This window comes from Nocardia ninae NBRC 108245, assembly GCF_007990755.1.
Taxonomy (GTDB): domain Bacteria; phylum Actinomycetota; class Actinomycetes; order Mycobacteriales; family Mycobacteriaceae; genus Nocardia; species Nocardia ninae.
Map to the genome: position 1 here is coordinate 1 of NZ_BJXA01000002.1, position 56,728 is coordinate 56,728.

Here is a 56,728-nt window from a genome sequence, read left to right on the forward strand (position 1 = left end):
GCGCACATCGTGAATCGTGAACAAGCTCTCGCCGGATTTCGCAGCCAACTCGATGCCGGTCAGCCACTGATCGGTGCGGGCGCGGGCACCGGGCTGTCGGCCAAGTCCGCGGAGATCGGTGGGGCCGACCTCATCATCATCTACAACTCGGGACGGTTCAGGATGGCCGGTCGTGGCTCCCTCGCCGGCCTGATGCCCTATGGCGATGCCAATGCCATAGTGATGGAGATGGCCGCCGAGGTTCTCCCGATCGTCAAGCAGACCGCCGTCCTCGCCGGTGTCTGCGGCACCGATCCGTTCCGGCAGATGCCACGGTTTCTCGATGAGATCCGCGCTATCGGGTTCACCGGTGTCCAGAACTTTCCCACCGTCGGCCTGATCGACGGCGTTTTCCGTGCGAATCTCGAGGAGACCGGTATGGGATTCGATCTCGAGATCGAGCTGATCCAGTTGGCAGCCGAGCGCGAGTTGCTCACTGCGCCATATGTATTCGATGCGGAGCAAGCTACTGCGATGGCGCAGGCGGGTGCGGATATCATCGTGCCGCACATGGGGTTGACGACGAAGGGCAGTATCGGCGCGACAACGGCGATCACGCTCGACGAGGCAGTGGTGCGGGTGCAGGAGATGCGTGATGCGGCCGCGGCGGTCGACCCCGGCATCCACGTGTTGTGTCACGGCGGCCCGATCGCCGAACCCGGCGACGTACGCTACATTCTCGAGCGCACCCACGGCGTCGCGGGATTCTTCGGTGCGTCATCGATGGAGCGACTGCCCACCGAACGCGCCATCGCCGACCAGTTGCGCGCCTTCAAGGAAATCCCCACCGATCGCTGAGTCCCGGAATATTCCGCGAAGCTCGACGAAGGAGAATCTTATGCACCGGGATCCGAACGCTGTTGCAACAATGGTTTTCGGCTGGGGATCGATCAAATGGCATGTCACGCCCGGCATCATCGACGGTGCGTCGTCAACGCTAGGCGAGGTGGTGATCAACCCGAACAAGGGCCATGACCGCCACGACCATCCCGACTCCGATGAAATCCTCTATGTCGTGGACGGCGAGGGACGCCAAACCGTCGGTGACAGCGACGAATTCGCCATCAAGGTCGGCGACGCGGTGTGGATTCCGCGCGGCACCTTGCACTCCACCTACAACACCGGCTGGCGCCCGCTTCGACTGGTGGCAACCTACACCCCCGGTGGCGCCGAGGCCGCCCTTCGTGGCCTGCCGGATTTCGTCGAGCTGGCACCGGGGGAATTCCCGACGTGGGCCCAAGACTCATAACTGTTCCTCGGGGACGGACAGGCACAGCAGCCCGGGCCCGGGTGACACAGTCTTCGACGTCGGTGACGAACTGCGCGCTGCCTGGCGGGACATCGTCGTCATCGATGCGGTGAGTCAGGACGAAGATCGGCACGCCGTCGTGATGGTCACCCTGCCAACGCCCGGCCAGCTCGAAGGTGCGCCGGCCGGAGATCACCGCACCGGTCGCCATGGCCTCGCCGAACACCTGCCCGCTGGGGCCATCCGACATCCGATCGTCGAGCCAGTTGAACAGCCGCCCGCCATCGCGACCGAGCTCCTGCCCCATCCGGTCGTCCGGGCCGGCGATGAAGCCGTCGAGCGACATCGACATGTAGAGGCGGATCGGTGGGGTGGGCTGCGGGATGTCTGGGTGCATGTCCATTGAGACCGTGTGGGATCGACGAACTCATCGCTGTCGAACCCGGCACCTAGGTTCCGATCGGTTCGCGTATTCAGTCGAGGGGCGCGGCGGTCGTCGGGTGCGAAAAGCCCTGCGGGGAAGTGGCGTCGCGCGACTGCCGTGCCCATGGTTGCATGTGAGGGCGCAGGACGAGGTGGAGGATCATGGGATACGACTGCACATTGCATCTGGTTGACGAGGACGCGATCCGGGAGCGGTTCGTGCCCCGGCTGCTCGGGAGTTCCACCGAGCCGACCGCATTGGATCGAGTGCATCCAGGTGCTGAGGACCTTTGGCGGCAAGTGCGGGAGCTGTTGCTCGGAGCGGACGCGCGGGCCGCGGCGGAGGCGGTGTCTGTTGCGGCGGTGATGTTCAGCGCTTCGATGCTGCCGTACCGGTACGAGCGAGGATTGGCGCTGAGTCTCGCGTTCGAAGAAGGGCGAGTGTTCCCGGACTCGGTGTTCGTACCGAAGGCCGAGTATGCGCCGGACGGGCTGTTCACCGAAGTTGTTGCGGCGCATCCGCAACTCGGTAGGGAATTTTCGTCGGGATGGTTCAGTGGGAACTATTCGACGGGCCTGTATGTGCCCGCCGAACATGTGGCGGAGGTGCTGGAGTGGGTGCAAGAGCAGCTCGTGCCCTTGTCGAAAGGCGAGCGGCGGAAGTATCGCGGGATAGTGGCGACGCTGCGGGCGGCGGTCGACTGCAAGCTGGGGTATTGGGAGGCAACCGATCTCGCGGTGCCCGCGGCGGGTGAGTTCCCGGGCGATCCGGAACTGATGTGGGCGCAGTACCTGGGCAACGACGGAACTCCGGCCGCCGCGGTGGAGACCGCGGCGGCCTCGCCGATTGCGAGCGTGCTCGATGACATAGTCGACGGATTTCTGCTGTCGCACAGCGACGGCAAGAATCCTCGGGTGGAGTTGTGGGATCTCGAGGTGTGGCCCCCGCGTTTGTCGCTGCAACGCAACGAATTCTGGGTAGCGGCAGCACGGACGCCCGCCGGTGGATGGCTCGCGATGTCGACCCACGACACGAAGGCGCGCCCGCGCGTGTTCGGGCCGATCCTGGTGGACGGGGCGGAGGATGCGCCGAAAGTATTACCGCCCAAGGGTCCGGGCGAGGCCGATCTCTACGCGCACGAGTGCTACTTCCTCGGCGCACGTCCGGTGGTGTTGCACGAGGTGAAGAGGCACCTGCTGAGATTCGGCGGGCTGAATGTCGGTGACCCGCTGCCTGGTCCACTGTGGCTCGGGGAGTCCGGTGAGTGGGAGCAGATTCCCGGCATTCCGGACGCCGCCGTGGTGAAGAGTGTGCTCGGCGACGCCGCGCTGCCGATGACCGGAGGCGCACGGCTGGCGGACGGCAGCACCGTATTGATCTGGGACGGAAACGGTTACGAGCTCGATGCGGCGGCCGCCGGCTGCGTCCGCACCTTCGAGATGGCCGCCGAGCGCTCGCACGTCGAGTTCACCTCGGTGCCCGCAGGGGAGGACGGATTCTTCTATCTGTCCGATCGCGACCTGTACGAAATCCATCGCGGTGGTACACCGATCCGGCATGTCGAAGCGTGGACGAATGTGATGGCCGTGCGCCCGGGACCGGACGGCGGACTGCTGTTGAAGTTCGGTGACAACGACGAGGGGGACGTCGGAGTCCTCTACTTCCCGGAAAGTCGCACCTACATTTCGCTGCCGCCGGAGATGTTCGACGACAGGTCCAGCTACTCGGCCCTGTACTGGAGCGCGGCGGCCGATCGAATCGTGGTGGTCGGCGGTGGTTTTGTCGCCGTTGCGGTGGAAAGTGTTCTGGCACAGCAGAGATCGGCGGTGCCGGCGTAGTTCCGATCCTCGGTTCCGGCAACTCGCCGATCGCGCGGTCGATAATTGTCGCGATGATCCGGCCGCGCTATTTCCCCGGGTGGTTTCAGACTGGCCTTGACTCGAATTAACGAGACCTTACGCAACTCGACCGTTCCGTTACCGGTCTTTACCCTTCGGTACTGATCGGTAGGTGGATCAAGGTGGCTTCAACACTGATCAACGAGTACGGAGAATGGTGATCACCTCCGTCGATTCGCCAAATCCGCAGTGGGAGAAGCAGTGTCGATGAATGCAGGGTCGAATATGTGGAACAGGGTACGAGAGCACGTTGGTCGGTCACGAGCCGTGCTGGGTGCGGTGTGCGTGGGGATTGTTGTCGCGGGCAGTGCGCTGGCAGGCCCGGCCACCGCCGAACCGGACGAGCCGGCGACGGGGACCGTCGAGTCGCCGAACTGGCGTTGGCCGGTGAACTTGCGGTCCGGTCCGAGCTTGCGGAGTTCGAAGGTCGGCCGGGTTCGGCACGGTGAGCGTGTGGCCATCGTCTGCACCACTCGCGGCGACCGGGTGAAGGGTGCTTGGGGCGCGACCGACGTGTGGAACCGGCTCGACAGCGGCCGGTGGATCAGCGACGCTTTCGTCGACACCGGAACCGACGAGCCCGCGGCACCCGACTGCGCGGGCGGCGATCCCGAGCCGACGAAACCTGATGTGCCAACAAAACCGGACGTGCCAACAAAACCGGAGGAGCCCACCAAGCCGGACGAGCCGGCGAAACCGTCCCCCGGCGAGGGGCAGGGCGCAACCGCGTGGGAGAAGCAGGTCCTCGACCTCACCAATGCCGAGCGAAGCAAGAAGGGGTGTCAGCCACTACGTCTGGACGAACGGCTGACCCGCGCCGCGCGCCTGCACAACCAAGAGATGCGAGACCGCAGGTATTTCGACCACATCAGCCCCGACCCCGGCCACCGCTACCCCGAGCACCGAGCCAAGGCGCAGGGCTATCAGTCAGAGGTCACGGAAATCATTGCCCTGGGTGCGAGTTCGCCCAAGGAGGCGATGCAGGGCTGGATGAGTAGCTCGGGTCACCGCGCGGAACTGCTCAACTGCTCCTGGAAGTCGGTCGGTGTCGGTGCGCTGCCCGGCACCGGGCGCGGAGGTTCCTTGCTCGACACGGGACCGTGGTGGACCCAGATGTTCGGGGCACGCTGAGCACTGCGGGCGCGCCACACGGATCGAAGCGACGAACGCGCGGTTCGCACCAGACCACGCGGCTGCGGCTTCGGACATGAATGGCTGCGCGTCTATCGAAACGTGTTCGGTTCCGCTGCCTCGTGCGCCTACATCTTGGCGTAGCGAGCCATTGCGAAGCTGTAGAGGCCGTAGGTGATGATGCCGGAGCCGGCGATGATGAGCAGGGCCACACCATATGGTTGTGCGCCAAGGGTTTTGAACGCGCCGTCGAGGCCTGCAGCCCGGTCCGGCTCGGGCCGGGTTGCCGCGAGGACCACCAGCAACCCGACCGCGGCGATGGCCAGTCCTTTCGCGATGTAGCCGATCATGCCCAACCGGCGCACCAGGTTGCTGGTGTTGCCCTCGAGGTCGGTCAGGAACTTCTGGCCGGCCCCTTTGTACACGTGGTAGCCGCCGATAGCGATGATGATCAACCCGCCCGCGACGAGGGCGATGATGCCTACGGTGCTGCGCATCAGGTGTGCGGTGAGTCCGGCGCTCTCGCTGCCGCTGGGTTTGCCGCTGCCGCGGGCGAATCCGAATGCGGAGAACGCGAACGCGAAATAGACCACCGCCAGGGAGAACGCCTTCACTCGATCGATCGCCTCGGACTTCTTGCTGTCGGCGTCGGGTCGTGACGAGCTGCCGAGTGCGGCTTCGGCGAGCCGCCACAGTGCCATCACCAGGAATGCGACGGTGCCCACCCACAGGGCGATGGTGCCGCCCGGCTTGGCGGCCAGTTCGGTCATGGCCCCGGATTGGTCGGCGGTGCCGCCCGCGCCGCCGAGGGCGATACGGATTGCGATGTAGCCGATGATCAGGTGGACGATGCCGCTGACGATGAAACCCGTGCGCGCGAATTGCTCGAAGACGCTGTTCTGAGCGATGCGGCCCGCGGTGGAGGACGAGTTGTCGTACTCCTTGGACTGGCTGCTGTTGGCCATGGCGCCTGCTTGCTCCCCGCTCGAACTGGGCGTCGGGCAGATACCCGGTCGTGTGGTATCGAAACAACGAACGCTCGCAGAAGTGGTTCACGGGCCCGATTTACACGGTCCAGGTACCACGTCGCGGTAGTCGTTGGGCCAGAGCCGTTGCGGCTCAGAACATCCTGCGGTTGAGCGATCGATGATCAGACCACCGAGGTGGGGTGGGGAGATCTTAGGATGGCGCATGCGGAAGCGGTAAGTTCGGCGATCAACTGGTCGAGATCGTCGACGACCACCGGGCCGATTGTTCCGCGGTATCGGTCGGTGTGCTCGGGTGCGCCCGCGATGAGCAGGAAGTCGCCGATCGCGGCGATTTCGGCTTGCTCGAAGGCGAATCGGAGATCGGCGGAGGTGCCGACGAGTTTCTCGTAGGTCGGCAATGGTCGCCACAGGCGCGGGACCGAGTACTCGGCTGAATAGCACGACGCACCGGCCGAGATCGAGGGGTGACGAGTCCGCCGTCCCGCTGCCTGACGATCCCAGCGCCGGTGGCCCGCTTCTACGTGTCAGGGTTCGAGGTCGACCACGCCTTTACCGCTGTGGAATTCGAACGGGACCGAGACCTGGTCGTGCGCGATCAACCAGGTGTGGTCGATCTTTCGCATGCCGAACGTGGCCCGGACCCACATTCCGGTCGTCGTCGCCCCGTTCTTCAACGTGCCGTGCAGGCGTGCGAAGGCGTGACCGAATGCCACGTCACCGCCGACGGTGAACGTGAGGTCGCGGATCTCGTAGTCCACTGTCTCGAAGAGCAGAAACACTGTCGCCCAGTTCTCGAGTTTGGCCGCGATCCCGACATGCTGGAGCGGCGGTTCGACATCGAAGGAGACCACATCGGTCGTGTATTGCCGTTGCACGCCTTCGAGATCCTTCGCGCGCAGCGCTTCGACCAGCTTGTCGATTTGCCGGCGAAGCTCTACATCATCGAGCTCAGCGTTGGACTGAAAGTTACTGGGAATAGTCATAGCCGCTCCTCAGGAATCGACGAGAGTGGTTTCGGTGTCCGCGCGCAGCGGCGCGAGCGCGGTGCTCCAGGAGACGACTTGGTCGAGCATGGTGCTCAGTGCAGCGTGGTGGTGGTCGCGCGGTGTGAAGGTGGTGTAATTCTCGAAATCGGTGAGCACCGAAATCTCCACGGCGCGGCTCACATCGGCCATTCCCAGCGTGCTGCACACCATCCGCAGCTGCACCACTGCGCGAGCACCGCCGCTCACGCCGTAGGAGACGAAGCCGACCGCCTTGTCGGCCCATTCCATGCACAGGTGGTCGATGGCGTTCTTCAACACTCCCGGTGCGCCGCCGTTGTACTCCGGGGTCACGACCACGAAGCCGTCGAATGGGTTGATACGCTCGGCCCATTCGCGGGTGTGCGCATGTATCGAAGGTCCGTGCATCGGCGGCATGGGCTCGTCCAGATGCGGTAGGGGATGGTCGCGCAGATCGATCAGTTCGAATTCGGCGTCGCTGCGCTGTGCGGCCGTACTCAGGACCCACTGGGCGACCTGCGCACCCCTACGGTTGGGCCGGGTGCTGCCGAGGATGATGCCGATACTGCTCATGGCCGGAACTCCTGGTTCGCTGAAGATGTCATGACCTTCCGACGACACAGCCGTCCGGAATGTCAGGCAACCTCACAAATCGGCTCGCTGATTCGTCGATTCGGTGAGACCGCGTGGACCCGAAGGAGCCGACCATGACCGACCCGCACCTGCCCGAGGTGATCAAGGAGCGCCGTCAGCTGATCAATGTCGCCTACCGGCTGCTCGGCTCCGTGACCGAGGCCGAGGATGTGGTGCAGGAGACCTACGCGCGCTGGTACGCCCTCTCCGAGCGGCAGCGGGCGGATGTGACGGCGCCGGGAGCGTGGCTGACCACGGTCTCGAGCCGCATCTGCCTCGACCTGCTCGGCTCCGCGCGCGTCAGGCGGGAAAGCTATGTGGGCGAATGGATTCCGGAGCCGATACCGGCCCGGTCCGAATCGAGCAGTGGTCGCGCCTGCGTCGATCCGGCCGACCGGGTCACCCTCGACGAGTCGATCAGCATGGCCTTCCTCGTCGTACTGGATTCCATGACGCCGGCCGAGCGGGTGTCGTTCGTGCTGCACGACGTCTTCCGCTATTCCTTCGCCGAGGTCGCCGACATCGTCGGGCGCTCCCCGGCGGCTTGCCGCCAGCTCGCCTCCAGTGCCCGCCGCCGCATCGATACCTCGCGAAGCCCATCGGGCACCGAGCGTGCCGGGGTGGTGCGAGATTTCAAAAAGGCTTGGGAGACAAAGGACATCGAGGCCCTGATCGGCCTGCTGGACCCGCAGGCGATCGCCACCGCCGACGGCGGCGGCCTGGCACTCGCCTTCCGCGACCCGATCAACGGCGGCGACCAGATCGCCCACGCGTTCATGGAAATCGCCACCCACGGCCCCGCCGTCACCCTTCTGGAACGAACGGTCAACGGCCAGCCCGGTCTCGTGGCACAACTCGACGACACCATCGTCTCGGTCTACGCCTTCGACATCACCCACGACCGGATCAGTCGCATCTGGGCGATTCGGAACCCGGAGAAGTTACGTTCCTGGACAGCCTCGTAAACCGATGGTCACCCGGCCCCGCTACGTCTTCCGGCGAAACGGCTGCTGTCAGGCAGGTCTCATGGTCGCCATGGTGCGCTCGGCCTCCCAGAAAGCGCGCACGGCGAGGATCTTGCCCACCTCGTCGACGTTGTAGATGAACACGCCCTCGGCGTCGATCACTTGACCGCCGGCGTGGCTGCGGACCTTGCCGGTGTAGGCGACTTCGTTCCCGCAGGCGAAGGAGTCCTCGAACAGGAACTCGATCGACTCGTTATGCGCGATCGCCTTGTCCCAGAACGCCGAGATGGCGTCGCGGCCTCGATGTCCCGCACCTTCCGGGTCGAAATGCGAAGGGCCGACCGGGTCTTCGACGATGGCGTCCACGGCGAACATATCCAACCAGGCATTTTTGTCGCAGGCCCGGACGGCGGCGTGCAAGGCTTGGCTGGCGGTGCGCGCTGGATGGGTTGCGGTGGTCATGGTGTCCTCCTGCTGGTGGGCGCCCCATGGATGGGTGACCTGGTGGTCGATCATGAAGCGGCAGTGCGTTTGGGTCGTGCCACCACTGTGCTGACTGTGCGGATTACCCGCGTCGGTAGTTTTCGCCTATTCCCCTGTCGACTTACCACGACAGTGCCGCGCAAGAGCGACGCCAGAACACGCGCCGATGATCGTTGCATGCCAAAAACCGCAAAGGAGGAGCTTTGACTCGACAGCCGGAACGACTGCGCCGCAGTGTAAATCGACTCAACAGGCTCGTCACCCTGCTTCAGAAACGGGGCATCGCCTTCTCGGACATGCACATCCTCACAGTCGTCGGCCGGCGCACCGGTGAGTTGCGGGAGGTGCCGGTCTCGGTGCTCCGGCTCGCCGGCGGACGCTATGTCTTCCAGGCATATCCGAAGTCCGCCTGGGTAGCCAACGTTCGGGCCGCACCGACGGTCACGCTGGCCCGTGGCCGACGCTCCTCGGTAGTGCGAATGGTGGAACTTCCTGTAGAAGAACGCCGTTCGCTGCTACGCGACCATGTCGCGAACAGCCCGGCGAAACTCGACGAATGGTTCGTCAAGACCGGCCTGGTCGAGGAAGCCACACCAGACGGGCTGGCCGCCGCAGCCGAGCGCATCGCCATCTTCCGCGTCGAACCCGCCTGACCGGCACCAAGAGAGGACAAGGCATCGAACTCCCCCGAAGCCAGTTAGGCGGGCCACGATCGACACTGCCAGGATCTACCGTCCCACTCGACAAGAAACGGCACGGCATGCGGCAGGGGGTGGCCCCACACCCGAGCGCCGAGACCACAGAGCTGCGCCAACGTCACCCAGTAGCCGGCTTCCGCGGGGACAGGGCCGTACCATCGGACCGTCCAGCGATCGTCCACGTGCGGAGAAATCTCTTGACTGGCAATCACCTTCGTTGCGGGATCTACCTACCACCGTTCGGCCCGTTCGGCGATCCGCGCAGTCTCGTCGATCTGGCGGTCCGTGCCGAAGCAGCCGGTTGGGACGGCGTATTCCTCTGGGACCACCTACTCGGCGAGACCATGCCGATCGCCGATCCTTGGACAACGCTGGGCGCAATCGCCCAAGCCACCAACCGGATTCGAATCGGCACAACAGTCACGCCACTCGCGCGGCGGCGCCCCTGGGTCGTCGCCCGTCACGCTGCCACACTGAGCAACCTGTCCAACGGACGATTCATCCTGGGCACCGGCCTCGGCTCGGACGAGTCCGGCGACTTCAGCCGTTTCGGCGAACCCGACGACCTGCGAACCCGATCCGCCATGTTCGACGAAGGACTCGACATAGTCCGCGCAATGTGGTCTGGACAGACCTACCAGCACACCGGCCCGCATTACAAGGTCCGCCTCGAGGCAACAACACCAGAACCACACCACATCCCGATCTGGGTGGCGAGCTCGACCAACAACCCGAAGGTGATCCACCGAGCCGCCCGCCACGACGGGATCTTCCCCAACCCGGAAGATCACACACTTACTCCGGACGAACTGGCCGGCATCGTCGCCGCGGTGGACGGCGCCGGCCGCTCGACCGAACGCCGCTTCGATGTCGTCGTTGCCGGCAATGCCAGCCCAGCGTGGAACGAGCCGACCAAAGTCGACGTCGCCGGACTTGCCGAAGCGGGCATGACCTGGTGGATGGAATCGCTCATCCATTACGACCCGCTGGAGTTGTCGCTCGAGATCGTGGACGCCGGACCCCCTCGAATCCGGTCTGCCACGCCATACTGATTCGGTGAAAGAGGAAGCCGCACCGAAGATCTCGTGGATCGTCGATTTTCCGAGTTACCGACCATCCAAGGATTCACTAGCGCGCATCATCGACGCTGACGGTGGGCGTGATGAGGCAGAGAATTCCTATTACGAAGTCTTTGCGGATCCCAGTTATGTTCGACGCGAGGCCGCTGAGCGCCGATTCCGCGGTCAGTACCTTCGGAGACTTCGCCGATTGGCCAACCGCGATCGCGTTCTCCGACGGGGAACTACCCGTCCGGAATGAGGGGCCTCGGTACCCGATAATGCATGTTTGTGAAGATCATCCTGTCTGTGCCGCGGAGCGTGGGTGCGGCGGCGTTGCGGCTGCGCCCATGGCGGTTCGACGACTTGCCGGCTCTGGTTGCCGCACATCGCGATCCGGGTTTGCGTCGCTGGCTGGCCAGCCACCTGGTCGACGAAACCGATGCCCGGGACTGGGTGGACATTCAAGTCCGCGGCTGGATTGATGGCACACGGTTCAGTTTCGCTGTGGTCAGCGCCGACGACGATCGCTCGCCCGTCGGCCATGTAGTGGTGAAGACGACCACGGCCGGGGTAGCCGAAGTCGGGTATTGGACCGCCGCCCATGCCCGCGGTCGAGGTATCGCTGCCTGTGCTGTCGAGACCGTGTCCCGGTGGGCGCTGGCTGAACAGAACATGGTCCAACTGAACCGGTTGGAGCTTTTGCACGCGCAGGACAACCATGCCTCTTGCCGGGTGGCGAACAAGTGCGGATACACCTTGCAGGAGCTGCTGCCCGCCGCACCACCCACCTTCCCTCGCGATGGGCATCGGCATGTGCGTAATGCAGATGAGCACCCGATCTGACAGGCGCATCAACCGCTTCCAACGACCATGTGTGATCTTTGCGGACCAGACCCCGCTGCGATGCGGACATTAGTTACCACCGAATCTCGAGCAGTCCCATTCGCGCGCCGGCCAAACCAGGTGGTTGTTGCATACTTCGGGGATGAGCGCGACACAGTTCGTGGAGATCGATGGTCGAGGCTTCTGGGCCGTGGACGACGCGCTCGGCGTGTGGCTCGCTTATCTGGTCGACCAGGTAGGAGACGAGTCGCGCGCTGACGATCCCTGGCTCGCCGACGTTTGCGACCAGTGGCGTCGCACCGCCGCAATCAGCGATTTCGGCACCACGATCGACTTCGACACCCGACAACAGCGAGACCAGGTCCGCGAATTCGCCCGGGCCGCCCGCGACGCGGCAGTGGCAGCGGGTGATGTGCGCACAGATCAGTTGTGCCAGTGGCTGATTCTGGACGACATCGCGGTATCGGACGGTCATGCTCGTCGGCCCGGCGGCGTCCAACTCAACCGTATTCTTGAGGTTGCTGACGGATTCATCGCTCTGCTGGACGGCCGTTTGCCGCCTGACCCGCCGTCGGGCTGGTGGTTCGTCGGGACCGGCGAAGGAATGCGCGTACTCACCCGGCGGTGAGAGCAACTACGGCTCGGCGCGGATATGGGCGACTCGTAGGGATGGATCGATCGAGTCGTGGTGTTGGGGTGGATGTGTGGCCGGAATATTTGAGTGTGGGGGCTGTGCGGTTCGCACGCCCTACGGCGCGGTTCGACGACGTGGTGGCGTTCTACCGGGATGATCTCGGGCTGGCCGTGCTGGCTCAGTGGCGTGATCACGACGGATATGACGGGGTCGTGTTCGGGCTGCCCGATGCCGGGGTGCAGTTGGAGATCACCCAGCACGGGTCGCCACCGGCGATTCCGCAGCCGCATCCGGAGAATCAGTTGGTGCTGTATTTGCGGGGTGAGCAGGCGCTGCGGGCTGCGGTGGATCGGCTGAGCGGGCGCGGGCATCATCCGGTCGTGCCTGCCAATCCGTATTGGTCGCGGCGCGGTGCAGTGCTGTTCGAGGATCCGGACGGGTGGCTTGTGGTGTTGACGCCGTGGGTGTTCGGCGAAGATTCGTCAGCCGGGTAGGGGGTCCGGCGAGATCATTGACCCGAGCTGCGGTCCGCAGTTCAAGCATTGTTCCGGTGATCGACTTCTCGAAACGAAATGCACACCAACCTAACTCGGTAAACTGACTGTACCGTGTTCCACTCCTTTCGAACCTCGGCCTACCGCAGACGATTACACTGCGACACCGATTGATGGGGGTGACGGCACTACCGGCCGCACTGGCGCTCTGCCGGGCTGGATTCAATCCGTGTTGGAGGTGCTTTGTGGACCGTCGAAATTTCTTGCGGGTGAGCGTGATCGGCGGAGGCGGCGTGGCGCTCGGCGGAGCGGCCTGGCTCGAGGCCTTCAGCGCGGGCGCCGTTTCCGGTGAGTCGCCGTATGGACCGCTATCGAAGACACCGGATGCCAACGGGGTGTTCCTGCCTGCGGGCTTCACCAGCCGGATCGTTGCCCGCTCGGGGCAGCGGGTGGCGGGATCGAACTACACCTGGCATCCCGCGCCGGACGGCGGTGCCTGTTTCGCCGACGGCTCGGGGTGGATCTATGTATCCAACAGCGAGGTCGACCGGACCGGCGGTGTCGGCGCGATCGTCTTCGGTGCGGACGGCGCTATCGTCGGCGCGCATCGCACACTGTCGGGTACCAGCCGCAACTGCGCTGGTGGCGCTACGCCGTGGAACACCTGGCTGTCCTGCGAAGAGGTGGACAAGGGTGCGGTTTTCGAAACCGACCCGTGGGGTCGCAACACCGGTACCCGTAGACCGGCGATGGGACTGTTCACACACGAGGCGTGCGCGGCGGACCCGGATCGCAAGGTCATCTATATGACCGAGGACCGCCGCGACGGCTGCTTCTACCGATTCGTCCCGACGTCCTGGGGAGACTTGTCGAGCGGCAAACTCGAGGTGCTCGTCGAGACCTCGGGAAACCTCAGCTGGAAACCGGTCCCGGACCCGTCGGCGCGATCCAGGCCGACGCGGCAACAGGTGCGCGGAGCGAAGGTCTTCAACGGCGGCGAAGGCTGTTACTACGCGGGCGGCACGTGCTGGTTCACCACCAAGGGCGACAACAAGGTCTGGGCGTATGACGCTGCAGGCAACCAGCTTTCGATCACCTACGAGCCCGGAAACGGTGCACCACTGTCCGGAGTGGACAACGTGACCGGGGCGTCGAACAACGACCTGTTCATCGCCGAGGACGGTGGCGACATGCAGATCTGCCTCATCGCTGCCGACGTCGTCGCACCGTTCCTGCAAATCGCCAACTCGAGCGGGTCGGAGATCGCAGGCCCGGCCTTCAACCCGGCAGGCGACCGACTCTATTTCTCCTCGCAGCGCGGCACCTCGGGTTCGAGTAGCGGCGGCATCACCTACGAGGTGACCGGCCCCTTCCGCCGCTGACCCTGTTCGGAGATTGCGCGATCAAGCTCCGAGGTGGAGCGAAACCGAGGTGGCGCGGGTCCACCCGGCGGGAGGCGGCAGTGGTGGCCCCGACTTGATCGCAGCGTGGACGTATTCGTGCCAAACTCCAGGGATGGTGGCGATTTGGCGCAATCCTGACTTGGAATCACTCATCGGGGGCGGTCTGGATCCGCTGGGGTTCACTGAGGCCGGGATCCGCGCGCTGGTTGACACCTATCCGGAAGAGGCGATGCAGATCGAGTTCAAAAGCCGTCGAGATTGGGAGAAGGAGACGGACAAGAACAATCGTAAGAAGGACATCTGGAATGTGCTGCAGGAGCGGGCGAAAGATGTGTGTGCGCCTGCGAACAGTCGCGGCGCGGTCCTGATCTACGGGGTCGAAAACTCCGGGCCTACCGACGGGCGGATGCGTCCGTTCGAACAAGGTGATCCACACAAGATGATCGAACAGTTTCGTCGCGACGTACGTATGTGGACGTCGCCTCACCCGCGGTACGACATGTTTGCCGTCGACGCGGTCGCACAGGACGGTGCCACCGAGGACGGGTTCTATCTGGTGGCGGTGATCCCTCCAGGGGAGGCCGCCCCCCATGCGGTGTACGGGCAGGGAGACCGTCGGTCGCTGACCTATTTCGTGCGTGCTGAGGGGGAGAGCCATATTCGGGTGCTCTCGGAGCTCGAGGTGGCTGAGATGTACGCGCGCCGTAACCGCACGCTCGAGGATCGGCGCGCGAGGGTGGCGGCGGTATGGTCCGAAGGTTGCGACAGGGTCGCGGACTATAGCGGCGATATTTGGGTTGCGGCCAGTATCGTGCCCGCCGCGCCACAGGATGCGGAGCTCACGAGGACAGCGGCGAGAGAGATCGAGGAGTGGGCGAATTCGGTGACCTTCCCTGACAGCATCCTTGGTGGTTTTCCGCGGGCAATAGACTACGCGTACCCAGAAACGGGGATGCTGGTCCTCACGGAGAGGACGGTCGTCCTTGGGCAAGCTGTCGCGCCCGTGCCTACTTATTGTTACCGCGAGTTGCACGCTGATGGTTCAGGTTTCGCGGCGATCTGTGTACAGGATGGCGACCCGAATGTGAATTGGCGCGAGATCGAGATGAACTCCCTCATTGATGCTGTGGCGGTGGCGACGGCTCATGTGGTGGAGTGGACGACGTTTCGGGCGGGCCGATGGGGTGACGCAACTGTGCAGGCGGGTCTGATTGGAAGTAACGCACTCGCGCCCAATGGCGTCCCGGCCAACGTTCGGTTGCAGGATTGGGGGGCTGCTATGGCTTGTCGGGTTGTTCGACGGTCGCCGCGGGCGGAGCTGTTGGTGCGGCTGGACGAGATCGACTCGATCCGCGATCGGTTGGTGGTTTCGCGCCGCGTGGCCGCGCAGATTCTGCAGAAGTTTGGCGTGTTGGAGCCTGCCTGGTTGGGTGAGGATGGTTCTGTTCGGTTGTCGCAGGTACCTGGGCCGGCTCGTTCGAAGGCCTCGTCATGGGTGGCGCGCAACGGGTTGACGGAGAGTTTGTGAATATGGTGGGGCTCAGGGATGCGATTCGCCAATCGCACTGGGTGAACAAGTTGAGCGCCAACAGTGTCAATTTCCGTCGGAGGTTCGTAGCCACGGCGAGTGTGCGTCCAGATGAAGACCTTCCAAGTCGGCTGACGGTCGGCTCGCCTGATCGGCTCCAGCCCAGCTGAATAAATGACATTGGACCGAGATGAGCGAATATGCCAGTGCGCCAACCATTGTCGATTCGCACTACTACTAGTGACCTTGCCTTCGGATCTGCACTGCTGGTCGGTGACCATCCATCCGAAAGGGTGCTGGCGACGCGGATTGGGTTCTTGGGCACTGGGTTCGGGAGTCGTGCTTGCACGGGAGGGAGTTTGGTATGGGCGAACTATCGGGAATTCGTCTGATACGGAACATGATTCGTCGAATGTCGGGCCGCTGGCCTACTACGACCGGCACGGCTCAGGACACCGACGGGCACGGTAATACCGTGCCGATCGCGGTGGCGCCACATCGTTTGCCTGTGCTGGGACATCTGGTTCCGCTGCTGTGTGATCCGGTGGGATTCATGGCGTCGCTACCCGCACACGGCGACCTGGTATCCATCGGACTCGGTCGGGTGACCGCTGTGGTGGTCTGCGACCTCGAACTGATTCGGCAAATGCTGCGTAAGGACCGCATATTCGACAAGGCGGGCCACAATTCGACAGCGGGAGAGAGTTAGTCGGTGAGGGTTCGGTGGGGTCATCCGGCAGACCGTGATGCCGGGGTGGCCCCGCCGATCACGCGGATCTGCCGCGCCTTCAGTTCACCGGCCAGGTGATCACCGAAACCTTGCGTCTGCGCCCACCCGGCTGGCTGCAGACTCGGACGGTGACCGAGGACACCGAACTGGGGGAGCACACACTCGTTGCCGGTACCACCGTGATCCACAGCTCGTACCTGATCCAACACCGGCCCGACCTGTATCCCGGACCCGAACGGCTCGACCCCGACCGCTTCGATCCTGGCCGCACGCCACCTTCGCGTAATGCGTTGCTGCCGTTCGCCGCCGGTGCCCAGAAATGCATCGGTGACAACTTTGCCATGACCGAGGCCACCCTGGCCCTGGCACCATTGCTGCTCGTTGGCGATTACAGACCGTTTCCGGCACCGACACGAGGCCCACCGTGGCCGTGGTACCGCAACCCCGGCAATTGCGGATGCACGCAACCGCCCGTGCTTCACAGCGTGCCCGATCCGAAGGATCCGCTGGTCTGAGACTCTGACCGAGCTGCCGTCGTACTCGGTGATGAGCCGACGCTGTTCGGCACCGTGCAGGGCACTTCCCGGCACGGGTGCAGGACTATGCACTTTGAGCGCCGACGCTGACGGTTAAACCGGTTCTAGCAACGCCGATAGTTTGGCGACACGTCCGGCGGCGTCGAACTCGAAATGCAGGTAGTGGTCGTTTATTTCGTATCTGTCGAAGTTGGGTCCGGTGCGCTCCGGTTTCCCCAGCGCGGCCGCCACTTCGGTTCGAGTTGCGGTGGGGGACAGGCCTTCTAACAGCTCGCCCGGCCGCGGGTACAGCCCATAGGTTTCGTCTTCACCGTCCGGTTGGGTCCGCACCATCGCCGATACGAGCACCTCGTCTTCGAAAAGCAGCTCCGTCCCCGCTCGGCGGAAGAGGTAATACGTCGACTGCACGTCGCCCCAGTCGAAGTCCTCGACCTCCATTTCAGGGCCGACGAGCACGATCACGTCGAGGATCCGGTTGTCTCCCTTGCGAAGTCCGAGAACGTTCAGCATCGCGGCCATCTCACCCGTGACGATCGACATATCGCTTCCTCCGTTTCGGCTCGCGCGGCTACGCGAAAAGCACTGCACGCCACCGTTGTAGCCGACGCTCGAGTTATCCGTCTCGCTGACGATCAGTCGTCGAGTCCGGCACGGAACCAGTCCGGACACGCATCGGGTGAACCGTCCGCTCGGCGCGGCCCCTCCTGGTACGTCGTCCGCCGCGGTGGGGTGATCGGCCGAGGTACTGGGTTGTCAGCTTCTGGCGCCCGGTCTATTCGATACCCACACATGCGCTGGAACGTGGCCAGGGCCCCGGGTTCGACATGGTCGGGCCGAGGGGGGGCGATCGCCGCGCCGCGATGGACCAACGGATGTTGCCAGCCGGTGGCTCAGAGTGCCCACCGGTCAATTAGGGTAGGCAAACCGTATTGATCGAAATCGAAGGTGACCGACACAAATGGACCGCGCCCGCACCAGGACGCTCCCGCTCGCAATGGGGCTGGTGCTGCTACTGGCAGTACTCGCGTTCGCGGTGGTGCTGAGCATCAGCGTCGGCTCGCGCGCGTTGACCTTCACGACCGTGCTGGACGCCTTACTCCACTACAACCCGGTCGATGTCGATCACGCCGTCGTACGCGATCTGCGGCTGCCGCGCACGGCGATCGGCGTGCTGGTCGGCATCGCGCTGGGACTGGCCGGATCGATCATCCAGGGAGCGACGCGAAACCCGCTCGCCGATCCCGGGCTCCTGGGTGTGAACGCAGGCGCCGCCTTGTTCGTCGTGCTCGGGATCAGTGTGCTCGGCGTGACCTCGGTGACCGGCTACGTGTGGTTCGGCTTCGCAGGCGCCGCGGTCGCGGGCGCGGTCGTGTATCTCGTCAGCTCGCTCGGCCGCGACGGCGCCACGCCGATGAAACTCGCGCTCGCCGGAGCCGCGGTCACCGCCGCGTTGCAGTCGGTGACCAGCGGGTTGCTGCTCACCGACACCACCACCTTCGATCAATACCGTTTCTGGCAGGTGGGGTCCCTCGCCGAGCGCGACCTGCCGACCGTTGGACAGGCGGCGCCGTTTCTCGCGGTCGGCGTCCTGCTCGCGGCGATGTCGGCGCGAATGTTGAACGCGCTGGCGCTCGGCACGGACGTGGCCCGCGCGCTGGGTCAGAATGTGCCGGTCGCTCGCGGTGTGGCCGCATCTGCGGTGGTCGTGCTGTGCGGCGCGGCGACGGCCATCGCCGGACCCATCGCCTTCGTCGGCCTGATGGTCCCGCACGCGGCCAGGTTGATCACCGGTCCCGATCACCGTTGGTTGCTGCCGTATTCCGCGGTGATCGCCTCGATTCTGCTGCTGGTCGCGGACGTGGTCGGCCGCGTCATTGCTCGACCCGCCGAGGTACAGGTGGGTGTCGTGACCGCCGTCCTGGGCGGGCCGTTGCTCGTCATGTTGGTGCGACGCCGGAAGCTGGTGAAGGCGTGAGCATCGATACGGCCTCGCTGGCTGCCGTCGCCCATGCTCGACGCAGCGGCACCACTCGCGCACGGCTGGTAGCGCTCGCACTGTTCCTGGCGCTGGTGGTGGTTTTCGCGTTGTCACTCACCGTCGGCTCGTATTCGGTTCCGCTGAGCGATATTCCGGGCATTCTGCTCGGTGGTGGCGGCGGGCAGGACGCATTCGTGGTCAGGCAGCTGCGGCTGCCGCGAGCGGTCGCGGCCACGCTGGTCGGTATCGCTTTCGGTATCGGCGGCACGCTGTTCCAGCGCTTGTTACGAAACCCGCTGGCCAGTCCGGATGTGATCGGGATTTCCCAGGGTGCGAGCGCGGCGGCCGTCGCCGGTCTCGTCGTCTTCGGCCTGTCCGGCGCGGCCTTGTCGCTGGCCGCTTTTGTCGGGGCGGTCGTCACGGGCGCGGTGATCTATGGCCTCGCCCATCGCGGCGGAGTGAACGGTTTTCGTCTCGTGCTGATCGGCGTCGGTGTCGGCGCGGTGCTGACCAGCATCGTGTCGTACCTCATGACGTGGGCCGATGTCGCGCTCGCCCAGCAGGCGCTGGTCTGGATGATCGGCAATCTCAATGGCCGGAGCTGGCACGCGGTCACGCCGCTGGCGATCGCTCTCGTTGTGCTGGTGCCGGCGGCCGCGCTGCTCGCCCCCGCGCTCAACGGACTGCAGCTCGGTGACGACGTCGCGGCCGGCCTGGGCCTGCGGGTCGAGCGAACGCGGCTGCTGTTGCTGCTGATCGCCACCGCCAGTGTGGCTTTCGCGACCGCGGTCGCCGGTCCCATCGCGTTCGTCGCCTTCGTGGCGAACCCGATCGCCACCCGGCTGACCGGCGGCGGTCGCACGGCATTGGTGCCGGCCGCGCTCACCGGCGCGCTGGTCACGCTGCTCGCCGATTTCGTCGCACAGCATCTGCTCGGCAACCCGCTGCCGGTCGGGGTGGTCACCGGCGCGGTCGGCGCGCCGTATCTGCTGTGGCTGCTCGCCGCGGCCAACCGGGCTGGGCGAGTCTGAAAGGGATGCCGTGACACCAACTCTGCACACCGAGAACCTGCGGCTCGGCTACGGACCGGTGACGATCGTCAACGACCTCACCGTGCGCATCCCCGAGGGCCTGGTGACGATGATCGTCGGCACCAACGCGTGCGGGAAATCGACCTTGCTGCGCGGCCTGGCACGGCTGCTCGCGCCCACCCACGGCGCGGTCTACTTGGGCGGCGCGCCGATCTCCTCGCTGCGCAGCAAGGATGTCGCGCGGGAGTTGGGACTGCTGCCTCAATCCCCGGTGGCGCCCGAGGGGATCACCGTCGCGGATCTGGTCGGCCGCGGTCGCTATCCACACCAGGGCATGTTCCGCCGCTGGACACCCGAGGACGACGCGGCGGTCGCGCGCGCCCTGCAAGTCACCGACACCGTCGAACTGGCGTCGCGGTCGGTCGACGAATTGTCCGGCGGTCAGCGCCAGCGCGTGTGGATCGCCATGGCGCTGGCCCAGCGCACCCCGATCATGCTGCTGGACGAGCCGACCACCTTCCTCGATATCTCCCATCAGGTGGAGGTGCTGGACCTGCTCGCGGATCTCAACACCAACGACGGCACCACCGTGGTGATCGTGATGCACGACCTCAACCTGGCCGCCCGCTACGGCGATCACCTCATCGCCATGAAAGCCGGCGAGATCGCCTGTGAGGGCGCGCCCTCCGACATCCTCACCGCGGAATTGGTCGAGGACGTCTTCGGCATTCCGTCACAGATCATCCCGGACCCCGTGTCCGGCACCCCGATGGTCGTTCCCATCGGACGACATCGCTCCGGCAGGGCCGCCGTGCCCGCCACCCGGTCCTAGGAAAGGAATCACACAATGGTCCGATGGACAAAGGCGGTGGTCGCCGTTGCCGCCGCCGCGCTGCTCGCCGCATGCGGCACCGATCCCGCCACCACCCCCGCCAGCGCGGGCGATACCGGTCACGGTGACAAGAATGTCGCCACCGGTGGGACACTGTTCGCCACTGCTGATACCGAGACCGCCAAACTCAAAGCGGACGTCGGGCCCGGCGTGTTTCCGCGCACGGTGACGCAAGCCATGGGACAGACCCGCATCGAGAAAAAGCCCGAGCGGGTAATCGTTCTCGACTCCGGCGAGCTGGACGACGTCCTCGCGCTCGGCGTGACACCGGTCGGCATGGCCACCACCGCCGGACAACAAGGGGTGCCGTCGTATCTGGCCGACCGCGTGCAGAACATCGCGACGGTCGGCCCGACCAACACGCTCGACCTCGAGAAGATCGCATCATTGAAGCCAGATCTGATCTTGGGCAGCAAGTTACGCGTCAACGACCTGTATCCCCAGCTGTCGGCCATCGCGCCGACCGTATTCTCCATCCGGCCCGGCTTCCCGTGGAAAGAGAACTTCCTGCTGGTCGGCGCCGCACTCGGCGCGGAGGAACAGGCCACCAAGCTGCTCAACGACTATCAGACCAAAGCCAATCAGGTGAAGGCGAAACTGACTGGCGCGCCGACGATTTCGCTCGTTCGCTTCATGAGCGGCAACATCCGGCTCTACGGCAAGAAGTCCTTCATCGGCGTCATCCTCGCCGATGTCGGTCTGCCGAGGCCGGCGAATCAGAACGTCGACGAGCTGGCGGTGGAGATCTCGAAGGAGAACATCGACCAGTCCGCCGGCGACTGGATCTTCTACTCGAGTTACGGCTCGGCGGTCTCGCCCGATCAGAAAGCCGTGACCGAGGGCCCGATTTGGCGGAACATGAGCGCGGTCAAGGGCGGGCACGCCATCGCGGTCGATGACGAGGTGTGGTTCCTCGGGCTCGGTCCGATCGGGGCGATGCGGGTGCTCGACGATCTCGGCAATTTCCTGGGCTGAGCGTCGCAGACGGGCGCATTCGAGGTAGGCCGAAACCCTTTGGAGAGAAAGGGTTTCGGCTCTTCTCGCTCGTGGGTCGGCTATCGGTTGACCGGCGTGGTTCAACAAGCAGCGCGCGGCGGCGAGGACACCGCGGCTTCGGTCATGTCGATGTCCCGCCGCTTGTTCGCAACACGGAAACACGAGTCCGGGCCATAGCTCTCCAGCATGCGCCGATAGGTGCGGGCAGACGCCGGCCACGGGTTTGTGACGCGCCCGCTGCGATGCCGATACCAGCTGGACGCGGGCGGCCATACCGTCGTGGCGATCGCCAGTTCCAACCATTGCTGGTAGTTCTCCATTGCCGCCTCGGTGACCTCGATTGCGGCGGCGTCGATCCGATCACGCCAGCGCAGGCAGTTCACTATGTACTGCATCTGGAGCTCTTTCATCGCAGGATTGCTGCCAGCGCTGTTGAAACTGTTCGGGCCGGCGAGCAGAAACAGATTCGGGAACCCCGGGATCGCGATACCCAGGAAAGCGCTCGCGCCGTCGGTCCACTGTTCTGCCAGCTCGACCCCGCGACGGCCGCGCACCCGCATCGGCACCAGAAATTCCGGAGCCTTGAAGCCGGTGGCATAAACGACAGCGTCGGCCTTGTGTTGCGCACCGTCGGTGGTTTCGAGTCCTTCCTTCGTCATCTTGGCGATCGGTGCGGTGACGAGCTCGACATTCGGATATGCCAGCGTCGGGTAGTACTCGCTGTCGAGGACGATGCGTTTGCCGCCGATCCGATAGTCCGGTGTCAGGGCCGCGCGCAGGGCCGGGTCCGAGATCGCGTGCCGCAGATACCAGCGCGCAAGCCATTCGACCGGTCGCGCCGACCAGCCGCGCCACATCACCGGAGCGAGCACGGTATCGGCACCGTAATGCAGTGCGCGCCGGTACAAGTGGTGCCCGCCCGGCAGTGCCAAGACCGCCCGGGCGAGACGTCCGAAATCCTTCGACGGTTTCGGTAGTACCCAATGGGCGGTTCGTTGGAAGACACGCACATGGGCAGCCGTCGCGGCCAGGGTAGGCAGAATCTGGGCCGCACTCGATCCCGTGCCGATCACCGCGACATCGAGACCGCGTAGATCATGTCGGTGATCCCACCGCGCGGTGTGGAACGCCGGGCCGGTGAATTCGGCTCCGCCGGGAAACTCCGGCAGATGTGGGCGATGAAGTTGCCCGACCGCGAAGATCACCACATCAGCCACTATGCGCAGCCCCGCCGCGGTGATTACCTCCCAGTAGCCCTGATCTTCCAGATAGGTGGCCTTGCTCACCGGACAACCGAACCGAAGATGCGGTAGCAAACCCTCATCGGCGGCGACCCTGCTCAGGTAATTCAGAATCTGTTCCTGTCCCGGATAGCGAATGCGCCGATCGCGGTAGGGAGCGAAGGAGAACGAATATAAATGAGACGGGACATCGCAATTGCAGCCCGGGTAGACATTGTCGCGCCACACGCCGCCGGCCTCGTTCTCCTTCTCCAGGATCAGGAAATCGTCGATACCAGCACGTTTGAGCGCAACCCCCATCCCGATCCCACCGAACCCTGCCCCCACCACAATCGCCGTGTAATGCACCGCAGCACCACGCCTTTCATCAGGGATACGCAAGGGACGCGCATCCACAGCACCGGGAAACAATGAAGGTTTCGGCGGGCGGAGACGTTCCCCCACCGGCGGATTATCGAGACGTGTCACGGAGGCTATTGTCGGTAATCTGCGCGCCACCTCCGCTGTCGATAGTTTCTTACCACACTTCCGTTCGGAATTTTGTCCACCTCGCACGGGTGGGTCGTGCATGAATTGACACGTTTAATAGGAATGGGCCACCACTCATCCCATGGTTATTGAGACGCTGGCGCCGCTATTACCATCGAGATCCCCGGCCGAGCCCATGATTCCGCCGCCGCGCGCTCGTCGGGCGCGTCCCGCATAAGGTCGGTCGAGCGCCGCTACAGCAGTGGGGCACTTGTCCGCCGCAGTCTCCGCGTCCCGCTCGCCGATCACACCGATCGCAGTTGGCCTATCGGTGTTCGATGACGGTGGGCAGGGGAGTTGCGGTTCCGGTCGCTGGGTTCGGGAAACAGGGCGAGGTTCCAGCGAGAGAGAGCCCGTCCCGACCGCTGCCATTGCCGGCTTCGGCGCGGGCGACTGCGAGCAGATACCCATCGTTGGTCACGGCGTTGGATTGCTCGTCCGGTTTGACCGGCCACACCTGCCACAGTCGCTCGCTCCAGATCCGTACGACCGAGTTGAAGTATTCTGCCGCTTTGCCTTTGGGGATGCCGGTGATGAAGTAGAAGACCTGTGCCTTCTTCGGACCAGTGGTGCTGTCGGGGTTCCCGTCACAAGGGACCGCCGGCAGGTTCGCCAGGTCGAACTCGACCTTCTGCCCGTTCGCTTCAGTGAGCGGAGCCGACAGGCTGACCCCCGGCGGTAACGCATTCAAGGTCACGGTGAGGTATCGCTGGATTGTGGTTTGGGCGTGCGATTCGTTCAACGGCTGGCCGGGTGTGGTAGATGCGGAAGTGGTTATCGAATTCGATTGACCGCCAACGCATCCGGTGAGGACAAGACCGCACACCACGGCAGTGGTGAACGGCGTCTTCGGTCCGGGCATGTCTACTGCACCCGGATGGTGGGGCCGGTGCCCGGCCGTAGGGCGGTCATCCCCGAGACCCCGAAGCTGCGCCCTGGCAGTGTGTCATCGAGGTTGCCTTGAACGAGGCCCGCAAATTGTTCGGGCACTGCGGGTGCCACCGGTGCGGGATGGGTCGTATCGGTCATTGCGACTCCCGAGGACGATGAGGTCGTGCGATCGATCATGGAATCGGCTGTGGCGAAGCGGCATGTGCGCAGCAAACCGTTGATCAGCGTTGCGACATGGCCGAATTCAGTAATTGGAGTTGTCGGCGACGGCGAAAATTTACTGCTACCAGGACCGCCGCGATGGTGATGAGCATGACCGCTCCGACGACTCGCAGAATCAGGGCACCCGAGTAGAGACCGAGCGCCACCGCTGCCACCGCCGCCGCGGCGCCGCAGACGCCGGATCCGACGATCGTGATGCTTGTCCGCCGCAGTTCGCGCTCGATCATGGAATGCAGCCACTGGAGGTTGACGCCTGTAGGGCGCTGTCCGCGCACGATGTGCTCGAATCCGATTCTGTTGTCCAGCGATCCGAACTCGCTGGTGCGTCGTTGGTCGTTGAGATAGGCGCCGCCTCCGACACCGAGCCCGCCGCCGATTGCCCCGGCGACCGCATACGGCGGGCCGAGGGTGGCGATGAGGACATAGATCGCCGCGCCGCCGCACAGCGCGGTGAGCAAGATGTAGATCGGTGCGGCGACCGTGGTCGCGCCGATTACCGCGCGGGAGGGGTGCAGTTGTCGAACTTCCATTGGCCCTCCTCGACGGTCCACCAGCGTGGTGTCTCGTTGGCTGGGTCTTGCTCGTGGCCTGCTTCGTAAAGTTGAGCTTGTGCGCGGTGGACACCGCGGCTGGGGTCCTCGGCGGTGATGACGAGAACTCGCAGGCTATCTGGTCCCGGATGGGGTTTGTCTGCGAATTCGGTGGCGATAGCTCGAGCGTATTCGTCGTAGCCGATCACCTTGCGGCAAGCGTCGGATCGCATGTCGTAGGCGTCGCGGTAGCGCCCTTTGTAAATCGCTACCCGCATGGACTTGACCCGAAGTTGCAGGTCGTCGGCGGTGACGGCTGAGGTCGTGGTGGACGAGCTCGTGCCCGAACCCGGCTCCGACGGTGTGCCGCATCCGGTCAGCCCGATCAAAGCGGCGGCGGTGACCATGGCCACGGTGCACGCTCGCTGTCCTGTTCTCACCAGCTGACCTCCGTTGGACCGGGAATGGCGTGATAGATGCTGTGCTCGTCGCGTCATGCCAAGCACGCTCCGGTGCACGGCCTGTCCGGCCGCTGCGGCGGACTCGGCTGGGTCCGTGGCGGGTCGACGGGAATGGCGGTTGGCGCTGGTGTCGCGGTGGGAGGCACGGGCGGCGCTGGTTGGGGCGTGTAGGGCGGCGCGGTGGGCGCAGCACTTCCGCCGCCGTTTCCATCACCACGACCGTTGCCGTTGCCGTTGTCGCCACCATTACCGTTTTGGCCAGTGGGTGTCGTGGATGGCCTGAGTTCACCGGGCGCCGGGATTGCGGTGCCCTTGATGACGTGGTTGAGCTGGACACTGACCTCCGGCCCGAGGATGCCGTATTTCACCGTGATCGTGTAGTAGTCGTCGGCCTCAGGCGCCATCAACCGCATCACCCCAGCCATGACAGCGCCGCAGACAAACGAAATATAAGGCCCCACAACGGGAATGGCCGCGCACGCCACGCCCGCAGCACCAGCCTCGAAGGCCGTGGCGGCACTGTAAAGCGCTTGCGACTGGGTCGGGGTCAGATCGTACTTCTGCGTATGGAGCGGAGGGAGGTCGAGCATGCACGAGATCGGATTCCACAGACACGCACCGTCGGACACCGGCTGGGCAGCGCTGGGGCCGGAATCCGGTCGCCGTCCCACACTGGTGGTCGGCAACGGAATCGCCGCAGATTCGGGAGCGGCTGTCGGTGGTGGTGATGCTGGCCGTGGTTGCGGTACCTGCTGCCCGGGTATCGGGACGATCGGTGTGCCGTTGCCGGGACCGACCGGCGGGGGTGTAAGTGCACCCGCGCGAGACCCGCCACCGGTGCCGGGCTGGCTCGGTGCCCAGGTCGGCAGTGGCGGTTGCGATGGCGCGGGTGGCTGGGAGGGTTCGGGAACATCGACACATGGCCAGCCCGGATGCATCTGCTGCCCCTGCTCACACGGAATGTACGGCCCTGCGGACGCGGGTGGGGCGGCGGGACCGATGGTGGTGAGCACGGCGGAAATCATCAGCAGCGACCCTGTCGTGGCGAGGGTGGCACCGGTGCGCCGCCATGTTCTCCAGCGTCCCCGGCGGTTCATGATCGCCTGGCATATCGAACGCCCGCGCTCCCGAATGCGATTGGCAGGCGAGGCCTTTGCGCCACTCACAGGTACACCGGATCGCCGTAGACGGTGACGGTGTTGTCCGCGGCCGGGGTGGATATCCGCGCGGTGGCGTAGGAGCGCAGACTCACCGGACCCATGCAGGCGTCGATTTTGACTTGGACTTGTTCGGCGGTGATCGACGCGCGCGGGCCCGCCAGGGGTTTGGTGCCGAAGTCGATGGTGGCGATGGAGCCGGGTTTGAGGGTGGTGGAGATGTTCGGTGACACCGACGCGCTCGCACCGAGGCTGACACTGGGGGGCCAGCTGATGTTGAGTGAGGCGTTCGGGCCGACCGAGAAGCCCATGCCCAGGGTCAGTCCCGTGGACACATCGACTTGGCAGCCGATCTGATACCCCAACGCCAACGAGCCTGCCGAAACCGGCGCAGTTCCCGCCCCCGTGATCTCAGCGATCGCCTTGAGGCTGACAAAGCCCTCGCGGGTGAACATGGTCGAGGCCAGATTCGGGTACCGATCCAGGTTCTCTTCCGTCTTGGTGACCGCGAGCGTCCACCCGTCATCGGTGACGGTTTCCCGATGCTTGTCGGCCACCGGATCCGCTCCGGCAACACCCGCAGCCCACATCCCGGCCAGCAGCACGGTACTGCTCGCCGCGACACATGCCACGGTTCGCACAGTTCTCCCCATCAGTCCCACCCCTTCTCACCCCTAGATAGCAAATTGCTAGCTATCTTGCATGGCGGTCATTTCCAGTGGCGCGAAATGTGAGCACTGCCACTCTCGGCGGCCGGTTCGGGCTTGGATCGGATGCGACGGCTGATTGACATGAAAAGGGCTCTGGCTCCGTGGAATACCACGGGAACGATGGTCGCCGGTGGACCGGGAACCGACGTGTGCGTGTTCGAACCGTTACCGACCGCGATCTCGGATGCAGAATCGCGGGTCGACTCCTCGATGAAATCCCGCTGATTGACAAGGTGGGGCGGCAGAATGTCGACCATGCGGACATTTGCCCGATTGTTGCAGAGCGTGGTCGCCGGAGTGCTGCTCGTGGCAGTCGGGCAGAGCGTCGCGGCTACCCCCGCGCAGAGCGAGGTGTTCTGGCCGCAGCTGCCGCAGGGCCAGGTGTCCTGGCCGCAGCTGCCGTGGACGAGTGCGGAGCCGGATGGTGTGCAGGCGTCGGCGGCGGCGCTGGCGGAGGGGATCGCCGGGACGGTGCTGTGGTCGCGGCAGCCGAATACGGTCGTCCCGATAGCCAGCATCACCAAAGTGATGACGGCACTGGTGGTGGTCAACGCCGGTGACCTCGAACGAGCAATCACCGTGCCGCACGAAAGCATCGCCTACTGCGTCAGGCACGACGGAAGCACCGCAGGCCTTGCTCCCGGTGAGGTGCTCACGGCACGTCAGCTGCTCTACGCGATGATGCTGCCGTCGGGCTGCGACGCCACCTACGCGCTGGCTGAGGCATTCGGACCCGGCCAGGATGGTTTCATCGCCAAGATGAACGACACCGCGCGTCAAATGGGCCTGGCGGGAACGCATTTCACCGACCCCAGTGGACTTCCCGTCCCGAACGACGACTCCAATTCCTCCACGCCGGCCGACTTGGTGACGCTGGGCCTGCGCGCGATGAGCCAACCGGTGTTCCGGGAGATCGTCGGGACGCACAGTTATCGCCTGCCCGCCGGCCCTGGCAACCGCGAGCACCACTGGCACACCACGAACCTGCTGCTGGGCGACTATCCCGGCGCTGTCGGCATCAAAACCGGATACACCGACGCTGCGGGAACGTGCCTGCTGTTCCAGACTGTCCGGGCCGGAATACCGTTGATCGGTGTGGTGCTGCACAGCTCGACCCACGGCGCCGTCGCCGCGAAGGACGACGCCGAGCGCATGCTGGACTGGTTCTACGGCCCGATTCTCAGCGCGCTGCCGATTGGTTAACGGTGCAGCGGCACCAGCGTCGATCTTCTCGCGGCAGCGCACGTGCTCTGAGCTGAGTCAGCGTTCTGCTGATGATGCGGGAGACCTGCATCTGCGAGATGCCTAGACGTTCGGCGATCTGTGCTTGGGTCTGGTCGCCGAAGAACCGTAGATGCAGCACGAGCCGCTCGCCTCGACACCACGCCGTTGGCGCACCTGCGGCGGCTGCGCCTGGACGCGGTCCGTCAGCAACTCCGCGCGGCCGGTCCCGGTGACAGCATCACCGTGACCGCTGTCGCGTACAACTGGGGATTCACGCATCCGGGGCGCTTCGCCGTCGCCTACAAGCGCATCTACGGCGAGCACCCGAGCCGAACCCTGCACACCTGACAATCGGTCAGCAGTGTCGTCTTGCCGTAGAAAATCGACGTTGCCGCAGCGGTTGGGCCGCCGAATCCGGGCCGGAGCCAGGTTTCCTGGGTGGTTTCATGGGTAGCCGGACGTTATCTTTGGCCTACGGCGAGCGGAGGAAGCCGGAATGAGAACGCCCGCGCGGCCGATCCCGGGCGGTGACGAGCAGGGCGTGGAGTTCGATCTCGACGTCACGCCGGACCGGCGGATTCGGGATGCGGTACGGACGCTGCTCGCACCTGATACCAGTGTTGTCGTCGAGGACGCGGTCCTGGTCACCGATGAGATGGTCGCCAACGCCCGCGAGCACGCTCGTCCGCCCTGGCGCTGCCGCCTCACGTTGTCTGCGGGTCGGCTGCGGATCGAGGTCGACGACGGCGGACGGGGGGATCCTTATGTGCGCGAACCGGATCTGACCGGTGGGCGCGGGATGATTCTGCTCGACCGCCTGGCCATCGCCTGGGGAGTCGTGCACCATCAGCGATTCAAGACGGTGTGGGCTGAGCTGCCGCTCGATCGCCCCCGGCTTCCGCCTGTGGCCCCGGCGCCATCGCCCGATCCGACGGACCCGGGGTCAGGCAGCTAGAGGTCGTCTCGGCTTCGCTCAGTCACCTGGGCACTACGGAGCCACCGTCGGCGCACAACCCGAACTTTGCCTGCGCCGCGCTCGGTCTACCCGAGCACCCTCATCTGCTTCGGCGGTCGCGCAGGATCAGCCAGGCGACCAGGGCCGCGATAACTACCGCGATCGCGGCGGCGAGTGGCACTCGCCTGCTGTTTGCCACGGCCGCGAGCTGGACTGCCCTTTCTTGGGCGACGCCGGTCACCCCGGTCGCTTTCGCGCGGGCGGTTTCGGCGGTTTCCCGCAGTCTGCCCTCGACCCTTCCTCGAACATCGAGCTTGTCGGTCAGTTCCGCGATGGTCTGGCCCAATTCCTCGCGGGTCAGATCGCGGTCGGCCCGCAGCAGTTCCGTCTCGGGTGACTCGGCGGACGGGTTTCTCTTATCGTTCATCGCTGTTGTCCGTTCTCGATCGCCGGGAAGCGGCTCGTACAAGACCGAAATGGCCCGCTGCGCGATTCCCAAACCCGACGACTCGCGGGGTCTCGGCTGGCACGGCGCGATGCCGCCCGGTGCGGTGGCCGCTGTGTGGTCAGAGAGGGTTCACCACGGGCCGCCAACCGCCGTCGTACGCGGCCGAGAATCGACCCGACGGTGCGTGACTGCCTGCGACGGCGAGCGCGGCGGCGGTCCGGACCGCGGTCTCCTCGATATCGGTGAGGTTGAGCTGGACATGGGTGACGTGGACAACCAGGTTCGACACGTCGACGCCGATTCGGGAGAGCAGACCGAGCCCGTCCTCGGCCCCGCGCAGCGCCGCGTCGACGAGCTCCGGGTCGAACCGCGGTTGGATCGAGCTGGTATCGGCGGGATCGACGGCCCAAACAGCTTGGCCTCGAGCGGGTTTCGTTGCTGCGCCCACCGCTACGGTTACCTGCCCGAAGTAGCCGATCCCGCCCTTCTGGCGCTGCAGCCGGTAGTGCCCGCGCTTGCTCGGGAGCGCGACCGGATCGGTCATGACTTCCAGTCGACGAATCGGCTTGGTAGATAGTCGGATTCGATGGCTGCCGGGAGCTTCAGATCATGTGCCAGCGCGGCGAGTGCCAGCAGCGGCCAGGCGATACGAGACCGCGGCGGGTTGCGCACCGCGTCGGCGAGCTCCTGGCTGATGTCCTTCTTGGCCGCGAGTCGCTCGATGATCCGGATACGCGGGAGCCATGCCGAATCTGCCGGTGCCTCGGCGAGCCGCTCCAGCGCGGGCGGGAGTAATTGGGCGACAGCGGCTTTGACGTCCTTGTTGCGTGGCCAACGGGCCCGCTGCAGCAGCGCCGACAGGGCCGCGGCGTAGGCGTAGGGCACGCGCAGCTCCGCGGCATCGGCCGGCGTCCACAGGTTCGGGTGGTACATAGTGTGGAACTGGCTGCGCAGATAGAAGTCACGCGGACCGTTGCGGCAGATCAGGACCAGTTCGAACGCTTCGATCCACTCGTGCACCGATGGTGTGCCGAGCTCTTCGTCACGGCCCGTCGTCACCGACATGCGTAGCAGCGGTAGGTCACACCGCGCCGTATCCGAGGTGTGCCGTAGCCGCGCGCCGAAATACGAGCTGGTCGCGTTCGACAAGGTCAGCACGGCGGGCCGGGCATGCCGGTGCGTCATTGCCGGGTCCTCGGCCGCCATCGCTTCGAGGTAGTTCCACAATGCCTCGATCAGGCTCGGCAGACCCGCCGCGCCGACCCGATCCATCGCTCCCGCAGCACGATCCAGCTCGTCGTACAACGCGGTCAGGGTGGCACTGTCGGTGTGTGGTGAGGGGGCGGCACTCATGCGACCAACATAGTGGGTGGGGATGCGCCACCGATCCGGCAATCGACGCAGCTCACGGTGCCGACCCCAAATGGTCTGTCGCACAGACAAATGACGTCGATTCCTGCTTCTGCGGGCAAGGTGACGGGTACGCTCGAACGTACTTAGTTCAATATCTGAATTAACTCTAGGATCGATATGGTTGCGCCAACTCCTGCCGACAAGTTCTCCTTCGGATTGTGGACAGTGGGGTGGCAGGGGAGGGATCCATTCGGAGACGCCACCCGACCGGAACTGGACGCGGTCGACGCGGTGCATCGACTCGCTGAGCTGGGCGCCTACGGTCTCAGCTTCCACGACGACGATCTGATCCCGTTCGGCGCGTCCGCCACCGAACGAGATCGCCGCATCGAGCGACTGCGGACCGCGCTGGCCGAGACCGGGCTCGTGGTGCCGATGGTGACCACCAATCTGTTCACCCATCCGGTGTTCAAAGACGGCGGGTTCACCAGCAACGATCGGCAAGTGCGCCGGTTCGCGATGCGCAAGGTGCTGCGGAATGTGGAGTTGGCGGCTGAGCTGGGCGCGCGGACCTATGTGCTGTGGGGCGGGCGCGAAGGCGCGGAGTACGACAGTGCCAAGGACGTCCGCGCGGCATTGGACCGTTACCGCGAAAGTGTCGATGTGCTCACCGGATTCGTGCGGGACCGCGGCTACGACCTCCGGTTCGCGATCGAGCCCAAGCCCAACGAGCCACGCGGCGACATCCTGTTGCCGACCGTCGGGCATGCGCTGGCGTTCATCACCACGCTCGCGCACCCGGAGTTGGTCGGGGTCAATCCCGAAGTGGGGCATGAACAGATGGCCGGATTGAACTTCGCGCACGGCGTCGCGCAAGCGCTCTGGCACGGCAAGCTGTTCCACATCGACCTCAACGGCCAGCGCGGCATCAAATACGACCAGGATCTGGTTTTCGGGCACGGCGATCTGATGAACGCCTTCGCATTGGTCGATCTGCTGGAGAACGGCGGACCGGATGGCGCGCCCGCCTACGACGGGCCGAGGCATTTCGACTACAAGCCGTCACGAACCGAAGACTTTGCAGGAGTGTGGGATTCGGCCGCTGCGAACATGCGGACCTATCTGCTGTTGCGCGAGCGTGCCCGTGCCTTCCGCGCGGATCCCGATGTGCGCGAAGCCTTGGCGACCGCAGGCGTCGATGAGCTGCGCACTCCGACGCTGTCGGCGGGGGAGACCTACACCGATCTGCTGGCCGATGAGGCGAAGTTCGACGCCGACCGCGCGGGGGAGCGCGGATACGGTTTCGTCCGGCTGAATCAGCTGGCGCTCGAACATCTCATCGGCGCGCGGTGAGCGCTGCGGGACAGTGGCGCCAGTTCGTCGAGCGATGACGCGGCTGTCCAGCCCCGCGCACCTGCGACAGGTGCGGGCGGGGAACTTCCAGGCGGTGCTGCTGGCCATGTTGGACGGCCCGGCGTCGCGGGCCGAGCTCGCCCAACGCACCGGCCTCACCAAAGCTACCGTCGCCAGCCTCGTGGAACCTCTACTGCGGCAACAGATTCTCGCCGAAGGCGCCGTGGTGAACACCGGACGTGGCCGACCGTCCCGCCCACTGCACTTCGCTGCCGCAGGACCCGTGGCGATCGGCGCGGAAATCAACGTACGGCACCTCGCCGTCACTGCGCAGCGACTGGACGGCTCGACCGAATTCGAACAGCGAATCGAGGCGGACAACCGCGGCGCTGCCGCAGCTGACATCATGACCCGGCTCGCCGACCTCATTCGCACCGCGATCGCCGCCTGCGGCCGGGACCCACTCGGAATCGGGCTCGCCGTACCCGGCATCGTCCAGGACGGAACCGTCGTGCATACCCCGAACGTGCCCGGCCTCAACGGAATTCGACCAGGCGATCAGCTCGCGGCTGATCTCGGGCGACCGGCGACGAACGTGGCGGTGGACAACGAAGCCAATCTCGCCGCCCTCGCCCACGTGTGGCCACACCGGCTGTCCGGCGACGACTTCGTCTACGTCTCCGGTGATGTCGGCATCGGCGCCGGAATAGTCGTCGGCGGAGCCATGTTTCGCGGCCGAAGCGGCTTCGCCGGAGAACTGGGCCATGTAGCCATCGAACGCCGTGGCCGCCCCTGCCCCTGTGGCAACCACGGATGCGTGGAGCAATACGCCGGACTCCACGCCATTCTCCGGACCGCAGGCAAGCGCGACCTCGCCGCGCTCCTACGCGCCCTGGACCAGGGCGACACCCGCGCCCTCGCCGCCGTCGAGGGCGCGGGCGAGGCCCTCGGCGCCGCCCTCGCCTCGCTGATCAACATCTGCGACGTCGCGACCGTAGTCCTCGGCGGCAGCTACGCGGCATTATTCGACCACCTCGCACCCGGCGTTCGCACCGAACTCGACACCGGCGTACTCGCCGCCGCCCGTCGCCCCACCCAGCTCACCAGCTCCGCATTCGGCAGCGCCGCCGTCACCCGCGGCGCAGCCGCCCTCATCACCCGCCGCTGCTGCCTCGAACCGAACCTCTTGCTGCCGCCGAGCCGCCTAGCCGTGGAAGATGAGCGGCGATAGCCTCCGCATCCATAAGCCCACAAGGTGCCACTCACCGCCACTGGATCGCCGGCGACCATCTCCAATTGAAGAACTCCAGCGAGAAGGTCCCCGGTTTAGGTGGGGTCGGGCACGTGACGGTGAAAGTTCCGTTGCGTGGAATATCGACTCGGGTTTCGCCGAGGTAGTTGGACTTCCAGCTGTGGGTCGCGTCGGTCGCGTTCCAGCAGCGCACTGCCCGAGAACCGGCCCCTGCCGCGTCGACGACGGTCACGGTAACGGTCTTGGCGTCGGATTGGGCGATCGTTACGGGCTCACGAGGCGGGGGCGCTGGAGCCGGTGCCGGTGCCGGAGCCGGTTTGCCCGGAAGCTCTGCGGGAGCTGGGGCGGGTGCCGGACCCGGCCTGCCGGGGAGCTCCGCAGGAGCCGGGCCAGGACGATTGGCCGGCGGCACCGGGTGGATGATCCTGGTGGCCTGGACGCCGGCCCAGGTTGCGAAGTCCTTGGATCCTGCGAAAGCATGCCCGAGATAGCGCCGGTGCATCTCCTGGTTGTCTTTCGGCTTCAGCTTGCCGTCCTGCCCGACGAGGTCTTTGCCGTCACACACCGGGTCGCCGTACACGCAGATCGACACCACCGGATCGTCGGCATGGAAGGCTGCGCGCTGCCCGAGACCGCCCCCGATCCGCCAATGGTCTTGATCCTGGGTAAGTTTGCCGTCGCTGTAGATCGCTTCCGTTGTTCGCGGCGACGGTCCGTTGTACGCGGGTTCAGCGATGAGAACGACCGCCGCGACGCGGGCGCGATCGACCGGCCCGTTGCCGTGGAACACCGACTGCGCGAGATCACCCATGATGTGACCGCCTTGCGAATAGCCAACCAGGACGAACTTGGCCGAACGGCATTCCGCCGCTTGCTTTTTCAGCTCCTCGTACGCGCGCGAATAGCCGATGTCCTTGCTTATCCGGTAGGCCGAGATGTCGTAGGTCAGTTTCGCATTGACCGCACCGAACGCCTGGAGGCCCGTCGCGGGATAGTTGATCGGAGTCACCACCAGCGGGCCGAGTTTGTCGGCAATCGGCGCGACAGCGGAAGCGACCTCCGCCCCCAACCGGGCTACCAGCGAGCTCCTGTCGACACCAGGCGGCGGCGCGTGTGCCGGCCCCTGATTGGTTCCCGCAGCACCGATCACGACTGTGGATAGGCAATTGTCGTCCGCCGACGCCACACCCGGACCTACCACGACCAATGATGTGAGCATTGTGACGGAAACCGTCCAACGACGGAGCCGCTTCGCTCCGGTCGCACACCGTTCCACCGGGACTCTCATGAGATCCCTTCCTAGCGAACAGCGTCAGCGACCTGTCACGGTTCTGCGGCCTGTCGATCGCCGCATCCGGAGCATCGGACCGCCGATACCTTCAGCCAATCTGACTGCACAACAAAGCTATCGCTATGGGCAGGTGCGCTCTATCGGTCGATCGGCGGACACCGGGCGATCGCACCAACTGGCCGCATCTGGGGAGTTCGAAGCTGGTCACTGACAGGCCCGGCCCCGTACCTTCGCGATATCGGGCAGGCACTCGGTGTCTGCTGTTAATGGATTGGGGTGGGTTCATTGGCGTTGTCTCAGCAACTTTCGGAAACAAAGTCGAGGTCGCGGCACGGACTGGTGCGTGCGGCGTCGATCGCAATGGTGGTCGGCGCTCTGACAGCAGGCGGGCTCGTCGTCGCTCAGGCTCAACCGAGCCCGGTGCCGTCCCCTTCCGCAACGACGTCGACCGCTCCACCAACACCCGCACCATCCCGGCCTCCGGCATCGAGCACTCCTCCACCAGCGCCGCGCGCTACCTCCAGCAAACCACCCTCGTCAACAAACCCGCCGACGTCCTCAGCAACTACGACTTCGTGCGCGCCGGGCACGAAGTCGAAGCCTGACTCCTGGGCTCCCACGCGGAACCCGCGTGCCACGATCGAGCCGGGCAAGATGCGTTCGGACTGCGAACAGATTCCGAAGGGATTCAGTAAGGCCGACGCAGATAAGGCCGAGACCATGGAGGCCGCAGCGGCGGCGCGCCCGCATACCCGGTCGACCGCCGCCAACCCCGGCTGCCAGGTGTACTGGCCGGCTCCGTATGAGGTGTGTGGCGCGATCCGCGACAAGTACAACGAACTCGGCGGCCCGAACAGCTTCCTCTTGTTCCCGACCAGCAACGAGCTATCCAACCCAGATGGCGTCGGCAAACGCTCTACCTTCCAGAACGGGCCTATATACTGGTCGCCGACCGGTGGCGCGCACCCGGTTGTCAACCACTTCTTCGCTGCCTGGCAGCGCAACGGCTGGGAAGGCGGGCCGCTCGGGTATCCCATTTCTGATGAGGTCGTCAACCCCGACAACATCGGCCGCCGACAGTATTTCCAGGGCGGCATCATTTATTGGAAACTGAACGAGGCCTACTACGTGGCCGGTGCGATCCGGGACAAATGGGGCGAAACCGGTTGGGAGGGCGGATGGCTCGGCTACCCGAGCTCCGACGAGACCAAACTGCCCGACGGACAAGGACGAATGAACCGCTTCGAGCGCGGTGTCATCTACTGGTCGCCCGGCACCGGGCCCCATCCGGTCGCCGGGGCGATCCTCGAGAAGTGGGCGAAGGCAGGCTACGAGCGCAGCAGTCTGGGATATCCGACGGGAGATCAGGCCAGCCGCGACAACAACGTCACTGTCGAACAGCAGTTCCAGGGTGGACTCCTCACGGCACCGGGTCCTGCCGCGTCCGAATTGGCGTATCTGAATCCCGGCACGACCGGCGAACAGCAGATCGCGGCTGCCCAGCGATGGGCTCAACAGATCGCCGCGCCTGTCATCGACGTGCTGGTCGAGGCGCTACGGCGAGCTCGGCAATATACAGAGGTCAAGAGCCCCGACAGCCCCTCTCCCGATGACTATGAAAATCTGCCCGATGCACGAGGCAAGGGCGACATCTTCTACGCTGATTCCAGCCCTGACCTCGTGGTGATCAATAAGCTGGTCAACCACGGACACAACGGGATCTACGTGTCGACGACGAACACGATCGAGGCGGCGCAAGGCAAGGGGGTGCATGAAGTCGACAACCGCACCGCGACCAACGGTGGTCGCCGACAAGTACGAAAGCCGCAACTGGGCTGGATCGAAACCTCTGATGCGATCCGTACCTCCGCAGTGGCTTTCGTCCGCTCGAAGCTCGGCAAGTCCTACAACAACAACTTCGCCTTCAACCGCAATATTCAGGACGAGCAGTACAACTGTTCCCAGATCGTATGGGCCGCCTACATGCACGCATCCAATGGCGACATCGATATGAAAGACAGTTTTCCGAACCCTACGCCGTCTGTGTACCCCAAGGAACTCTTCACATCCGGATGGGTCCGCAAGTACTATCCGTGACTTCAGCGACGCTTCAACGAGAAGATGAGGAACTCCTAGCGCATGGTCGAAGCCAGGGCCCGGCGAGCGGCGAGTGCATGTGCCGCCGTGTTGATCGGGCTGACCGTCTCGTGCTCTGACCAACCCGACTACCCCGGCGACGACCTGCGCAGGCTGCCCGCGGCGGCCGCCGGGGCCGTGGTCGTCGGACCGCTCGCCATGGAATCTGTTGGGCAGGAAGACCGTTCGCTGCTGTTCGTCTTCGGTGTGGACGGCAAGGTGATCGGGCGGGACCTCGGTGCGGCGGTCAGCAACAATCGTGTGCTCGCGGCGGGCGATCGTCTCGTCACCTCGTTCGCGGACTCGGTCGCGGCAATATCCGCGGATGCGAGCGAGCAGTTCGGCATCGACCGGGAATCGATAGTCCAATCGGCGGCGATCCAGCCGGAAGGCGGGGCGTCGACGATCTGGTACAACACCGGAATCGTCGACGGAGAGTACGTCAACCGTTTCGCCTCGATCGGTGCCGACAATTCGGTGCGCGCCGGAAAGGTCGCGGGAATCGTCGGAACCTCCTCGTACTGTGGAAAATCCAACTTCGCGGTCGTCCGGCAATCCGTTGTCGGCGGCGGCGAGAATGCGACGAAGAACTGGCTTTACGAACTGGGACAAGACAACACACCGGTCGCCCGCGGGCAGTGGGACTACGACCCGGAGTTCCGCCCGGTCACCTCGACCTCCCCGTGCACGGCGGACGGATCCGAGATAGTCGCGCTCTACGCCTCGGAGCAGACCGTAACCGGCGGCGGCACTACCGGACTGACGTTGGTGAAGTTCCGCACCGCCGACGGCACGCGCACCGAAACAGCACTGACGATGCCCGGCTACACCTGGGAGACGCATCGCAGTTCACTGGCAGTGCTGAAAGACAAGCTCTACTGGGTCACCAGGGACGGTGACGTGCTCTCAGTGCCACTCGACGGGTCGAACACGGTGACGAAGGAGTGGACGGTGCACGGACCACAGGACAAGGTCGTGCTATCCGTACGCGGGCAAACGATCTCGGTCATCAGCTATCGAGAGAACGCCGAATTCTCGCAATACGACCTGGCATCCGGACGCAAATCTCTCGGCTCGATCGCGCTGGCATGGCTCGACGATATCCAAGGAAGCGAGACCGAGAGTGGTGGCAACATCTACTCCATCGCCGACATGACGGGTCTCGAATAGCGACCTGAGCGAGTACGCCCTGGTCGACAGCCTGCGTCTGGTGATGTGGCAGAGCGCGGGCGCCGCGTCCGAACGCGAAAGTTCGCTGCTGGTCAACTCGCGGCGAGGATTACCGCGCCGAGCATGGCCAGGCCGAAAGCGGTCAGGACGGTTAGCGGCAGTGCGCGGGTCAGCCCTGGCCCGAGGGAGCGTGCGATGAAAAAGCCGGCACCGCCGCCGAGTGCGGCGAGCGCGAGCCCCTCGCCTTTGACGAGGTAGTACACCGATGCCATTGCCGCGTTGCCGAACTCTTCGATGCCGCGCGCCTCGTCACCGAACGGAATCGGAAACCGGTAGACGAGCCCGATCAGGGCCGCGGCAAGCGGAGCGGTCAGTACGGCGGCGATCAAACCCCACACTGCCACCGCGCACAGCGCGGGCACGGTCGTTCGACGTTCTTCGATCTGCATGCTTGCCCACTCTCTGATCTCCGTAGGTGAATCGTAGAGTTTGCTGATCTGTCGTGAGGTTTTCGACTGGGGAGGCAGGGCGGGGAAGTCGCATTCTCGACGGAGACGGACGCCAGGGCGGCAACGCCGATCACCATGTATTACCGCAGGTGGCGATGCTTTCGAGACGTGATCACCAAGTCTGTCATGTCATTTGGCTATAACCACCCGGCTCGGTGAGTGAAAACATACACCAGGCAATCTCTTTACTCATGCTTTACCATGGGCGCTGCAAGCAGGTTCCATCGATCGAAGGGAAGCGCCATGAACGATCTGATCAAGACCCTCGCTCAAGATGCCAACTGGGAGAAGTGGGTCGACGTCAACTCGGACTCCGGAGCCAAGGACGGCTGCATTTCCAAGGCGGGCTGCATCTCCTAGTGGCAGGCCGTGGGCCGAGCTGTTTGCTCGGCTCGGCCCTGGCCGCCCGGACACCATGACCGGCACTCGTATCACGCGTCCGCTTCCGCACGAGTTCGTCGAGGCGACCCGCGACATTCCGTTCTATCAAGAATGGGCCGCGGCGAACTCCTTCCCGATCATCACGAAATCCGACCTCGCCGAGACTTTTCCGGATTCCTTCATGACCCCACAGGTCCGTTCCGCACTGGAATCCGGTGCGGCGCAATACGTCTGGTCTACCGGTACCAATCATGCCCGGATGCCGCTCATCCGGCCCCCGCTGTTCTTGCTGAAGACCTATTACGCGGTGTGGCGCGATCATCCGGAGATCGGCGACACGTTTGCCGCCGGGGTGCCCCGAGTATCGGTCACCACGCGGTTGGCGACCGACCATGTGGCGCGGGTCAACGAAGCCGAGGGTGGTGAACCCTCCGATATCGCGCGGCGGTGGCTCGATGACCGGACCGTGTATGTCAACCAGGAGCTGGATCCGGCCTGCTGGTCGACGGCGGCTATCGATCGGATGGTCGAAGAGATCGATGTGGTTCGCTCCGAAAAATGCAGCGGCCGTTACCATCTCGACTGTTCGTCGTATCACGCCGCGTACCTGCTGCGTGCGGCGGGCGACCGGTTCCCGCACCCGGTCAGCGCGATTCACGGTTATGAATTCACGCCCCGCAGCGTCCGCCGTTTCCTTGCCGAACGGCTCGGTTGCCCGGTCGTCGAGCTTTTCGGAAGCACCGAGCTCGGTTATCTGTACTACGGCGATACGCAGGGCCGATACCACCCGCACCTGGTCGACATGGAGGTCGAGCTGCAGCCGATCCCCGGCAGTCGCGGTATCCACAGCCTAGTTGTGTCGAGCATCCGGAACCCGTTCATGCCGTTGCTCCGGTACAACACCGGCGACTGTGTGCACACCGGCGACGGATCATCCGACCCGCGGCAGATCGTGCGCTTCTGCGGCCGCGAGAAGGAACTCCTGGTCACCGACGCTGCCATCACCTCGCAGGCGGAGCTCGACGATGTCATCGCCGACATCGGTCCGCAGGTGTTCGTCTACCAGCTGCGCGTCGACGGTTCGCAGGCGCAGCTGGCCTACACCACCTTCGACGGCGCGCCACTCGACCGGGCATCCGCCGACGAGCTGGCAACTGCGGCAAGCGGTTTGACCGGCGCGACGGTTGTCGTCGTGCACCGTAACCACATTCCGATCGGCAAGTCCGGCAAGTACGCCTGGCTTGTCCGCTGAAGGAGGATGCCGATGACCGAACAAGAGATTCTCGGCGACCTGTACGAGGAGACGGTTCGCTATGTGCGGGAACACAATCGGGTCGACGAGCCCACCGCCCGCATCCAGGTCCGCGAGGCGGTGCGTTATCTGACGCTCGTGTCGGCGCACCGCGACGAGCTCAGCGGTCTGTTCCTGCCCGTCGAGCAGGCGATCGACGAGGTGTGGCACTACCTCATCCTGCAGACCCGCGAATACGCCGACCTGTGCGAAAACCGGCTCCCCGGCGGCTATTTCATCCATCACCGGTCGATCTCCTACGGTGACTACGGTCGGCAGCAGCCCTCGCGCGAGGTCATGATCGAGCAGTTCCTGCGCTGGATTCCGCTGTACTGCAGCAGGTTCGGCGAGTTCGACGCCGAGGGCGGTAAGTGGTGGACAATGGTGCGTTTCCTGAACGAGCACATGGGCCACAGCTTGCAGGAGATCTCGGCACTACAGCCGGTCGACGCGTCCGGCAGCTGATCGAAGGCTCGCGATGATCACCACCGCCGCCAGCAGCACCTGCACCACCAGCACCGTCACCATCGCCGTCTGGTGCCCCGACGCCTGAACGACCACCCCGAACACCGTCCCGAGAACTGCTGCGCCCGTGGCGATGGAGACCTGCTGTGCGGTGAGCAGCACACCGCCACCCATCCCGGCCAGCTCGGCGGGCACGAGTGACAGCATGTGCGCGTTCATCGAACCGAGCGTGATGCCCTGCCCGGTCCCGATCAGCAGCATCGCCACGCATATCAGCGGCGCGTTCGCCGCGGTCACACCGACTGCCATGCCTGCCGATCCGACGCCTTGCACCGCCGCCCCCAACGCGATCGCCCGGACACCGAGGCGACCACGTATCCGCGGCACCGCGAACGACGAAACCAGAAATCCGAGCGCCATCGGCGCGGTCAGCAATCCGGCGACGACAAGCGAATGCCCCAGACCTTCCTGCAACGTTTGCGGCAGCGCATAAAGGAATCCGCCAGCACCCGCGAAGAACGGCAACATCAGGGCCAGCGCCCACCGGAGATCGGGATTGCCGAACATGCCCTGCGGCACCACGGCCGCCTTACCCGCGGCCGCACATCGACGCTGATGGGCGAGCCAGGCCCAGCCGATGGCGACCGTGGCCACGGCGAGGACGATGGTCCCCGCGCCGAGGATGGTCGACATCGATAGTGTCAGTAGGAAAGAGAGCACCGTCAGCGACAACAGTGCCGCGCCGCGGCCATCGATGTATTGACCGACATTCGGCTCGGTATCCGGAACCAGGCGAGGCAAGAGCAGCAATGCGATGATCCCGACGGGAATGTTGATGAGGAACAACCATCGCCATGCGCCACCGCCGCCCGCGAGGTCGAGCAGCGCACTGCCTCCGATGAGACCGACCAGCGCGGAAACTCCACTCATGGACGAGTACCAGCTGATCGCCCGTTCCCGGCGTGCGCCGGCATGCGCGGTCACCAGCCCCAGCACCTGAGGCATCACGAACGCCGCCGTGGCGCCCTGCAGTATTCGGCTGCCCACCAGCACTTCGAAACTCGGTGCCCATCCACAGAGCGCGGAGGTGAGCAGGAACCCGGCGACCGACACCCACAGCACCCGGCGGCGTCCGAAACGGTCACCGACCCGCCCACCGACAATCAGCAGCGAGCCGAACGCCGCGATATATCCGACCAGCACCAGACTCAGCAGCGCCGACCCTTGCTCCATACCGAAGTCGCGCCGGATACCGGGTAACGCCACACCCGCGATGAAGGTGTCCATCATCGGCACGAACGCGCAGGCAAGGATCAGCACAATTCCCGAAGTGCGCAATACTCGTTCGTCATTTTTGCGCCCGGTGAACGAACCGGCCTGGAAATTCAGGTTGCGCAACACGTGCGAGTATCTGCCCACCACGCGCCGAACGCTACCCGCAGCAGCCAGACAGCGCCGACAGTCCCCGGCCCTCCGCAGCGCAGCGGGCTGCGTCGAGTCGATCTGTCGTGGCGCGGGGGCTGGACCGGCTCGCGCCGCACAACCACCGCGAGATCAGGACGGCGGCGGGGGTTGCTTCGATCGCCTACCGCTGGTCAAGTCCCGCAGCTTGTCGATCGCCGCCACCACCACCCCTGCCGTCTTCAACACTCCAGGCCGCGCGGGCGTCTCCGGATGCGGGCGAGTCGGCGCCAACTTTCGTGCGGCCGCCATCTTCCGTCCCAGCTCGTTCAGCGCTTCGGGCCGCTCCGCCGCGGCGAAGCGAGGCCACACCTGGCCCTGCTCGAACTCGATGTGCAGGCGCGCCGACGAGCTGAATTCGGTGAGCGCTTCCTCGAATTCCGTGCTGCCCACCGCCGATTTCTCTATCTGCTGGAGCAGCTCCTTGGCCGCTTCCTCCTGAGCGATCGCCTGATCCGCGAGCTCGTTTCCGTCGGGGAGTGTGCGCCGCACGGCAGGCCAGAAGAGTTGCTCTTCCACCACCTCGTGCTGGGATGCCGCCATCACCAGGCTGGTCGCCATATCGCCTCTGGCGCGGAATCCGGTTTCACCCGCCCCGCGCCCGCGTTCGAGTGACTCGAGCATCCCCAGCACGCTTTCATGATCGGCGCGGAGGAAGGTCAACGCATCCATGTCGTTGTTGTGCATGAACATCAACTCTTCTCAGAGTTCGGTCGAGGTCCGATATGGAACGCCTACCCCGGGAGTGCGCGCGAAAACCAGCGGCGAATTCTGTCTCCATGGAGAGTATTCGAGGCCGAGCATCCACCAGACGATCGGGATTCATACGTGTCGATCTGCGCCGCCGGTAGCCCGGATTTCACCATGAGCAGGCTGAGTGGGCCGCAGGCCGATCTTGCCGCGAGTGAACAGCACTATGGCGAGTCCCGCACTGCCCATGACCACGACGTCTATCCACTGGAAGACCGGATCCAAAGCCGCGGCCTGCAGGCCGTAACTCACATTGGATACGGTGTGCGCCACGACCGCGACCATCGTGTTTCCCTGCGACGAGTTGTACAGCCAGCCGAGCACAAAGCTGAACCCCGTCGTGGAGACGATGTACATCGGATAGTTCGAGTCGTACTGCGCTACAGCTGGATTCCACCACAGCGGTAGATGCCACAGTGACCACACCACGCCGAGTATCAGGTTCGCGGACCAGGGCGGTAACGACGCCTGCAGCCCTGGGAGTGCAAACGCGCGCCAACCGAATTCCTCATCGATACCCCCACCCAGCACAAAGGTGAACACGAACATCGGCACCAGTGCGGACATGCCTCTCATCAGGCCGGCCCCATCCCACTCGGCGCCTATCGCCACCTGGACCGGAATCGTTCCCAGCACCAAAACAGCTATCGGGGCGGTCGCCAGAAGATAGGACCGGCGCGATGCACGCCACCGAAAAGCGTTGTGCAGGAACAGTCGCAGACCCCGCCCGCCGAGCGCGCTACTCGAGCACACCAGTGCGGCTGCCATCGGGCCGAGGCCGCCGGTGATCAGCAGGACCATCGTTGGGATGCCGGTGGCGACGATTCCTTGTTCGATGAGACCTGCGGGTATCCACCACGCCCAGGTGAATACGAAGGCCAGCACGAAGAATGCGACAAGGCGTTGTCGCGGTGCTGTACTGAGGTGCGTTGTCATCAACTGGCTTCCGTGCAGGGGTACTGGTGCCTGCGAACGTATCGACCGGTCACGCGAGGAGGCATCACTCCCGGGGGTGAAGTTCGCCTGGCACCGTCGAGGGGCCGCGGGCTGCCCCATCCCACTGGAGAACGACTTGTATGCCTGCGTTCGGGTTTGCGCATCTTTTGCGCGAAGCGGGGTACGACCACCACGTGTCCCGACCATCCGATCAAGCCAACCGACGCAGCCGCACGATGGCTGCGGACCCGGACATCGTGCTGAACACCGCCGCGGACCCCTGGCTACCGATCGCACAGTCGGCCGAAGACGCGGCAGAGCATTACGAGATCAGGCTGAGCGCGGACGAGCACCTGGTGCGCTGGCGCCCGCCCGGCGCCGACGCGTGGTCGGGCTGGCTACGTGTGACCGAGTCGGGCACCGGCGCGAGCGAGGCCGAGCTCGGTGCGCACGATGGCGGCGAGCTGGATGCCGATACCCTGCGCGCTGTCCTCGACCGGTCGCTGCACGGCCTGGCCGGTGAGGTCGAGCAGAACTTCAATGTCAGCTGAGTGAGCACCAGTGCCCGCGACGCGGGGGAGGTCCAGATGAACCCTGCGGACACCTTGTCGGCGGATGAATTGGTCGCGGCGTTCGCCAGAGCGTCCGGCTTGCTGTTGTCGACCGATACCGTGCAGACGGCCCTGCAGCTGATCACTTCGCTTGCGGCGCTGACGATTCCCGGCACGACAGGGTCGGGAGTCACGCTGCTGGACCAGCAGGGTGAGCGGGTCACTGCCGCGGCCACCGACGCCACGGTCGAGCAGGCCGACGCGGAGCAGTATCGGCTCGGCGAGGGGCCGTGCCTGGCGGCATGGGCGGCGCGGCGCGTCGTGCGGATCGATGACCTGCATACCGACGACCGTTGGCCGGAGTGGGCGGCGGTGGCGGCGCAGCTCGGGCTGCGGTCCTCGCTCAGTGCTCCGCTCGTGGCCGGCGAGACGCCGCTGGGGGCTTTGAAAGTCTATGCGGCACAACCGAACAGCTACGGTCCCGACCACGAGCATTGGCTCACTCTGTTCGCCACCCAGGCCGCCATTCTCCTGGCGAACGTGCGTACCGCCCAGGAAGTCGAGCACGCCAGCGAATTGCTGAAGAAGAGCCTGCGCGGCCGCGAGGTGGTGGCCTTGGCCAAGGGCATCATCATGGCACGCGACGGCGTCGACGAGCGCGGCGCGTTCCTGAAACTCGCCGACTGGGCGCACGAACACCGAACCACATTGCAGCGCGGTGCGGAACGCCTCGTCGGTTCGACGGTGCGGCGGCGTCGGTGATGCCATGAAACAAGACGATGCCGACCGGCAGCAGCGCAGCATCGCCATCGCACTGCAACGCGCGAGACTCAGCCCGGAGGAACTGTGGTTGCGGTACTTCACCCTCGGCGGCGATGCGGGGATGGCGGAGGTGGACGCTTATCTGAACGGCTGCGGCTCGCTACCGCCGCTGCAACGAGATGTCCTCGCGCACGCCGTGAACGAGCGGCTCGACGTGTTGAGCTGGTCGTATCGCGCGTCCTATTCCCGGCCGGTGCGGGAGGGCAGGCCGCGTGGGCCGATGCTGCGCGCGTTGGTGTCGCTGCTCGAGTCCGCCGAACTGGCTCCGCCGGATCGGTTGCCCGCCTTGGTCGCCGCGGCCGGGCAGGTGCTCGATGTCGAGATCGCGATGTACCTGATCGACTACGACCAGCGGTCCCTGCGCCCCGCCGACGCTGCCGATCCCTGTGACGGCGCGCTGGACGTGGACACCACGCTCGCGGGCCGCGCCTTCCGGGAGGTTCGCGTCTTGCCGCAGGACACACCGCTGCCCAAGCTGTGGATTCCACTGCTCGACGGTGTGGAACGGTTGGGCGTGCTCGAGGTGCGGGTCGGGGAGGTCGACGACTGTTACGACCCGGCCCTGCGCGCCCAATGTCGGTGGCTGGCCTCGCTGGCCGGGCATCTGGCGACCGCGATGACGGCGTACGGCGACGCCCTGGATCGGGTAAGGAAGCCGACGGACCGCACGATCGGCAGCGAACTGATCTGGTCGTTACTGCCGCCGTTGACCGCAGGCGTGGACAACTTCGTCGTGTCGGCGATCGTCGAACCGCGCCGCAGCAACAGCGGCGACGCCTTCGACTACGACCTCAGCGAGACCACCGCACGGTTACTCATCGTGGACGCCGTCGGCCATGATCTGCGCAGTGGTCTGATCGCGGCCACCGTGTTGTCCGCCTATCGCAGCGCCAGGCACGCGGGCCACGGCCTCTACGAGCAAGCCCAGGTGATCGACCGGGCGATCCGAGACCACTTCCGTGTCGGGACATTCGCGACCGGTGTGCTCGCCGAGCTGGATCTCGCTACCGGACGGGTTCGCTACATCAACGCCGGTCACCCCGCGCCGCTGATCATGCGGTCGGGCAAGGTCGTCAAACCCCTTGCGGCGGGCCGACGTCCACCATTGGGCCTCGGGCACGGCGAGTTGGTGGTCGGCGAAGAGTGGTTGCAGCCCGACGACTGGATCGTCCTCTACACCGACGGAATTACCGAGGCGCGCAACAGCAGCGGGGAGTTCTTCGGTGAGGGGCGCCTGGTCGACTTCCTGCGGCGGGAGGCGGCCGCCGGGCATCCGCCGCCGGAAACCGCTCGCAGGCTGATCCACGCGGTGCTCGCTCATCAAGAGAACATGCTCCAAGACGACGCCACCGTTCTGCTCGCCCGCTGGGACAACCACCGCATGAGGATCCTGCGTTCGCCGTCGCGACCGGGTCGCTCGGCGGATGAAGATTACGACTGAACCTACATTCCGGAAGGGCAACTGCCACAGCGCATTCAGGAACAGCGCCGGTGCGGTCCGATGTCGCGATCGAGGGTCACGTGCCGAAGGCGCGGTCGAGCTGATGGTCGAGTGCGGCCAGTGCGGTTTCGGCATCGATCCCGCCGACCATCAGGCGCATCATCAGTCCGTCCGTGAGCGATAGCAGGATGTCGGCTTCTCGGTCGGCGTCGCAGGAATCGCTTGCGGGACGGGCATTGCTGATGTGTTCGGCGACGAACCCGTGCAGCGAACGGGTGCCCTGACGCAGTAGCTCGGCCATTTGCGGTTCCACCACCGCGCGGGCGAAAAAGGCTACCCACATTGGCATTTCGGCTTTGGCATGGTCGCCGATCGGCATCATTTCGATCAGCAGCGCACGCACGAGCGAGCGGGCATCCGGTGGTTGCGGCAAGGCCGAAACCGCTTGGGTCACACGATGTTCAATGTCCTCACTGATCGTGCCGAAGGCGAACAACAGCATCTCGTCCTTGGTCTTGAAGTAGTGCTGCACCCGGCCCATCGACACACCCGCCTCGGCGGCGACGTGACGCAGGCTCACCCCTTCGAGTCCGTGCGCGGCCGCCAATCGGCACACCGCGGCGGCGATCTGCTGGCGGCGCTCCTGATGATCCACCTGTTTCGGCACGGTTCTCCCTTTCACAATGCGGATGCATTGCCATAACTCACCGAGTCCGGTTACGATGCAAGTGCATTGTAAAGAGTACCTGGCCGACTCCCGGGTCGGCCGAGGGGAGGCACCGACATGGCATCCGATCCGGAAATGGTGAAAGCGGTGATCACCGCGGGGGCGTTCATCGGCGGAGGGTTGATGATGGGCGGCGGTGCGGCAGGCGCCTGCCTGGGCGACGGCTTCGCCGGTGGTCAACTCCTCGCCGGAATCACCAGGCAGCCCGAGGCCCAAAGCCGCCTCATGACACCGTTTCTCATCACCGTCGGCCTGGTAGAGGGCACCTACTTCATCAACCTGGCGTTCATGGCACTGATCGTTTTTGCCACGCCGGGCACGTAGTCGATGAGGGGTTGCTCTCCAGGCCATCGTTGACCGTCACGGCCAGTCGTTCCTTCCTCGGCACTCCCGGTTCGCGCGTGTGAAATCGCGGAATGCGTTCAGCCGTGTCGTCTATCCGAAAGGAGTTGTCGCCATTTCGCTTCCAGTTCGTCTGCCGGAACCATCGGCGTGCATTGCTGGTCGAGCAGGGACAGCAGCTCCCGGCTTACGGGAATCGGAATCCCGCCACCTTCGCGAAGAATGCCCATCAGCTCGATCTTGTGGCCTTTGAACTCACCCGTAGATTTCAAGTAGGACAGCAGATTGTCCCACGTCATGCCGCTTTCCATGAGACGGCGAACCTCGGAGTAGACGACGCTCTGCTAGCGGTCTGCGGTCTCGAAATTGTCAGGAAACCGGTAGGTGATGATCCAGTACTCGTATTCTTCCCGTGACGTCGCACAGATTTGCTTGCCGTCGAGCGACATCGCAATGAACTCCGGCTGGTTCGTGATCGTCGCGATCCGAGACGGCAGCCTTTCGCCGACCATGTCCCGGATACAGAGCCAGCCCCCGCGGCTGCTGCCCGGTCCCGGGAGTACGAGGAGAAACTCGCCGGTGTCCGTGTAGAGAGACACAGCGTCGGCTTCGGCATGCCACAGCGTGTCCAGATCGCCGGGCACCTCTCCTGATCGATAGGGGACTGCGTGCTTCGGCTTCATCTCCCCGCCGTTCACCGCCTGCATCGCCTGTCGAGGTGAAGGGACGCTTACTGTTTCACCGGTGCCGGTACGAAGGCCGATTGCCGCCAGCGACTCGCGCAGCTCTGCGGGCGGGGCATTGAGAGTGTTCATTCTCCATGCCTTTCGGGGGCGGGCCGGTGTGTGGTCCACCTCTTCAGTAGCGGAAGTGATGGTCGTCGCGCTGGCGGTCAGCCGCTGTAATGGTCGTATGCTTCGAACTCGCCGAAATCGTCTCGTAGCCAACCCAGATCGCGCCAGGTCCCCGAGCCGTCCAGCGGACCTTCGTAGACGATTTCCAGATAACTGCCTGGCTGGTCGTCGAGCCGCAGGCGGCGACCTCGGCTGTACAGGAACAGCGAGACGCTGACGCGCGGCTGTCCGTCGGTGTACTGCATACCGAGCACTCCCTCCCAGGTGACCTGGAAGGATGGACTGGACGGCTCAGGACCTCGCAGGAGACAGGAGAATGCATCCTCCATTTCGCCCGAGTCGACCACGTTCACCTGCTGGCCGAGATGAGTGGCGAGACTGCCGGCGAGGGCGTTGATCGCCGACAGCCACCGGACTGCCGGGTTGTCGTCTGGGCCATCGTCTACCGTCACTGCCAGTCGTTCCTTTCCCAGCTCTCCCGGTTGGGAAACACCACTTCGTGGGCACCGTTATTGGTGCGGATCTCTACGTAATGCGGGTTGTCGGCCCAGTTATCCACTTTGACCCCCTTCGGCTTCGGGACGCTCCTGTCGATCAAACCATAGGCCGTGATGACGGAGTTCTTGTTACCCGCTTCGGTGATTACCACGGAACCCCTGTTGGGGTCTCGGGAACCTTCCCGGTAGTAGACGTCGACCTCGCGGGTGTAGGGCTGACCAGTAATGTAATTCTCGCCATGGTAAGTCCCGGAGAAGATGCGATCCGGGTTGTTGAGGATGGAAGCTTGAACCTGGGGGGTGACGCGGTGTTTCGAATACGCGTGCCCTTCGTTGCCCCCTGGATATGGGGCAGGCGCACGTTCGAGCTCTCCTGGAGTGACCTGTCTATGGAAGTTCTCGAACCGCTCGCACGCTCTCGGTGTCAGACCGAGCGGGTCGATGAACCGGAGCGGGTTGACGCTGTACGCGTAGGGGTTTGGCGCGGGGGACAGGCCGAGTGGGTCGGGCGTGAGGTACTGACCGGTGTCCGGGTTGTAGTACCGGAACATGTTGTAGTGCAGCCCGGTTTCGGGGTCATGGATCTGTCCTGGGAACCGTAGCGGTGAGCTTGTTTTCCCGCGCCAGTTCGTCCGGCCCCAGAGGTCGGCGCTTGCGGTGGCCGCGGGCTGGGCGGTCCCGGGATCTATCAGTTCGGTCGGGGTACCGACGAGATCGGTGATGATCGCGTAGAACTCGCGGTCGATCGTGGCCTCATCGGTGGTCTGGGTGAGCGGCGTGTGGGAGCCGGGCTGGTACTGCCAGCGAATGGTGCTGGTATTGGTGGCCTGCTCGATGAGATGAATGCCGTCCCAGTGGTAGTCGGTGCGCTCGAGGACGGTGCCGTCGTGGGCGAGGTGCTGTTTGGTGGTGCGGCGGCCGAGGGCGTCGTAGGTGTAGTGCCACCACTGGTTGTCCGGAGTCCAGACATCGGCGAGCTCACCGAAGGCGTTGTAGCGGTAGTGCCACACGTCGGGTTTGCGGGAGAGGCGGACGGTGGTTTTGCGGATCAGCCGACCCGCGGGATCGTAGTGGTAGCGCGTTCGGCCGTCGCGGATGAGGAGGTTGTCGCGGTATTCGCGGCGACCGTCGTCGACCGGGAGAGTCGCCGAACCAACAGGTTTCGAAGCCGGCGGGGTGCTGGATACGGTCGAGTTGGTGATATTACTGAGGGCATCGTAGGTGTAGCGCTCGGTGGGGGCGCCGTTGGTGGCGATGGTGGTGATGCGACCAGCGGCGTCGAGGCTGTAGTCGCGCTGTAGGAGGTCTTGCTGCGCGCGGTCGATGGTGTGCGTGGTGAGGTAACCGTCTGCGCGATAAGTGAATTCGTCGCGACGGAGTCGGTGCGGGGCAGGCCGGGCGGACAAGCCGGAGCCGAGAGACAGGGCTCGGGCGGGGAAAGCGGTCACCTCTTGGTGGGTCACCTGACCCCGCGCGGTGATACCGCGGGTCACCGCCAGTTCGCCGACCCGCCAGCTGGTAAGCCGGCCGAGCGGATCGTAGTCGAAGGTGATGTCGTGGTCGTCGGCGCTGAGATGGTCCAAGCGACCGGCGACATCGTGGTGCCAAGTGGCCACGGCGCCGGAGGGCGTGGTCCGGCGAATCCGGTGGCCGCGCTGATCATGCTCGAACAGCATCGGCTGCCGGGTGTCGACCTGCTCGGATGCCACGCTTCCGACTGCGGTGTAGGCGAATTCGAGGGAGTGCGTACGGTCCGCTCCGATGCCGTTGACGGCGGACAGGGCACGCCCCGCCGGATCGTAGGTGTAGCGGATCCACTCGTCATCGGCGGCGATCTCGGTGACTCGACCGAGTATGTCGTAGCGGTGGTGGCGAGTTGTGCCGGTGGCCGGAGTGACCGCGCCGATTCGCCCGGCTCGGTCGTAGGTGTATCGGGTTGTCGCCCCGGCGTAGTCGGTCTCGGCGATAATCCTTCCGGCACTGTCGTATTCGTAGGTCCAGCTTTGCCCGATAGGATTGTGCACGGCGGTGATGCGGCGTTCGGAGTCCCAGGTGTATCGGGTGATCGAGCCGTCGGGGTCGATGCGGGAGTGCAGGAGATCGAATTCGCCGTAGGACAGCTGGGTGACACCACCCGCGCGGTCGGTGTGCGTGCGGATGTTGCCTTCGCCGTCGTAGGTCCACGACTCGGTGTGACCGTCGGGATCGGTTCTGCGGAGCAGGTTTCCGGTCGGCGACCAGTCATACCGCGTTACTGCGCCGAGCGGATCGGTGATGTGGGTCGGTCGGCCTGCGGAGTCACGTCGAATGTGGGTCACCGCGCCGTCGGGCTGGGTGATTTGTATCAGGAGACCGGCTGCGTCCACCTGCATGGTGGTGCGGGCACCGTTGGATTCGACGATGCTGGCCAGTGCGCCGTTGGGGTGGTAGGTGAACTCAGTACGGTTTTCGGCGGGGTCGATGACCGCGGCGAGGTCGCCGTCGGTCGTCCATTCGCGGCGCGAGACGGAACCGTCGGGGAAAGTTATCTTGCTGGCCCGGTGGCGCCAGACGTATTCGATCTCGGTCGAATTGCCATCGGGGCGAATGACTTCCGTTCGGTCACCCGCGTCGTTGTACACGTAGCGGGTGATTGCTCCGTCGGGCTCGGTGATGGTCAGCGGCCTGCGGTCGGCGTTGTAGTCGATGTGGGTGCGGGCGCCGATCGGGTCGATGAGGTCGCGTAGTTGTAGTTCGCGGTCGAAGCCGTGGGAGGTGGTGGCGCCGAGGGAGTCGGTGACGGTGGTGAGGCGGCCGGAGCCGTCGGGGAGTTGCAGGTAGTCGTAGTCGCAGTTGAGGATTCCGGCGGTGCCGCGTTGGAAGACGACGCGGCCGGATTCGTCGTAGGTGTTGACCATTTGGTTGCCGTTGGAGTCGGTCCACGATGTCATCCGGTGTTCGGCATCGTAGGTGTAGCGGGTTGCTGCTCCGTCGGCGTTGATCACTGCGGTCAGATCCGCGTCTGCGTAGATGAATTCCATTATCGGCGTGGCGAACTCGCCGAGGTCTGGTTCGTCGGTGATCAGTGAGAGGCCGGTGATACGCGCACGATCGGAGTGGATCCGGACGCGATATCCGCCGGAGTGCGTTACCTCGGTCGGTACGCCGTCGGCGTCGTAGTGGAAGCGGATGCGGTTGTGGTGTCGGTCGGTGATGGCGGAGACCGCGTAGTTGCCGAACTTGGCTTCGATGCCGTCCAGTCCGAGTTCGGGGGCGAAGTGCCAGATCACCTCTCGCCGTTGATCTCTCACGCGGTAGCCGCCGGCATCGGTGCGGGTCAACGACCATTGCTGACCCTCGTTGAGCGGGTGCACGGGGACGCCGACCTCGGCGTGCGGGTAGGCGAGCATCATCGCGTTCTCGCCGATGAAGGTGACGCCTGCTTCCTCCACGACGATCCGGGCGTCCAACGTGCTGGACCAGGATGGGCTGAACCAGCGACCGAACCGGTAATTCGAATGGTGTGCCCGCTGCAGGGTCAGCGGCAGGACGCCGGGGAGGTCGAGATCTGTTTCGGGGAGCAGGAATTCGCCGGTGCTGATGTCGACCGGGTCGGTGGAACAGGTCTTCTGTTCCGGGGTGCGGTCGGATTCCGGGCCGGAGTCGCGGGCGTGCTCGTGGGCATTGCGGTCGGCGTCGGCTCGATCCTGCGCCGTGGGGTGGTCAGGGTCGGGATCGCGGTCGCGGTCCGGTTGGCGGTCGTTGTCTGATTCGTGGTCCGGTTGGCGGTCGTTGTCGGGTTGGCGGTCGCGGTCTGGCTGGCGGTCGCGGTCGGGTTGGCGGTCGCGATCCGGTTCTCGATCGCGATCCGGGTTACGATCCCGCGACGGGTCCTCCGGCCCGTGCGGACGGTTGTTGCTGTCGCTGCGATCGGGAGACCGGTCCGGATCATGGTGTGGTGTAGGCGGTTTCGTGTCGCCGTCCGCTCCTCGGCCGAAGGGCGGATCCGTATCCCGCTGCCGTCCCGGTGCATCCGGGTCGGTTCGCATCGGCGGGTCGGTATCGGCACGTGGGATGGGGTCTGGCGAGGACCGCGGGTGCGATGGCGAATCGGGATGCGTCGCGTCGGCGTGATTCGGGGATGCGTGGGAGGACGGGGCCGGGTCTACGAGGCGATCACTCCGTTCGGGGGCCAGGTTTTCTCGCGTTTGGCTCGGATCATGATCTGGCCCGCCGCGGTGCGGAAGATGCCGTCCTCCGGAGTGGCCGTCTGGGCGGTGTGGTTCGTCTTGTCGATTGTCAGGGTGCGGTCGAGGGTGTCCCTCGTCTCCCCGAACTGGTACTCCACCTCGTTCGGGTCGTTGCGAATCTGGTTGTAGTAGATCAGTAGTGCCATCGTTCGCTCCCCAGTGTGTGTCGTAGCGTTCGCCCGTTCGCGGCGGGATGTCGTTGGACCAGTTGTGGTTGGTGTTCGCGTGCGCGTGTGCATCCTGATAGGTCGATCCGGGATGGTTACGCAGGTAGGTGGACTCGGCGAGTTCGTGCCTGAGCAATACGATATCCGCAGGCAGTGGGCGACCGGAGCGCAGCCGGATCCAGGCCTCGGCGATCGCCGGATCGGCGTCGAACCTGCGGTGCTCGAGGGTGCCGTCGTAGTCGACGATGGGATGTTCCTCACGGAACAGGTGTTGCTTGATCTGGTCGATGTCGGCGCGGGTGAAGGTCGAGCCGTCGGCATGCGGTTGATCGGCGAGAACCTGGGTGATGTCGTCGATGTCGCGATCTTGCCTGCGGAAATGGTCGTAGGCGTCCTCGGCCCATTCGAAGGCCGCGAAGTCGTCGCGGGGGCGAACTGCACCACCGGAATGCGCGAGCTCGGGATCGCGATCGTGGGTGGCGGGTTCATCGGTATGGGTGGTGTCTGGTCGGCCGTCACCGCGGTGGTCGGCCGAGGGATCCGTTGGTCGCCGTGGTGTGTCCGGGTCGGTTCGCATCGGCGGGTCGGTATGGGTGCGCGGCGGGGTGTGGTCCGGAGTCGGTGGCGCGTGCAATGGGGAATTGGGCTGCGAGCGGGCAGCGGGTGACGACTGCGGATCGGCGCGGCCCGCGGGTACCGGATCGCGATGCGGCCGTGCGACCGGCGCTTCTGGATGGGGGCGCGTTGCGGGCGTGGGGTCCGGGTTCGCGCGTGGTGCGGGCGACCGATCGGGCTGCGGACGGGGGGCGGGTTCGGGACGGGCCGGGGCGTCGGAGTGTGGACGTGCCGGATCGGACTGCGGACGCGTTCCCGAGGGGGAGTCCGACTGTGTGCGCGATGGCGGTGTCGGGCTATCGGCATGGGGTGTCGCGCCCGGATGCCATGCGGGGCCGGGGGTTGGTGTGGCACTCGAATCCGGCGTTGCGGCTGGGCGGGCGTCCGGTGTCGGTTCTGTGCGAACCGGCGATGTCCCATCGGGATCAGCATGTGCCGCAGGTGGTCGGTCGGCGGACGTGGTCGGCGTTGTGTCGGGTCGGGTGTCCGGCGTGTGGTCTACGTCGGTACGAACCGGCGACGGCGCATCGGACTTCGCTTGCGGAGACGGTGTCGGGTCGACTTCGGTGCGTGGGTTCGGTGTGGAGTCGACTTCGGTGCGTGGGTTCGGTGTGGAGTCGACTTCGGTGCGTGGGTTCGGTGTGGAGTCGACTTCGGTGCGTGGGCTCGGCGTCGAATCGACCTCGGTGCGCGGTGACGGCGCAGTGTTGTCCACCGTCGAAGCCGGCCGAACCTCCTCGGGCCGAGGATCGATCCGCGTCGGTCCGGGATCCGGGTCCGGCCCGGGCCGGGTGGCGGGTGACGGCTCGGGATCCGCACGCGGCGGCGGTGCGGTGTCCGTGTCCGGGCGTTGGGTGGGCGCAGGTTCCGGGGAGGGATCAGGGCGAGCGGTCGGCGCGGGGTCGGCATGCGAGGCCGGCGACGGCGTGGGGTCGGTGTGCGTGACAGGCGTCGGATCCGGGTCTGCCTGCCGGGTCGGTGCCGGGTCCGCCTGACGGGTGGGCGCCGGGTCAGGGGAGTTGTTCGCCGGACTGGACGACGACGGCTCCGAGCGCTGCGTGCTGGGCGGTTCGGACGTCGAGTTGTTGCCGCCGGTGTTCTCGGTCCGCGGGGCAGGGGAGTCGGATCGACTGCTCGCCTGGACCGGGTTGTTCTCGGGACTGTGCCCGGTGTCGACCTGAGCGGGGCCGGGCCGCTGGGTGGTGTCCATCGACGCATGCGACGGCGTCCCGAACTGGCTTCCCGGATCAGGAGCGGACGTCGAGTTCGGCGTGTGCGTGTTGGGCAGCCGCCCGAGGTCGCCGAGATTGTCGGCACCGCGCGCGAGCCGACCGGCATCCGTCGCCTTCCGCAGCGCGCTGAGCGCGACCTTGGCGCTGCCACCACCACCGGTGGCCGCGGTGAGCAGCGCGTCACCGGTCAATGCCCCGAGGAATTCGAACGGATTCTTTCGGGCGTCGGACAGTATCGCCGATACCGTCGCGCCCGGATCCGCCACTGCGACAACCAATCCCGTGCCGAGATTGGACAGACCGGTCGCGTACTCGGCCGGATGGGTCAGGTTGTAGATGTCGGTCGGATTGACTTGGCGCACGAACTGCACGAGCCCGGTGAGACTCGTGAGTAGGCCGGAGGTGAAGTTCAACGCCCCGTGTTCGAGCACCCCGCCCATATCCGAGATATTGGCGATCCAGCGGTCGGTGAACGGTGGTTCCTTGGGCGCCTTGTCGGTAGCGGCGGCGAAGGCGCTCACCGCGATGGAGGCACCGTTGTCGCGCTGAGTTCGCGCGCCGCGCAATATCTCTCGCGCGTCGTTGCGCATACTGGTCCAGGTATCGACCAGCGTGGTCTGCGCCTGCTGTTCCCCGGTGAGCGAGTTCCACCAGTTCTTCTGCCTGCGTTCCTCCGCGTCGGCGGCCTTCCACTTATCGATGGCGTCGGCCGCTTTGTCCTGCGCGGTTTTCACCTCGTTGTGCCAGGCCTCCATGGCCTTGGCCGCCGAGGTGAACGAGTCGGCGGCGTCGAACCACAGTTTCGGCTGCTTGTCGTAGATCGCGTTGAACGCGTCCGCGCCTTGGCCGGACCAATCGGCGGCGTCGATCTGTTTGAGCGCCTGGCCGGTGGATTCG

At 65.1% G+C, this 56,728-nt stretch carries 59 protein-coding genes and 1 pseudogene (1 of these 60 cut by a window edge); 33 read left to right on the forward strand and 27 right to left on the reverse strand.

The genetic code is table 11. The features are described 5' to 3' along the window. The 5 genes from NN4_RS02050 to NN4_RS02070 form a co-directional block, all read left to right on the forward strand. The coding region (locus NN4_RS02050; protein WP_281289300.1) for a phosphoenolpyruvate hydrolase family protein at positions 1–837 on the forward strand (837 nt) is incomplete at its 5' end. A 40-nt stretch (positions 838–877) separates the two neighbouring features. After that, complete coding sequence (locus NN4_RS02055; RefSeq protein WP_147128226.1) at positions 878–1,288, forward strand: cupin domain-containing protein; 411 nt, start codon at positions 878–880, stop codon at positions 1,286–1,288. Between the two features lie 109 nt (positions 1,289–1,397). After that, positions 1,398–1,694 carry a hypothetical protein gene (locus NN4_RS44720; RefSeq protein WP_186818210.1) on the forward strand — a complete coding sequence of 99 codons (297 nt, stop codon included), beginning with the start codon at positions 1,398–1,400 and terminating at the stop codon, positions 1,692–1,694. 179 nt (positions 1,695–1,873) lie between these two features. Further along, positions 1,874–3,550 carry a hypothetical protein gene (locus NN4_RS02065; RefSeq protein ID WP_147128227.1) on the forward strand — a complete coding sequence of 559 codons (1,677 nt, stop codon included), beginning with the start codon at positions 1,874–1,876 and terminating at the stop codon, positions 3,548–3,550. Between the two features lie 345 nt (positions 3,551–3,895). After that, the gene (locus tag NN4_RS02070; protein ID WP_186818211.1) at positions 3,896–4,741 is read left to right on the forward strand and encodes a CAP domain-containing protein; all 846 of its coding nucleotides are present in this window, start codon (positions 3,896–3,898) and stop codon (positions 4,739–4,741) included. 128 nt (positions 4,742–4,869) lie between these two features. Here NN4_RS02070 and NN4_RS02075 read toward each other — a convergent pair whose 3' ends face one another. The 4 genes from NN4_RS02075 to NN4_RS02090 form a co-directional block, all read right to left on the reverse strand. Beyond that, a complete protein-coding gene (locus NN4_RS02075; RefSeq protein ID WP_147128229.1) occupies positions 4,870–5,706 on the reverse strand; it encodes a DUF1206 domain-containing protein in 837 nt (278 codons plus the stop codon). A 185-nt stretch (positions 5,707–5,891) separates the two neighbouring features. Beyond that, on the reverse strand, positions 5,892–6,128 hold the full coding sequence (locus NN4_RS02080) for a hypothetical protein (RefSeq protein ID WP_246180662.1): 237 nt from the start codon (positions 6,126–6,128) through the stop codon (positions 5,892–5,894). Positions 6,129–6,254: 126 nt separating this feature from the next. Then, positions 6,255–6,713, reverse strand: a complete 459-nt coding sequence (locus NN4_RS02085) for a YybH family protein (protein ID WP_147128230.1) — start codon at positions 6,711–6,713, stop codon at positions 6,255–6,257. A gap of 9 nt (positions 6,714–6,722) precedes the next feature. Further along, positions 6,723–7,307, reverse strand: a complete 585-nt coding sequence (locus tag NN4_RS02090) for an NADPH-dependent FMN reductase (RefSeq protein ID WP_147128231.1) — start codon at positions 7,305–7,307, stop codon at positions 6,723–6,725. 134 nt (positions 7,308–7,441) lie between these two features. Between NN4_RS02090 and sigJ the strand changes: the two genes are divergently transcribed. Further along, positions 7,442–8,332, forward strand: coding sequence for an RNA polymerase sigma factor SigJ (gene sigJ, locus NN4_RS02095; RefSeq protein ID WP_147128232.1), 891 nt, complete (start codon positions 7,442–7,444; stop codon positions 8,330–8,332). Positions 8,333–8,380: 48 nt separating this feature from the next. Here sigJ and NN4_RS02100 read toward each other — a convergent pair whose 3' ends face one another. Continuing rightward, positions 8,381–8,794: a nuclear transport factor 2 family protein gene (locus NN4_RS02100; protein WP_147128542.1), complete on the reverse strand. Its 414-nt coding sequence runs from the start codon at positions 8,792–8,794 to the stop codon at positions 8,381–8,383. Between the two features lie 317 nt (positions 8,795–9,111). On the opposite strand from NN4_RS02100, the gene NN4_RS02105 reads away from it, so the two are divergent. From NN4_RS02105 to NN4_RS45940, 9 genes are all read left to right on the forward strand, one after another. After that, positions 9,112–9,468 carry a nitroreductase family deazaflavin-dependent oxidoreductase gene (locus tag NN4_RS02105; protein WP_186818212.1) on the forward strand — a complete coding sequence of 119 codons (357 nt, stop codon included), beginning with the start codon at positions 9,112–9,114 and terminating at the stop codon, positions 9,466–9,468. 242 nt (positions 9,469–9,710) lie between these two features. Next, complete coding sequence (locus NN4_RS02115; RefSeq protein ID WP_222594943.1) at positions 9,711–10,565, forward strand: LLM class flavin-dependent oxidoreductase; 855 nt, start codon at positions 9,711–9,713, stop codon at positions 10,563–10,565. A gap of 291 nt (positions 10,566–10,856) precedes the next feature. Beyond that, positions 10,857–11,417, forward strand: coding sequence for a GNAT family N-acetyltransferase (locus NN4_RS02120; protein ID WP_147128235.1), 561 nt, complete (start codon positions 10,857–10,859; stop codon positions 11,415–11,417). 190 nt (positions 11,418–11,607) lie between these two features. After that, on the forward strand, positions 11,608–12,045 hold the full coding sequence (locus tag NN4_RS02125; protein WP_147128236.1) for a hypothetical protein: 438 nt from the start codon (positions 11,608–11,610) through the stop codon (positions 12,043–12,045). A gap of 104 nt (positions 12,046–12,149) precedes the next feature. Further along, positions 12,150–12,545: a VOC family protein gene (locus tag NN4_RS02130; RefSeq protein ID WP_246180663.1), complete on the forward strand. Its 396-nt coding sequence runs from the start codon at positions 12,150–12,152 to the stop codon at positions 12,543–12,545. A gap of 245 nt (positions 12,546–12,790) precedes the next feature. Next, complete coding sequence (locus NN4_RS02135; protein ID WP_147128238.1) at positions 12,791–13,927, forward strand: alkaline phosphatase PhoX; 1,137 nt, start codon at positions 12,791–12,793, stop codon at positions 13,925–13,927. 133 nt (positions 13,928–14,060) lie between these two features. After that, positions 14,061–15,476 carry an AlbA family DNA-binding domain-containing protein gene (locus NN4_RS02140; RefSeq protein WP_147128239.1) on the forward strand — a complete coding sequence of 472 codons (1,416 nt, stop codon included), beginning with the start codon at positions 14,061–14,063 and terminating at the stop codon, positions 15,474–15,476. Positions 15,477–15,876: 400 nt separating this feature from the next. After that, positions 15,877–16,185: a hypothetical protein gene (locus NN4_RS45935; protein ID WP_246180664.1), complete on the forward strand. Its 309-nt coding sequence runs from the start codon at positions 15,877–15,879 to the stop codon at positions 16,183–16,185. 95 nt (positions 16,186–16,280) lie between these two features. Further along, entirely contained in the window at positions 16,281–16,721 is a 441-nt protein-coding gene (locus NN4_RS45940; RefSeq protein ID WP_246180665.1) for a cytochrome P450, read from the forward strand. A 114-nt stretch (positions 16,722–16,835) separates the two neighbouring features. Here NN4_RS45940 and NN4_RS02150 read toward each other — a convergent pair whose 3' ends face one another. Beyond that, positions 16,836–17,282: a DUF6392 family protein gene (locus NN4_RS02150; RefSeq protein WP_147128240.1), complete on the reverse strand. Its 447-nt coding sequence runs from the start codon at positions 17,280–17,282 to the stop codon at positions 16,836–16,838. A 418-nt stretch (positions 17,283–17,700) separates the two neighbouring features. Between NN4_RS02150 and NN4_RS02155 the strand changes: the two genes are divergently transcribed. Genes NN4_RS02155 through NN4_RS02170 form a run of 4 tightly spaced genes read left to right on the forward strand, consistent with a single transcriptional unit; the run spans position 17,701 to position 21,618 of the window. Further along, positions 17,701–18,717 (forward strand): FecCD family ABC transporter permease, encoded by a 1,017-nt coding sequence (locus NN4_RS02155; RefSeq protein ID WP_147128241.1) that lies wholly within the window; start codon positions 17,701–17,703, stop codon positions 18,715–18,717. Beyond that, entirely contained in the window at positions 18,714–19,751 is a 1,038-nt protein-coding gene (locus NN4_RS02160; protein ID WP_147128242.1) for a FecCD family ABC transporter permease, read from the forward strand. The genes NN4_RS02155 and NN4_RS02160 overlap by 4 nt, the downstream gene beginning before the upstream one ends. A gap of 10 nt (positions 19,752–19,761) precedes the next feature. Further along, a complete protein-coding gene (locus NN4_RS02165) occupies positions 19,762–20,583 on the forward strand; it encodes an ABC transporter ATP-binding protein (protein ID WP_222594944.1) in 822 nt (273 codons plus the stop codon). Between the two features lie 15 nt (positions 20,584–20,598). After that, positions 20,599–21,618, forward strand: a complete 1,020-nt coding sequence (locus tag NN4_RS02170; protein WP_147128243.1) for an ABC transporter substrate-binding protein — start codon at positions 20,599–20,601, stop codon at positions 21,616–21,618. A gap of 101 nt (positions 21,619–21,719) precedes the next feature. Here the strand turns inward: NN4_RS02170 and NN4_RS02175 are convergent, their stop codons facing one another. The 7 genes from NN4_RS02175 to NN4_RS02200 all read right to left on the reverse strand — a co-directional run bounded on the left by NN4_RS02175 (position 21,720) and on the right by NN4_RS02200 (position 27,322). Continuing rightward, positions 21,720–23,228 (reverse strand): flavin-containing monooxygenase, encoded by a 1,509-nt coding sequence (locus NN4_RS02175; protein ID WP_246180666.1) that lies wholly within the window; start codon positions 23,226–23,228, stop codon positions 21,720–21,722. A gap of 445 nt (positions 23,229–23,673) precedes the next feature. Further along, positions 23,674–24,270, reverse strand: a complete 597-nt coding sequence (locus tag NN4_RS02180) for a hypothetical protein (RefSeq protein WP_147128245.1) — start codon at positions 24,268–24,270, stop codon at positions 23,674–23,676. A 2-nt stretch (positions 24,271–24,272) separates the two neighbouring features. After that, a complete protein-coding gene (locus NN4_RS44725) occupies positions 24,273–24,437 on the reverse strand; it encodes a hypothetical protein (RefSeq protein ID WP_186818213.1) in 165 nt (54 codons plus the stop codon). 83 nt (positions 24,438–24,520) lie between these two features. Continuing rightward, positions 24,521–25,051 carry a hypothetical protein gene (locus NN4_RS02185; protein ID WP_147128246.1) on the reverse strand — a complete coding sequence of 177 codons (531 nt, stop codon included), beginning with the start codon at positions 25,049–25,051 and terminating at the stop codon, positions 24,521–24,523. Next, positions 25,015–25,491, reverse strand: coding sequence for a hypothetical protein (locus NN4_RS02190; RefSeq protein WP_147128247.1), 477 nt, complete (start codon positions 25,489–25,491; stop codon positions 25,015–25,017). Before NN4_RS02190 ends, NN4_RS02185 begins: the two co-directional genes overlap by 37 nt. A 53-nt stretch (positions 25,492–25,544) precedes the next feature. After that, positions 25,545–26,102 carry a hypothetical protein gene (locus NN4_RS02195; protein WP_147128248.1) on the reverse strand — a complete coding sequence of 186 codons (558 nt, stop codon included), beginning with the start codon at positions 26,100–26,102 and terminating at the stop codon, positions 25,545–25,547. 572 nt (positions 26,103–26,674) lie between these two features. Next, positions 26,675–27,322 (reverse strand): MspA family porin, encoded by a 648-nt coding sequence (locus tag NN4_RS02200; RefSeq protein ID WP_186818214.1) that lies wholly within the window; start codon positions 27,320–27,322, stop codon positions 26,675–26,677. Positions 27,323–27,634: 312 nt separating this feature from the next. Here NN4_RS02200 and NN4_RS02205 point away from each other — a divergent pair, with 312 nt between their 5' ends. Beyond that, on the forward strand, positions 27,635–28,582 hold the full coding sequence (locus NN4_RS02205) for a D-alanyl-D-alanine carboxypeptidase family protein (protein WP_186818216.1): 948 nt from the start codon (positions 27,635–27,637) through the stop codon (positions 28,580–28,582). Here the strand turns inward: NN4_RS02205 and NN4_RS02210 are convergent. Beyond that, positions 28,560–28,751 (reverse strand): annotated as a pseudogene (locus NN4_RS02210) (sigma factor-like helix-turn-helix DNA-binding protein); the annotation flags it as partial. The gene NN4_RS02205 and the pseudogene NN4_RS02210 sit on opposite strands and share 23 nt — an antisense overlap. Before the next feature lie 17 nt (positions 28,752–28,768). Between NN4_RS02210 and NN4_RS02215 the strand changes: the two are divergent. After that, positions 28,769–28,951, forward strand: coding sequence for a helix-turn-helix domain-containing protein (locus NN4_RS02215; RefSeq protein ID WP_246180667.1), 183 nt, complete (start codon positions 28,769–28,771; stop codon positions 28,949–28,951). A 148-nt stretch (positions 28,952–29,099) separates the two neighbouring features. Continuing rightward, complete coding sequence (locus NN4_RS02220; protein WP_147128251.1) at positions 29,100–29,558, forward strand: ATP-binding protein; 459 nt, start codon at positions 29,100–29,102, stop codon at positions 29,556–29,558. A 100-nt stretch (positions 29,559–29,658) separates the two neighbouring features. Here the strand turns inward: NN4_RS02220 and NN4_RS02225 are convergent, their stop codons facing one another. The 3 genes from NN4_RS02225 to NN4_RS02235 form a co-directional block, all read right to left on the reverse strand. Beyond that, positions 29,659–29,985 carry a DUF3618 domain-containing protein gene (locus NN4_RS02225; protein ID WP_147128252.1) on the reverse strand — a complete coding sequence of 109 codons (327 nt, stop codon included), beginning with the start codon at positions 29,983–29,985 and terminating at the stop codon, positions 29,659–29,661. Positions 29,986–30,124: 139 nt separating this feature from the next. Next, complete coding sequence (locus tag NN4_RS02230) at positions 30,125–30,550, reverse strand: hypothetical protein (protein ID WP_147128253.1); 426 nt, start codon at positions 30,548–30,550, stop codon at positions 30,125–30,127. Beyond that, on the reverse strand, positions 30,547–31,359 hold the full coding sequence (locus tag NN4_RS02235; protein ID WP_147128254.1) for an Imm49 family immunity protein: 813 nt from the start codon (positions 31,357–31,359) through the stop codon (positions 30,547–30,549). The genes NN4_RS02230 and NN4_RS02235 overlap by 4 nt, the downstream gene beginning before the upstream one ends. Positions 31,360–31,536: 177 nt before the next feature. On the opposite strand from NN4_RS02235, the gene xylA reads away from it, so the two are divergent. Together xylA and NN4_RS02245 are read left to right on the forward strand one after the other, a co-directional pair. Then, the gene (gene xylA, locus NN4_RS02240) at positions 31,537–32,712 is read left to right on the forward strand and encodes a xylose isomerase (RefSeq protein WP_147128255.1); all 1,176 of its coding nucleotides are present in this window, start codon (positions 31,537–31,539) and stop codon (positions 32,710–32,712) included. A gap of 34 nt (positions 32,713–32,746) precedes the next feature. Continuing rightward, positions 32,747–33,943: an ROK family protein gene (locus tag NN4_RS02245; protein WP_147128256.1), complete on the forward strand. Its 1,197-nt coding sequence runs from the start codon at positions 32,747–32,749 to the stop codon at positions 33,941–33,943. 31 nt (positions 33,944–33,974) lie between these two features. Here NN4_RS02245 and NN4_RS02250 read toward each other — a convergent pair whose 3' ends face one another. Further along, positions 33,975–35,033: a cutinase family protein gene (locus tag NN4_RS02250; RefSeq protein ID WP_186818217.1), complete on the reverse strand. Its 1,059-nt coding sequence runs from the start codon at positions 35,031–35,033 to the stop codon at positions 33,975–33,977. Positions 35,034–35,521: 488 nt separating this feature from the next. Between NN4_RS02250 and NN4_RS02255 the strand changes: the two genes are divergently transcribed. From NN4_RS02255 to NN4_RS02265, 3 genes are read left to right on the forward strand one after another with little or no spacing between them, the layout of a single operon-like run. After that, positions 35,522–35,860: a hypothetical protein gene (locus NN4_RS02255; RefSeq protein WP_147128258.1), complete on the forward strand. Its 339-nt coding sequence runs from the start codon at positions 35,522–35,524 to the stop codon at positions 35,858–35,860. Between the two features lie 49 nt (positions 35,861–35,909). Then, positions 35,910–37,352, forward strand: coding sequence for a YiiX/YebB-like N1pC/P60 family cysteine hydrolase (locus NN4_RS44735; protein ID WP_186818218.1), 1,443 nt, complete (start codon positions 35,910–35,912; stop codon positions 37,350–37,352). Between the two features lie 42 nt (positions 37,353–37,394). Beyond that, complete coding sequence (locus NN4_RS02265; RefSeq protein ID WP_147128259.1) at positions 37,395–38,561, forward strand: hypothetical protein; 1,167 nt, start codon at positions 37,395–37,397, stop codon at positions 38,559–38,561. 92 nt (positions 38,562–38,653) lie between these two features. On the opposite strand, the gene NN4_RS02270 is transcribed toward NN4_RS02265, so the two are convergent. Next, the gene (locus NN4_RS02270) at positions 38,654–39,010 is read right to left on the reverse strand and encodes a hypothetical protein (protein ID WP_147128260.1); all 357 of its coding nucleotides are present in this window, start codon (positions 39,008–39,010) and stop codon (positions 38,654–38,656) included. 475 nt (positions 39,011–39,485) lie between these two features. Between NN4_RS02270 and NN4_RS02275 the strand changes: the two genes are divergently transcribed. After that, positions 39,486–40,703, forward strand: coding sequence for a phenylacetate--CoA ligase family protein (locus NN4_RS02275; RefSeq protein ID WP_147128261.1), 1,218 nt, complete (start codon positions 39,486–39,488; stop codon positions 40,701–40,703). Between the two features lie 12 nt (positions 40,704–40,715). Then, on the forward strand, positions 40,716–41,207 hold the full coding sequence (locus NN4_RS02280; RefSeq protein WP_222594945.1) for a glycine-rich domain-containing protein: 492 nt from the start codon (positions 40,716–40,718) through the stop codon (positions 41,205–41,207). On the opposite strand, the gene NN4_RS02285 is transcribed toward NN4_RS02280, so the two are convergent. The 3 genes from NN4_RS02285 to NN4_RS02295 all read right to left on the reverse strand — a co-directional run bounded on the left by NN4_RS02285 (position 41,178) and on the right by NN4_RS02295 (position 44,354). Next, complete coding sequence (locus tag NN4_RS02285; protein ID WP_147128263.1) at positions 41,178–42,629, reverse strand: MFS transporter; 1,452 nt, start codon at positions 42,627–42,629, stop codon at positions 41,178–41,180. The two genes, NN4_RS02280 and NN4_RS02285, sit on opposite strands and share 30 nt — an antisense overlap. Positions 42,630–42,761: 132 nt before the next feature. After that, the gene (locus tag NN4_RS02290; RefSeq protein WP_308633296.1) at positions 42,762–43,361 is read right to left on the reverse strand and encodes a hemerythrin domain-containing protein; all 600 of its coding nucleotides are present in this window, start codon (positions 43,359–43,361) and stop codon (positions 42,762–42,764) included. A 129-nt stretch (positions 43,362–43,490) separates the two neighbouring features. Beyond that, entirely contained in the window at positions 43,491–44,354 is an 864-nt protein-coding gene (locus NN4_RS02295; protein WP_186818219.1) for a type II CAAX endopeptidase family protein, read from the reverse strand. A gap of 236 nt (positions 44,355–44,590) precedes the next feature. On the opposite strand from NN4_RS02295, the gene NN4_RS02300 reads away from it, so the two are divergent. From NN4_RS02300 to NN4_RS02310, 3 genes are read left to right on the forward strand one after another with little or no spacing between them, the layout of a single operon-like run. Further along, positions 44,591–44,905 (forward strand): hypothetical protein, encoded by a 315-nt coding sequence (locus NN4_RS02300; protein WP_147128265.1) that lies wholly within the window; start codon positions 44,591–44,593, stop codon positions 44,903–44,905. Next, a complete protein-coding gene (locus NN4_RS02305) occupies positions 44,906–45,667 on the forward strand; it encodes a GAF and ANTAR domain-containing protein (protein ID WP_246180668.1) in 762 nt (253 codons plus the stop codon). A gap of 4 nt (positions 45,668–45,671) precedes the next feature. Further along, the gene (locus NN4_RS02310) at positions 45,672–47,168 is read left to right on the forward strand and encodes a PP2C family protein-serine/threonine phosphatase (RefSeq protein ID WP_147128266.1); all 1,497 of its coding nucleotides are present in this window, start codon (positions 45,672–45,674) and stop codon (positions 47,166–47,168) included. 76 nt (positions 47,169–47,244) lie between these two features. On the opposite strand, the gene NN4_RS44740 is transcribed toward NN4_RS02310, so the two are convergent. After that, positions 47,245–47,850, reverse strand: coding sequence for a TetR/AcrR family transcriptional regulator (locus NN4_RS44740; protein WP_281289301.1), 606 nt, complete (start codon positions 47,848–47,850; stop codon positions 47,245–47,247). A 120-nt stretch (positions 47,851–47,970) separates the two neighbouring features. On the opposite strand from NN4_RS44740, the gene NN4_RS02320 reads away from it, so the two are divergent. Next, positions 47,971–48,219 (forward strand): F0F1 ATP synthase subunit C, encoded by a 249-nt coding sequence (locus tag NN4_RS02320; RefSeq protein WP_135237330.1) that lies wholly within the window; start codon positions 47,971–47,973, stop codon positions 48,217–48,219. Between the two features lie 98 nt (positions 48,220–48,317). Here the strand turns inward: NN4_RS02320 and NN4_RS02325 are convergent, their stop codons facing one another. The 4 genes from NN4_RS02325 to NN4_RS46535 all read right to left on the reverse strand — a co-directional run. Next, positions 48,318–48,548, reverse strand: coding sequence for a hypothetical protein (locus NN4_RS02325; protein WP_147128268.1), 231 nt, complete (start codon positions 48,546–48,548; stop codon positions 48,318–48,320). A 33-nt stretch (positions 48,549–48,581) separates the two neighbouring features. Continuing rightward, entirely contained in the window at positions 48,582–49,052 is a 471-nt protein-coding gene (locus NN4_RS02330; protein WP_147128269.1) for a hypothetical protein, read from the reverse strand. Between the two features lie 77 nt (positions 49,053–49,129). Then, complete coding sequence (locus NN4_RS02335; RefSeq protein ID WP_147128270.1) at positions 49,130–49,543, reverse strand: hypothetical protein; 414 nt, start codon at positions 49,541–49,543, stop codon at positions 49,130–49,132. Next, positions 49,540–56,728, reverse strand: the 3' portion of a protein-coding gene (locus NN4_RS46535) for a putative T7SS-secreted protein (protein ID WP_147128271.1). Its footprint extends 308 nt past the window's final position; 7,189 of the gene's 7,497 nt are visible here — the last part of the coding sequence; the start codon falls outside the window, past its right edge; it ends in the stop codon at positions 49,540–49,542. The genes NN4_RS02335 and NN4_RS46535 overlap by 4 nt, the downstream gene beginning before the upstream one ends.

Coding starts and splice junctions, on each gene's coding strand:
- NN4_RS02055 (WP_147128226.1), top strand. CDS start 878: ATGCACCGGGATCCGAACGCTGTTGCAACAATGGTTTTCGGCTGGGGA.
- NN4_RS02065 (WP_147128227.1), top strand. CDS start 1,874: ATGGGATACGACTGCACATTGCATCTGGTTGACGAGGACGCGATCCGG.
- NN4_RS02075 (WP_147128229.1), bottom strand. CDS start 5,706: ATGGCCAACAGCAGCCAGTCCAAGGAGTACGACAACTCGTCCTCCACC.
- NN4_RS02085 (WP_147128230.1), bottom strand. CDS start 6,713: ATGACTATTCCCAGTAACTTTCAGTCCAACGCTGAGCTCGATGATGTA.
- NN4_RS02090 (WP_147128231.1), bottom strand. CDS start 7,307: ATGAGCAGTATCGGCATCATCCTCGGCAGCACCCGGCCCAACCGTAGG.
- sigJ (WP_147128232.1), top strand. CDS start 7,442: ATGACCGACCCGCACCTGCCCGAGGTGATCAAGGAGCGCCGTCAGCTG.
- NN4_RS02100 (WP_147128542.1), bottom strand. CDS start 8,794: ATGACCACCGCAACCCATCCAGCGCGCACCGCCAGCCAAGCCTTGCAC.
- NN4_RS02105 (WP_186818212.1), top strand. CDS start 9,112: ATGCACATCCTCACAGTCGTCGGCCGGCGCACCGGTGAGTTGCGGGAG.
- NN4_RS02120 (WP_147128235.1), top strand. CDS start 10,857: ATGTTTGTGAAGATCATCCTGTCTGTGCCGCGGAGCGTGGGTGCGGCG.
- NN4_RS02140 (WP_147128239.1), top strand. CDS start 14,061: ATGGTGGCGATTTGGCGCAATCCTGACTTGGAATCACTCATCGGGGGC.
- NN4_RS45935 (WP_246180664.1), top strand. CDS start 15,877: ATGATTCGTCGAATGTCGGGCCGCTGGCCTACTACGACCGGCACGGCT.
- NN4_RS02150 (WP_147128240.1), bottom strand. CDS start 17,282: ATGTCGATCGTCACGGGTGAGATGGCCGCGATGCTGAACGTTCTCGGA.
- NN4_RS02155 (WP_147128241.1), top strand. CDS start 17,701: ATGGACCGCGCCCGCACCAGGACGCTCCCGCTCGCAATGGGGCTGGTG.
- NN4_RS02170 (WP_147128243.1), top strand. CDS start 20,599: ATGGTCCGATGGACAAAGGCGGTGGTCGCCGTTGCCGCCGCCGCGCTG.
- NN4_RS02180 (WP_147128245.1), bottom strand. CDS start 24,270: ATGCCCGGACCGAAGACGCCGTTCACCACTGCCGTGGTGTGCGGTCTT.
- NN4_RS44725 (WP_186818213.1), bottom strand. CDS start 24,437: ATGACCGATACGACCCATCCCGCACCGGTGGCACCCGCAGTGCCCGAA.
- NN4_RS02185 (WP_147128246.1), bottom strand. CDS start 25,051: ATGGAAGTTCGACAACTGCACCCCTCCCGCGCGGTAATCGGCGCGACC.
- NN4_RS02195 (WP_147128248.1), bottom strand. CDS start 26,102: ATGCTCGACCTCCCTCCGCTCCATACGCAGAAGTACGATCTGACCCCG.
- NN4_RS02200 (WP_186818214.1), bottom strand. CDS start 27,322: ATGGGGAGAACTGTGCGAACCGTGGCATGTGTCGCGGCGAGCAGTACC.
- NN4_RS02205 (WP_186818216.1), top strand. CDS start 27,635: ATGCGGACATTTGCCCGATTGTTGCAGAGCGTGGTCGCCGGAGTGCTG.
- NN4_RS02220 (WP_147128251.1), top strand. CDS start 29,100: ATGAGAACGCCCGCGCGGCCGATCCCGGGCGGTGACGAGCAGGGCGTG.
- NN4_RS02225 (WP_147128252.1), bottom strand. CDS start 29,985: ATGAACGATAAGAGAAACCCGTCCGCCGAGTCACCCGAGACGGAACTG.
- NN4_RS02230 (WP_147128253.1), bottom strand. CDS start 30,550: ATGACCGATCCGGTCGCGCTCCCGAGCAAGCGCGGGCACTACCGGCTG.
- NN4_RS02235 (WP_147128254.1), bottom strand. CDS start 31,359: ATGAGTGCCGCCCCCTCACCACACACCGACAGTGCCACCCTGACCGCG.
- xylA (WP_147128255.1), top strand. CDS start 31,537: ATGGTTGCGCCAACTCCTGCCGACAAGTTCTCCTTCGGATTGTGGACA.
- NN4_RS02245 (WP_147128256.1), top strand. CDS start 32,747: ATGACGCGGCTGTCCAGCCCCGCGCACCTGCGACAGGTGCGGGCGGGG.
- NN4_RS02255 (WP_147128258.1), top strand. CDS start 35,522: ATGGATTGGGGTGGGTTCATTGGCGTTGTCTCAGCAACTTTCGGAAAC.
- NN4_RS44735 (WP_186818218.1), top strand. CDS start 35,910: ATGCGTTCGGACTGCGAACAGATTCCGAAGGGATTCAGTAAGGCCGAC.
- NN4_RS02265 (WP_147128259.1), top strand. CDS start 37,395: ATGGTCGAAGCCAGGGCCCGGCGAGCGGCGAGTGCATGTGCCGCCGTG.
- NN4_RS02270 (WP_147128260.1), bottom strand. CDS start 39,010: ATGCAGATCGAAGAACGTCGAACGACCGTGCCCGCGCTGTGCGCGGTG.
- NN4_RS02275 (WP_147128261.1), top strand. CDS start 39,486: ATGACCGGCACTCGTATCACGCGTCCGCTTCCGCACGAGTTCGTCGAG.
- NN4_RS02280 (WP_222594945.1), top strand. CDS start 40,716: ATGACCGAACAAGAGATTCTCGGCGACCTGTACGAGGAGACGGTTCGC.
- NN4_RS02290 (WP_308633296.1), bottom strand. CDS start 43,361: ATGTTCATGCACAACAACGACATGGATGCGTTGACCTTCCTCCGCGCC.
- NN4_RS02295 (WP_186818219.1), bottom strand. CDS start 44,354: ATGACAACGCACCTCAGTACAGCACCGCGACAACGCCTTGTCGCATTC.
- NN4_RS02300 (WP_147128265.1), top strand. CDS start 44,591: ATGGCTGCGGACCCGGACATCGTGCTGAACACCGCCGCGGACCCCTGG.
- NN4_RS02310 (WP_147128266.1), top strand. CDS start 45,672: ATGAAACAAGACGATGCCGACCGGCAGCAGCGCAGCATCGCCATCGCA.
- NN4_RS02320 (WP_135237330.1), top strand. CDS start 47,971: ATGGTGAAAGCGGTGATCACCGCGGGGGCGTTCATCGGCGGAGGGTTG.
- NN4_RS02325 (WP_147128268.1), bottom strand. CDS start 48,548: ATGGAAAGCGGCATGACGTGGGACAATCTGCTGTCCTACTTGAAATCT.
- NN4_RS02330 (WP_147128269.1), bottom strand. CDS start 49,052: ATGAACACTCTCAATGCCCCGCCCGCAGAGCTGCGCGAGTCGCTGGCG.